This window comes from Pseudomonas sp. SJZ080, from assembly GCF_007828295.1.
GTDB lineage: Bacteria > Pseudomonadota > Gammaproteobacteria > Pseudomonadales > Pseudomonadaceae > Aquipseudomonas > Aquipseudomonas migulae_A.
Map to the genome: position 1 here is coordinate 1 of NZ_VIUK01000021.1, position 56480 is coordinate 56480.

At 59.4% G+C, this 56480-nt stretch carries 53 protein-coding genes, 2 tRNA genes and 1 pseudogene (1 of these 56 running past the window's edge); 37 read left to right on the top strand and 19 right to left on the bottom strand.

The annotated features are described in order from the left end of the window. Nucleotides 1-105: 105 nt before the first annotated feature. Nucleotides 106-393: pseudogene (locus FBY04_RS23540) on the top strand (colicin E3/pyocin S6 family cytotoxin); the annotation flags it as partial. A gap of 7 nt (nt 394-400) precedes the next feature. Continuing rightward, nucleotides 401-655 carry a colicin E3-like toxin immunity protein gene (locus FBY04_RS23545; RefSeq protein WP_145317243.1) on the top strand — a complete coding sequence of 85 codons (255 nt, stop codon included), beginning with the start codon at nt 401-403 and terminating at the stop codon, nt 653-655. Nucleotides 656-722: 67 nt separating this feature from the next. Here the strand turns inward: FBY04_RS23545 and FBY04_RS23550 are convergent, their stop codons facing one another. Continuing rightward, the gene (locus tag FBY04_RS23550) at nt 723-1187 is read right to left on the bottom strand and encodes a glycine zipper 2TM domain-containing protein (protein ID WP_084321772.1); all 465 of its coding nucleotides are present in this window, start codon (nt 1185-1187) and stop codon (nt 723-725) included. Nucleotides 1188-1355: 168 nt separating this feature from the next. Here FBY04_RS23550 and FBY04_RS23555 point away from each other — a divergent pair, with 168 nt between their 5' ends. Then, nucleotides 1356-1592, top strand: a complete 237-nt coding sequence (locus FBY04_RS23555; protein WP_084321773.1) for a 30S ribosomal protein S3 — start codon at nt 1356-1358, stop codon at nt 1590-1592. A gap of 5 nt (nt 1593-1597) precedes the next feature. Here FBY04_RS23555 and pdxH read toward each other — a convergent pair whose 3' ends face one another. The 5 genes from pdxH to dinG all read right to left on the bottom strand — a co-directional run bounded on the left by pdxH (nt 1598) and on the right by dinG (nt 9613). After that, nucleotides 1598-2245, bottom strand: coding sequence for a pyridoxamine 5'-phosphate oxidase (gene pdxH / locus FBY04_RS23560; protein ID WP_084321774.1), 648 nt, complete (start codon nt 2243-2245; stop codon nt 1598-1600). A 24-nt stretch (nt 2246-2269) separates the two neighbouring features. After that, nucleotides 2270-3361 (bottom strand): OmpA family protein, encoded by a 1092-nt coding sequence (locus FBY04_RS23565; RefSeq protein WP_084321775.1) that lies wholly within the window; start codon nt 3359-3361, stop codon nt 2270-2272. A 114-nt stretch (nt 3362-3475) separates the two neighbouring features. After that, a complete protein-coding gene (locus FBY04_RS23570) occupies nt 3476-4621 on the bottom strand; it encodes a serine hydrolase domain-containing protein (protein ID WP_084321776.1) in 1146 nt (381 codons plus the stop codon). Between the two features lie 241 nt (nt 4622-4862). Beyond that, complete coding sequence (locus tag FBY04_RS23575) at nt 4863-7373, bottom strand: beta-galactosidase (protein ID WP_145317245.1); 2511 nt, start codon at nt 7371-7373, stop codon at nt 4863-4865. Between the two features lie 95 nt (nt 7374-7468). After that, entirely contained in the window at nt 7469-9613 is a 2145-nt protein-coding gene (dinG, locus tag FBY04_RS23580) for an ATP-dependent DNA helicase DinG (RefSeq protein ID WP_145317247.1), read from the bottom strand. 99 nt (nt 9614-9712) lie between these two features. On the opposite strand from dinG, the gene FBY04_RS23585 reads away from it, so the two are divergent. Then, nucleotides 9713-10177 (top strand): CopD family protein, encoded by a 465-nt coding sequence (locus FBY04_RS23585; RefSeq protein ID WP_084321778.1) that lies wholly within the window; start codon nt 9713-9715, stop codon nt 10175-10177. Between the two features lie 80 nt (nt 10178-10257). Here the strand turns inward: FBY04_RS23585 and FBY04_RS23590 are convergent, their stop codons facing one another. The 4 genes from FBY04_RS23590 to FBY04_RS23605 all read right to left on the bottom strand — a co-directional run bounded on the left by FBY04_RS23590 (nt 10258) and on the right by FBY04_RS23605 (nt 12942). Next, complete coding sequence (locus FBY04_RS23590) at nt 10258-11016, bottom strand: collagen-like protein (protein ID WP_145317249.1); 759 nt, start codon at nt 11014-11016, stop codon at nt 10258-10260. Next, nucleotides 11009-11287, bottom strand: a complete 279-nt coding sequence (locus tag FBY04_RS23595) for a DUF1145 domain-containing protein (RefSeq protein WP_084321780.1) — start codon at nt 11285-11287, stop codon at nt 11009-11011. Before FBY04_RS23595 ends, FBY04_RS23590 begins: the two co-directional genes overlap by 8 nt. A gap of 148 nt (nt 11288-11435) precedes the next feature. Then, nucleotides 11436-12155, bottom strand: a complete 720-nt coding sequence (locus FBY04_RS23600; RefSeq protein ID WP_145317251.1) for an OmpA family protein — start codon at nt 12153-12155, stop codon at nt 11436-11438. 91 nt (nt 12156-12246) lie between these two features. Then, nucleotides 12247-12942: an OmpA family protein gene (locus tag FBY04_RS23605; RefSeq protein ID WP_145317254.1), complete on the bottom strand. Its 696-nt coding sequence runs from the start codon at nt 12940-12942 to the stop codon at nt 12247-12249. Nucleotides 12943-13132: 190 nt separating this feature from the next. Here FBY04_RS23605 and FBY04_RS23610 point away from each other — a divergent pair, with 190 nt between their 5' ends. From FBY04_RS23610 to FBY04_RS23625, 4 genes are all read left to right on the top strand, one after another. After that, nucleotides 13133-13630 (top strand): DUF6231 family protein, encoded by a 498-nt coding sequence (locus tag FBY04_RS23610; RefSeq protein WP_084321783.1) that lies wholly within the window; start codon nt 13133-13135, stop codon nt 13628-13630. Between the two features lie 4 nt (nt 13631-13634). Next, a complete protein-coding gene (locus FBY04_RS23615) occupies nt 13635-14111 on the top strand; it encodes a YchJ family protein (protein ID WP_145317257.1) in 477 nt (158 codons plus the stop codon). A gap of 135 nt (nt 14112-14246) precedes the next feature. Further along, nucleotides 14247-14741, top strand: coding sequence for an LEA type 2 family protein (locus FBY04_RS23620; RefSeq protein WP_145317260.1), 495 nt, complete (start codon nt 14247-14249; stop codon nt 14739-14741). Then, on the top strand, nt 14738-14947 hold the full coding sequence (locus tag FBY04_RS23625) for an SEC-C metal-binding domain-containing protein (protein ID WP_007906737.1): 210 nt from the start codon (nt 14738-14740) through the stop codon (nt 14945-14947). Before FBY04_RS23620 ends, FBY04_RS23625 begins: the two co-directional genes overlap by 4 nt. A 102-nt stretch (nt 14948-15049) precedes the next feature. On the opposite strand, the gene FBY04_RS23630 is transcribed toward FBY04_RS23625, so the two are convergent. Continuing rightward, entirely contained in the window at nt 15050-15610 is a 561-nt protein-coding gene (locus FBY04_RS23630; RefSeq protein ID WP_145317263.1) for a cysteine hydrolase family protein, read from the bottom strand. Between the two features lie 146 nt (nt 15611-15756). On the opposite strand from FBY04_RS23630, the gene FBY04_RS23635 reads away from it, so the two are divergent. From FBY04_RS23635 to FBY04_RS23675, 9 genes are all read left to right on the top strand, one after another. Continuing rightward, nucleotides 15757-16404, top strand: a complete 648-nt coding sequence (locus tag FBY04_RS23635; RefSeq protein ID WP_084321787.1) for a glutathione binding-like protein — start codon at nt 15757-15759, stop codon at nt 16402-16404. 251 nt (nt 16405-16655) lie between these two features. Beyond that, complete coding sequence (locus tag FBY04_RS23640) at nt 16656-19106, top strand: penicillin acylase family protein (RefSeq protein WP_145317265.1); 2451 nt, start codon at nt 16656-16658, stop codon at nt 19104-19106. Nucleotides 19107-19303: 197 nt separating this feature from the next. Beyond that, complete coding sequence (locus FBY04_RS23645) at nt 19304-20338, top strand: ligase-associated DNA damage response exonuclease (RefSeq protein WP_145317268.1); 1035 nt, start codon at nt 19304-19306, stop codon at nt 20336-20338. Then, a complete protein-coding gene (locus FBY04_RS23650; protein WP_145317271.1) occupies nt 20335-22023 on the top strand; it encodes an ATP-dependent DNA ligase in 1689 nt (562 codons plus the stop codon). Before FBY04_RS23645 ends, FBY04_RS23650 begins: the two co-directional genes overlap by 4 nt. A 304-nt stretch (nt 22024-22327) precedes the next feature. After that, nucleotides 22328-23110: a transporter substrate-binding domain-containing protein gene (locus FBY04_RS23655; protein WP_017336791.1), complete on the top strand. Its 783-nt coding sequence runs from the start codon at nt 22328-22330 to the stop codon at nt 23108-23110. 56 nt (nt 23111-23166) lie between these two features. Further along, nucleotides 23167-23895, top strand: a complete 729-nt coding sequence (locus FBY04_RS23660; RefSeq protein ID WP_084321791.1) for an ABC transporter permease — start codon at nt 23167-23169, stop codon at nt 23893-23895. Next, on the top strand, nt 23892-24602 hold the full coding sequence (locus FBY04_RS23665; RefSeq protein WP_084321792.1) for an ABC transporter permease: 711 nt from the start codon (nt 23892-23894) through the stop codon (nt 24600-24602). Before FBY04_RS23660 ends, FBY04_RS23665 begins: the two co-directional genes overlap by 4 nt. A gap of 12 nt (nt 24603-24614) precedes the next feature. After that, nucleotides 24615-25733, top strand: coding sequence for a succinylglutamate desuccinylase/aspartoacylase family protein (locus tag FBY04_RS23670; RefSeq protein WP_084321793.1), 1119 nt, complete (start codon nt 24615-24617; stop codon nt 25731-25733). 13 nt (nt 25734-25746) lie between these two features. Beyond that, nucleotides 25747-26511, top strand: coding sequence for an ABC transporter ATP-binding protein (locus FBY04_RS23675; protein ID WP_084321794.1), 765 nt, complete (start codon nt 25747-25749; stop codon nt 26509-26511). Between the two features lie 129 nt (nt 26512-26640). Here the strand turns inward: FBY04_RS23675 and FBY04_RS23680 are convergent, their stop codons facing one another. Further along, entirely contained in the window at nt 26641-26850 is a 210-nt protein-coding gene (locus FBY04_RS23680) for a hypothetical protein (RefSeq protein WP_084321795.1), read from the bottom strand. Between the two features lie 107 nt (nt 26851-26957). Further along, the gene (dcd, locus tag FBY04_RS23685; RefSeq protein WP_007904652.1) at nt 26958-27524 is read right to left on the bottom strand and encodes a dCTP deaminase; all 567 of its coding nucleotides are present in this window, start codon (nt 27522-27524) and stop codon (nt 26958-26960) included. A 354-nt stretch (nt 27525-27878) separates the two neighbouring features. Between dcd and FBY04_RS23690 the strand changes: the two genes are divergently transcribed. Then, nucleotides 27879-28088: a cold-shock protein gene (locus tag FBY04_RS23690; RefSeq protein ID WP_002554837.1), complete on the top strand. Its 210-nt coding sequence runs from the start codon at nt 27879-27881 to the stop codon at nt 28086-28088. A gap of 165 nt (nt 28089-28253) precedes the next feature. On the opposite strand, the gene FBY04_RS23695 is transcribed toward FBY04_RS23690, so the two are convergent. After that, on the bottom strand, nt 28254-29261 hold the full coding sequence (locus tag FBY04_RS23695; RefSeq protein WP_084321796.1) for a DUF481 domain-containing protein: 1008 nt from the start codon (nt 29259-29261) through the stop codon (nt 28254-28256). Between the two features lie 209 nt (nt 29262-29470). Between FBY04_RS23695 and FBY04_RS23700 the strand changes: the two genes are divergently transcribed. From FBY04_RS23700 to FBY04_RS23715, 4 genes are all read left to right on the top strand, one after another. Then, on the top strand, nt 29471-29824 hold the full coding sequence (locus FBY04_RS23700; protein WP_084321797.1) for an MGMT family protein: 354 nt from the start codon (nt 29471-29473) through the stop codon (nt 29822-29824). A gap of 43 nt (nt 29825-29867) precedes the next feature. Then, entirely contained in the window at nt 29868-31427 is a 1560-nt protein-coding gene (locus FBY04_RS23705; protein ID WP_145317274.1) for an AmpG family muropeptide MFS transporter, read from the top strand. Between the two features lie 130 nt (nt 31428-31557). After that, on the top strand, nt 31558-33273 hold the full coding sequence (locus FBY04_RS23710; protein ID WP_084321799.1) for a proline--tRNA ligase: 1716 nt from the start codon (nt 31558-31560) through the stop codon (nt 33271-33273). Nucleotides 33274-33290: 17 nt separating this feature from the next. Then, nucleotides 33291-34244, top strand: coding sequence for a hypothetical protein (locus tag FBY04_RS23715; RefSeq protein WP_084321800.1), 954 nt, complete (start codon nt 33291-33293; stop codon nt 34242-34244). Between the two features lie 140 nt (nt 34245-34384). Here FBY04_RS23715 and dinB read toward each other — a convergent pair whose 3' ends face one another. Next, the gene (dinB, locus tag FBY04_RS23720; protein ID WP_084323797.1) at nt 34385-35446 is read right to left on the bottom strand and encodes a DNA polymerase IV; all 1062 of its coding nucleotides are present in this window, start codon (nt 35444-35446) and stop codon (nt 34385-34387) included. A gap of 301 nt (nt 35447-35747) precedes the next feature. Here dinB and FBY04_RS23725 point away from each other — a divergent pair. From FBY04_RS23725 to FBY04_RS23750, 8 genes are all read left to right on the top strand, one after another. Then, nucleotides 35748-35824, top strand: a tRNA-Met gene (locus tag FBY04_RS23725). A 378-nt stretch (nt 35825-36202) separates the two neighbouring features. Further along, nucleotides 36203-36279 (top strand) — tRNA-Met (locus tag FBY04_RS23730). Between the two features lie 267 nt (nt 36280-36546). Further along, nucleotides 36547-39189 (top strand): bifunctional lysylphosphatidylglycerol flippase/synthetase MprF, encoded by a 2643-nt coding sequence (gene mprF / locus FBY04_RS23735; protein WP_145317277.1) that lies wholly within the window; start codon nt 36547-36549, stop codon nt 39187-39189. After that, on the top strand, nt 39189-40478 hold the full coding sequence (locus FBY04_RS23740; protein ID WP_145317280.1) for a virulence factor family protein: 1290 nt from the start codon (nt 39189-39191) through the stop codon (nt 40476-40478). Before mprF ends, FBY04_RS23740 begins: the two co-directional genes overlap by 1 nt. A 190-nt stretch (nt 40479-40668) precedes the next feature. Continuing rightward, nucleotides 40669-41160 carry a hypothetical protein gene (locus FBY04_RS32850; protein ID WP_256667138.1) on the top strand — a complete coding sequence of 164 codons (492 nt, stop codon included), beginning with the start codon at nt 40669-40671 and terminating at the stop codon, nt 41158-41160. 25 nt (nt 41161-41185) lie between these two features. Then, nucleotides 41186-42832, top strand: a complete 1647-nt coding sequence (locus tag FBY04_RS32855; protein WP_256667139.1) for a hypothetical protein — start codon at nt 41186-41188, stop codon at nt 42830-42832. A 59-nt stretch (nt 42833-42891) separates the two neighbouring features. Next, the gene (locus FBY04_RS32860) at nt 42892-43395 is read left to right on the top strand and encodes a hypothetical protein (RefSeq protein WP_256667140.1); all 504 of its coding nucleotides are present in this window, start codon (nt 42892-42894) and stop codon (nt 43393-43395) included. Further along, on the top strand, nt 43382-46099 hold the full coding sequence (locus tag FBY04_RS23750) for an adenosine deaminase (RefSeq protein WP_145317283.1): 2718 nt from the start codon (nt 43382-43384) through the stop codon (nt 46097-46099). Before FBY04_RS32860 ends, FBY04_RS23750 begins: the two co-directional genes overlap by 14 nt. A gap of 123 nt (nt 46100-46222) precedes the next feature. Here the strand turns inward: FBY04_RS23750 and FBY04_RS23755 are convergent, their stop codons facing one another. From FBY04_RS23755 to FBY04_RS23765, 3 genes are read right to left on the bottom strand one after another with little or no spacing between them, the layout of a single operon-like run. Next, entirely contained in the window at nt 46223-46894 is a 672-nt protein-coding gene (locus FBY04_RS23755; protein WP_145317286.1) for a PP2C family serine/threonine-protein phosphatase, read from the bottom strand. Continuing rightward, nucleotides 46891-47589 (bottom strand): hypothetical protein, encoded by a 699-nt coding sequence (locus tag FBY04_RS23760; RefSeq protein WP_145317289.1) that lies wholly within the window; start codon nt 47587-47589, stop codon nt 46891-46893. The genes FBY04_RS23755 and FBY04_RS23760 overlap by 4 nt, the downstream gene beginning before the upstream one ends. Before the next feature lies 1 nt (nt 47590). Further along, nucleotides 47591-48355 (bottom strand): MarR family transcriptional regulator, encoded by a 765-nt coding sequence (locus tag FBY04_RS23765; RefSeq protein WP_145317292.1) that lies wholly within the window; start codon nt 48353-48355, stop codon nt 47591-47593. Nucleotides 48356-48933: 578 nt separating this feature from the next. Here FBY04_RS23765 and FBY04_RS23770 point away from each other — a divergent pair. Beyond that, nucleotides 48934-49239 (top strand): DUF3077 domain-containing protein, encoded by a 306-nt coding sequence (locus tag FBY04_RS23770; RefSeq protein WP_145317295.1) that lies wholly within the window; start codon nt 48934-48936, stop codon nt 49237-49239. 219 nt (nt 49240-49458) lie between these two features. Here the strand turns inward: FBY04_RS23770 and FBY04_RS23780 are convergent, their stop codons facing one another. Continuing rightward, nucleotides 49459-51360 carry a potassium transporter Kup gene (locus tag FBY04_RS23780; RefSeq protein WP_084323792.1) on the bottom strand — a complete coding sequence of 634 codons (1902 nt, stop codon included), beginning with the start codon at nt 51358-51360 and terminating at the stop codon, nt 49459-49461. Nucleotides 51361-51648: 288 nt separating this feature from the next. Between FBY04_RS23780 and rimO the strand changes: the two genes are divergently transcribed. From rimO to tsaA, 6 genes are all read left to right on the top strand, one after another. Then, complete coding sequence (gene rimO / locus FBY04_RS23790) at nt 51649-52986, top strand: 30S ribosomal protein S12 methylthiotransferase RimO (protein ID WP_008030039.1); 1338 nt, start codon at nt 51649-51651, stop codon at nt 52984-52986. A gap of 113 nt (nt 52987-53099) precedes the next feature. Next, nucleotides 53100-53573, top strand: coding sequence for a GNAT family N-acetyltransferase (locus FBY04_RS23795; RefSeq protein ID WP_084323790.1), 474 nt, complete (start codon nt 53100-53102; stop codon nt 53571-53573). 183 nt (nt 53574-53756) lie between these two features. Beyond that, complete coding sequence (locus FBY04_RS23800; protein ID WP_017336770.1) at nt 53757-54467, top strand: rRNA pseudouridine synthase; 711 nt, start codon at nt 53757-53759, stop codon at nt 54465-54467. A gap of 75 nt (nt 54468-54542) precedes the next feature. Then, complete coding sequence (locus FBY04_RS23805) at nt 54543-55010, top strand: DUF1456 family protein (protein ID WP_084323788.1); 468 nt, start codon at nt 54543-54545, stop codon at nt 55008-55010. Nucleotides 55011-55380: 370 nt separating this feature from the next. Continuing rightward, entirely contained in the window at nt 55381-56151 is a 771-nt protein-coding gene (locus FBY04_RS23810) for an SDR family oxidoreductase (protein WP_084322325.1), read from the top strand. A gap of 185 nt (nt 56152-56336) precedes the next feature. Continuing rightward, a protein-coding gene (gene tsaA / locus FBY04_RS23815) for a tRNA (N6-threonylcarbamoyladenosine(37)-N6)-methyltransferase TrmO (RefSeq protein ID WP_145317298.1) crosses the window boundary here: on the top strand, nt 56337-56480 show its 5' end (the start). The gene runs 555 nt beyond the window's last position; only the first 144 of its 699 coding nucleotides appear in the window; it begins with the start codon at nt 56337-56339; its stop codon lies beyond the right edge, outside the window.

Here is a 56480-nt window from a genome sequence, read left to right on the forward strand (position 1 = left end):
CGCCTTGAAATATCGTTCACCGAGGGAGTTCAGGCGCTTAGCGGGAACATCAATTTAACGGGGAGTTGGTGTCCGGTTTGGTAGGGGCAAGTCCAAGGAAGACGGGCTCCTAACCCCGATCACGACTATCACTCTGCACCTGAAACAGAGGAAATCACTGGTTTCTTGGGCTTGAAAGAAGCAAAAAAGAAAACCCCACGACAAGGGGGCGGTGGACTTCGAGAGCGTTGGATTGATGCCAAAGGCCGAACAATTTATGAATGGGACTCTTTGCATGGGGAGCTGGAAGCTTATCGGGCAAGCGATGGAAGCCATCTAGGCTCGTTCGACCACCTGACAGGCAAGCAAATAGACCCGCCTAAAAAAAACCGCAGTATTAAAAAGTATTTGTGAGGCCAAGATGGGACTGAAGATCAGATTGGACTGGTATGACAAAGAAACGGAAATAGCAGCCGGAAAAGAATACTCCGTTGATCTTGGTGATGACGGTTCAGTAATCGATGCATTAGGCCTGATGGCGGAAAGCGAGATCTACGACGGTGGATTTGACGTTTTATCGGCGTGGGTGCCAGAGCTTCAGCCTCTGTTCAAGCATAAGATCAATATTGCCGCTTTTGATTACCAAGTTGCATTTCGATATCGGAAGGTATGGTAATTCCCCCAAAAAACACAAAACCCCGACCAGTCACCTGATCGGGGTTTTCTTTTACCTTCGTTCCCGCTTAGTGCGAAACGCGGCTCGTACCATCTACAGTAGCAATCCGCACGCGCTCACCCACGCGGAACACTTCATTTTCCTGAACCTGCTGAACATAGGCGCGCATGCTGCCGTCGTCTTCACGTACGGTGATTTCGACGCCTTGGGTGCGGGTCAGGCCTTCTTCGGTGGCAGAACCGAGCAGGCCGCCGGCGACGGCGCCGATGACAGCAGCAACGATGCTGCCTTTACCGCCGCCGATGGCGCTGCCGCCGACACCGCCGACCACTGCACCCGCAGCGCCGCCAATCGGGGTCTTGGTGCCTTCGATTTTCACCGGACGCAGGGATTCGATGGTGCCCATGCGAACGGTCTGCACACGACGCGCTTCGTCACGGGAATAGGAGTCACCGGTCAAGCTCGATTGGCAGCCAGTGAGCAACATTGCCATCGTGGAAAAGGAAGCAACCAGCAGAACAGACTTACGCATAGCATCAACTCCAAAGGACAGGTGTTCATTAAACTCCGCAGCTTGACGCCTGTCACGACGTGGCCCGGATAAAATTGGTTTGATTCAGGCCAGGTACAGGCGCCTCCACGAACTCAGCACACAGTAGCGGCAAATGGCGGAAGCTGCGCCGCTGAACCAGGAATTGTCATGGATTACTTCATCATTGTCGTCACCACTGTCGCCGGTCTGTACTTCCATGGGTGGTTGTACTTACGGATCAAACGCTGGATGGACCGCGACCTGGCGTTAGCCTTGGCTGGAGACGACGAGCATAAGAAAGTCTTTATGCTCCAGCAACTGGCGAACGCGCAAGCGCAGAAGATCAAGCGTCGGGACCTGCCTCAGTGGCTGGAGGCTGCTGCGGCAGGCTATCCCGGTCGGTAGACTGCTTAGGGTGCCAGACGTTCAAGGATCCAGTCGGCGCCCTGTAAGCGGTAGTTGAGGCGATCGTGCAGACGGCTCGAACGGCCCTGCCAGAATTCGATGCGCTCAGGCAACAGGCGATAGCCGCCCCAGTGCTCGGGGCAATGAGGCTGTGTATCGCTGAAACGTTGCTCGGTGTTCTTGAGCAGCGCTTCCAGTTCGGCGCGATCGGCGATCACGCGGCTTTGCGGTGACGCCCAGGCACCGAGGCGGCTGCCCAGTGGACGGACCTGAAAATAGGCATCGGACTCTTCAGGCGTGACCTTCACCACCCGACCTTCGATGCGCACCTGGCGCTCCAGGGCCGGCCAGAAAAAGGTCATGGCCGCGAACGGATTCACGGCCAGGTGCTGGCCCTTGGCGCTGTCGTAGTTGGTGAAGAACGTGAAGCCGTGTTCGTCCAGGCCTTTGAGCAGCAGAATGCGGCAATGCGGCCGACCGTCCTGGTCGACGGTGGCCAGGGTCATGGCGTTGGCTTCCACCGGCGCCTGTTCGGTTTTCACCGCGTCAGCGAACCACTGATGGAAAAGCGCGAACGGCTCGGCCGGGGCTTGTGCCTCGGTCAGGCCATCTCGGGTGTAGTCGCGACGCATATCAGCCAGGCCCTGGGTCATGGCGCATTCCTTTTGGTTAACGAATCACTTTTTCACAGCATCGGCGGCAACGACTTTCTTTTCAGTTGCAGCAGCTTTGGCCGGCGCGGTCTTTTTAGCCGGCGTTGCAGTCTTGGCCGGTGCCTTTTTGGCGGCGGCTTTCTTGGCCGGCGCTTTTTTCGCGGCAGGCACAGCGGCTTTCTTCGCGGCAGGAGCAGGCGTGACGGGCTTGACCACTGGCTTGACGTCCTGGGCTGCAACCAATTTTACCGGCGCCGGGGCTGGCATGTTGTATTTGCTCAACAGCGCGACCATGGTGTTTTGCGGAGTCACCAACAGTTCCACACGACGGTTCAAGGCACGGCCTTCATTGCTGTCGTTCGCTGCTCGCGGGGCTTCGCCGCCCATGCCGCGCAACATCAGGCGATCACGCTGCAAGCCGCTGAGACGGAAGATCGCCGCCACGGCTTGTGCCCGTTCCTGACTCAATTTTACGTTGGCCGGTGCGGCACCCGAGGTATCGCTGTGACCGAGTACCAGCACGGCAGTCTTCGGATCGACTTCGAGGATTTTCGCCACGCGAGTGAACGGACCCAAGGTGACCGGCAGCAACATGGCCGGACGGTCGGGGTTGAACGAGCCTTCTACCGGCGCAGTCACCACCAGCACGTTTTCACGGCGTTCGAGTTGCAGGTTGCTGTCCTTGATCGCCTCGCGCAAGCGCGGTTCGTAGTCATCGAGCCAGGCCTGGGTCACTTTCGGATCAGGCATCGGCACAACTTTAGCGGTGCTCTGCTCCTTGCCGCCAAACGGCCACCACCATTTGCCACCCGCATCGGCCTCAGCCTTGGCCACTTCGACCGGCTTGGCTTCAGGTTTTACCTCTGGTTTTTTATCGGTCGCTTCATCGGAGCCGAACGGCCAGTACCAATGGCTGGAGCTTTCAGCCTTTACCACCGGGGCCGCAGCGACTGGTTTCACAGGTGCCGGAGCCGGAGCCGGCTGTTTCGCCGCGACTTTATCGGAGGACCCGAACGGCCACCAGCTGCTGCCATCCGAATCATTTTGTGGAGTCTGCGCACAACCGGTAACAGCGACACACAGGGCCAAAGCGAGGGTGGTTTTATTGAGTGACATTGGATATCCACAAAAATGAAATCATAAAAAATCAGGCCGGTATGACCCGGATAAACAGACGGTTGGAAAACATAAAGGCCTTCGGGTTCCGGCCCTGGAACCGTTGAGCGCGTTTTACAGACAAGTGGCCAGTACCCGCGCAAGGTTTTGCGCACGCGGATCCATCAAGACATAAGGCCCCAGTGTATTTGTCACAAAACCGAAGGCAACATCGTGCTCCGGATCAGCAAAACCGATGGAACCGCCAGCGCCCGGATGGCCGAACGCTCGTGGACCAAGGCCGTAAGTGGCGTTGGGGACGTCCGGTTGATCGAGCATGCAACCCAGGCCGAAACGGGTCCGGGTCAGTAACGTCTTGTCTTCGCCAAGGCTGTGTTCGCGGGTCAGCTCATCGAGCATCTCGCTTTCCAGCAGGCTGCCGTCGAGCAGACCGGCGTAGAACCCGGCCAGACTGCGGGCATTGCCGTGGCCATTGGCCGCCGGTTGCTGCATGCGCCGCCACTCGGGTTTGTTGGTGCTGGTCAGGACCGACGGCGGGTTGGTGAACGCTCGCGTGGTCATGGCCGTCGGTTCGCGCATCGTCACTTGCAGCAAGCGTTGGGCCGCGGCATCGCCGACGTTGCCCTTGCCACGGGCGATGTGCGCCACGCGATGGAATTCTTCATCCGCCAGACCGACGTGGAAATCCAGCCCCAGCGGTTTGGCGACTCGGGCCACGATCGACTCGCCCGGCCCACGTCCGTCGGCCCGACGCAGCAACTCGCCGACCAGCCAGCCATAGGTGATCGCGGCATAACCATGACCGGTGCCAGGCGTCCACCACGGCGCTTCGGCCGCCAGGGCGTCGACCATGGTGTGCCACTCGTAAAGCGCCTCGGGAGCCAGCAACTCGCGCAGCGCCGGCAGACCGGCCTGATGGCAGAGCAATTGACGCAGGGTGACGGATTCCTTGTCGGCGGCGGCGAATTCGGGCCAGTAGCGGGCAACCGGGGCGTCCAGTTGCAGCTTGCCTTCGGCCACCAGTTGCAGGGCCGTGACGGCGGTGAAGGTCTTGGTGCAGGAGAACAGGTTGGCAATGGTGTCGCTGTGCCAGGCCTCATGGCCATCCTTGTCGGCGGTACCGGACCAGAGGTCGACGACAGTTTCGCCACCCACTTGGATGCATAGCGCTGCGCCACGTTCCTGGGGATCGTCGAACAACGCGGCGAACGCCTCACGCACCGCTTCGAACCTGAGTTCGTAATGACCCTGAATCTGCACCCGCTACTCCCTCGGACAATGCTCTACAAAGTGGCCCGCATTGTTCCAGCCATTGATGGTTTTGGGAACAGGGGCGGGCTGGGCGGTCAGTTGGCCCATGGAATTGATCAGATATTTATGGCGCCCTTGCGGACGCCTTCGCGAGCAAGCCCGCTCCCACCTTAGACCGCGTCCGCCTGGTCACTGCGGTCTAAAGTGGGAGCGGGCTTGCTCGCGAAGAACGATAACGCGGTCTCAGGCCTTAATGACCATTCCCGGAATGCCCACCCGCCTGCCCGGTGCCCTTCCCCGGGCCTTTGCCGGCTTCAGCTTTTCGCCCGCCCACGGCATCGTGACTGGCTTTATCCGCTTCAGCCTTGGTCTTCTCGGCCTCTTTACTCAACTGATCAACGGCCGCCAGGTTGCTTTTGCGCACGCTGTCGACAAAGCCCTGAAACGGCAGATCGGTAATGCCGACCAACCCAAAGTGCCCGTTTTCACCATCCAGCAGACGGCCGGTCACCGGTTGATCGAGGTACTGGAACCAGTGCACGCCCACAATCGACGGTTCACTGAGCGCCTGCTTCAGGAAGCTGGCGTACGCCGGGCCGCGGTCTTCTTCCTTGGCCAGTTGCGTCACGCCGCCCCAGAACGGGCCACGGTCGACCGAGCCGAAGTTGAATTCGGTAATCAGCACCGGCTTGTCCAGGCTGCGCAATTTTACGAAGTCGTAACCGTCCTGTGGCTGCAGGGTGTACATGTTGAAGCTCAACACATCGCAATACTGCGCGCAGGATTCCACGGCTTCCGGGGTGCTGATGGCAAAGCGACCGCCCAGCAACAGCTGGTTCGGCGCGTGCCACTTGAGCGAGTCGGAAATGGTTTTGAAGTACGTGTCAGCGAAGACCTTCTGGAAGTATTTGAAGTCGGCTTCGATTTCCGGGTGTTCGGCGCTTGGCAGCGGCGGTACGAAGCCAGGGTCTTCCATCAACTCCCACGCCGGCAGGTCGATGCCCCAGGCTTTGGAAAGGCCTGCCTGATTGCGGTATTTGTCGCGCAGTTGCTTGAGGAACGCGCGTTTGGCCGGCACGTCGGTGGTCATTTTCAAGGTGCCGTAGGCCAGCGCGTAGCGGGCTTTCGGGTCGTCACCGGGACCGGCCCAGGCCAGTTCATTGTCGGCGAAGTAACCGATCAGCCACGGATCGTCGCGATGATCGCGGGCGGCGATGGCCACGGCACGCTCGGTGGCCATGGCGAAACGCGGATCAAACGGGTCGGGCATTCCGCCCCACCAGTCGGTGCCCGTGCTGATGCTGGCGTAATCGCCGACGATCGACAGCGGCAAGGTGTAGGGCACGCGATCAGCGTTGGCCAGTGCCGGGGCGCTCCAGTTGCCGACGGTGTTGAAACCCCAGGCTTGCAGGCGATCCAGGGTGTGGCTGGCCCATCGTTGCTCATCAATCACTGCTGTGCAGGGCTCGGCGGGTTTCTGCTCAGCCGCTTTCGCGACGGTTGCTTCCTCTGCGCCAGTCTTGGCGGCTTCGGCGACACCGGATTCGGCCGTGACAGGCATGACGGGTTGCTCAGCAGCTTTTTCGACCGTTGCCTCAACCGCATCGGCCTTGGCCGCTTCGGCGACACCGGCCTTGGTGTCACTGCCCAGTGCGCAAGGGGCGCCATACAAACGCTGCAGGTTGGCCCCATAGAAGTCGTACCAGCGACCGGCGTTATAGGCACGGCCCTGATCGACGCCATTGCCGCCACGGTTGTCGCCTTCGCCAAAGTGACTGGCCAGCGGCTCGTCGGGTTTTGGCAGCGACTCGAACATCCACTCGCGGCCGGCGATGTAAGTCTGATTGACGTCCGGGGTAACGGTGTTGACCCCGAGCGAATAAAACGGATGCCCTTCCGGGGTCACGAGGTACCAGCGACCGTCACGTTTCTCGGTGCGGAAAAAGCCGCTGGCCTTGAACGATGGGCCTTTTATCCAGCCACCGAACTTATCCAGCGAAGACTTCTCGCGCTCGGCCAGCCAGGTTTTGGTTTGTTGCTGTTCCTTGGCGGCGGCGCTTTTGAGTTGCTCGTCGCTGCTGACCTTTTCCGGCCATTTGGCTCGAGTCGATTGCCCGAACGCGTCCACCAGCCCGCCATAAACGGCTTGGGTCACGCCCTCGCTGTCCTGCACGCCAAAGCGTTCCAGCAGGATGCTTTGGGCGACTTTCGGCTGATCCATGGACAAGGTCACCGACACCACCTGAGTACGATCCAGTTCACCGGCGCTGCTGGCCAACAGGATGCGTTGACCGTCGACGGTCATCGGCATCGGCGGCCCGGCCTTCATGCCCTGGCTCAGCGGCGAAGTGGCGACCAATGGCACCAGCAGGGTCTGCGCAGGACCGGCCGGCAGGTCGACGCGACTGATCAGCGTCTTGCCATCGTTGCTCTGGATTTTCACGTAGAGAGTCACGGCCCAGTTCATCGCGCTCTGGATCCGCAGGCTCATCATGCCCGACTGCGACCAGTCCCAGGCACCGGTCTGTGGAGTCAAACGCAGGGTTGGCTGTGCCACGGGGTTGAACGTCACCCGACGGAGCACTTCGCCTTCGGCCGTTTGCTCCGCATTGGATTGCGGCAGGCTGGCGTCCTGAGTCGCCACCTGGACCACGTCGGCGGGGCGCACAAAGTTGAACAGCGTCTGCTGGCCTGCGGGAGCGGCCAACAAGGGCGTTGCGAACAGCAGGGCAAATACGGCGGGCAAGGAACGGCGAATCATGAGAACGAAATTCTCCCTAACGACCTCAATGGGCCAATGGAAAAGCGATGGCAGAGAGATAGACAACGCGGCGAGCGGATTTGCCCACCGCTGTATCAGGAAATTTCTCGTCGGAATGGCGGCAACGCATTGAGGATCGCTTTGCCATAGCGCTGGGTGACCAGGCGACGGTCGAGCAAGGTGATGGTGCCGCGGTCTTCTTCGGTACGCAGCAAGCGACCGCAGGCCTGGACCAGTTTCAGCGAAGCGTCCGGCACGGAGATTTCCATGAACGGATTGCCGCCACGGGCTTCGATCCATTCGGCCAGTGCCGCTTCGACCGGATCATCGGGCACCGAGAACGGAATCTTCGCGATGACCACGTGCTCGCAGTACGCACCCGGCAAATCGACCCCTTCAGCGAAGCTCGCCAGGCCGAACAACACGCTGGAATCACCGCCATCGACCCGCGCCTTGTGCTTGTTCAGGGTTTCCTGTTTCGACAGGTTGCCTTGAATGAACACTTGCTTGCGCCAGTCGCGGTCAAGACCGTCGAACACGTCCTGCATCTGTTTGCGCGAGGAGAACAGCACCAGCGTGCCGCGCGAACCTTCAACCAGTTGCGGCAGGTATCGGATGATCGCTGCCGTGTGGGCCGGCGCATCACGCGGGTCGGCTTTCAGGTCCGGCACTCGCAGCACACCTGCGTCGGCGTGATGGAACGGGCTCGGGACCACGGCGGTCACGGCTTTTTTCGGCAGGCCGGCACGCATGCGGAAACGGTCGAAGGTGCCCAGCGCCGTCAGCGTCGCCGAGGTCACCAGTGCGCCATAAGCGACGTTCCACAAATTACGACGGAGCATTTCCGCCGCGAGGATCGGGCTGGCGTTGACCTCGATGTCAAACAGCGAACCGCTTTCGGCCAGGGTCAGCCAACGGGCCATGGGCGGGTTGTCTTCCGGGTCTTCAGCGGTAAACGCGACCCACAATTCCCAGTTGCCCGACGAGCGCGACAACAGGCTGCCGAACAACGGATACCACTCTTCGGCCTGGTTGCTGGCGATGCCGATGTTGACCTCGCCGTCCATGCCTTCCTTGAGCAGTTCGGTGAGCCGGGTGAACAGGTCGGTGAGACGGGCGAAGCCTTTCTTCAGCTCGACGCCCATTTCGCGCATGTGCTCGGGAATCACCCCGCCGACGAAACGGTGACGCGGCCGTTCACGGCCCTCGACGTCTTCGCCGGGTTTGAAATCGGCGACCTGTTCGCAGGCAGAGAACATGAACTGTTGCTGGGTCTTGATCTCACGGGCCAGCTCCGGCACCTGTTCGATCAACTTGCCCAGATCGCCCGGCAGCGGGTGCTGGGCGAGCAATTTGGTGAGGTTCTTGGCGGTGGTTTCCAGCCAGTCGGCGGTGGAACGCAGGCGCGTGTAGTGAGCGAAGTGGCCGATGGCCTTGTCCGGCAGGTGGTGACCTTCGTCGAACACATAGATGGTGTCGCGCGGGTCCGGCAGAACCGCACCGCCGCCCAATGCCAGGTCGGCCAGGACCATGTCGTGGTTGGTGACGATGACGTCCACCTTGCCCATGCCTTCGCGGGCCTTGTAGAAGGCGCACTGGCCAAAGTTCGGGCAATGACGGTTGGTGCACTGGCTGTGATCGGTGGTCAGGCGCGCCCAATCGGCGTCTTCCAGGGCGGTGGACCAACTGTCGCGGTCGCCGTCCCATTTATTGCCGGCGAGTTTCTCGATCATGCTGGTGAACAGCTTCTGACTGGCCTCATCGACCTCGATCTTGAAGCCTTCTTCTTCGAACAGCTGCGCAGTGGCGGTTTGTGCGTGACCTTCCTGGAGCAACATGTCGAGCTTGGACAGGCACATGTAGCGCCCACGCCCTTTGGCCAGGGCAAAGCTGAAATTCAGCCCGCTGTTGCGCATCAGGTCGGGCAGATCCTTGTAGACGATCTGTTCTTGCAGGGCCACGGTGGCGGTGGCGATCACCAGGCGTTTGCCAGCGGCTTTCGCGGTCGGGATCGCCGCCAGGCTGTAGGCCACGGTCTTGCCGGTACCGGTGCCGGCTTCCACCGCGACAATCGCGGGGTCGCCACTGCGCCGGCCTTCGTCGTCGGTGTCGATGTCACCGAGGACCTTGGCAATTTCGGCGATCATCAGGCGTTGGCCGTAGCGCGGCTTGAGGCTCTTGGCTTCGAGAAAACGCGAATAGGCGCCCTGGATCGTGGTTTTGAGTTCGGTGCTGATCATGGATTGTCGGGCGCAAAAAACGCTGGATAAATTTTCAGTGGTTCGGTTCGGCCGCTATCATACCCCGCTAATTAATCCCGCGCAGAACGGAGTACCTCAATGACACCTTTTGGCATCGTTTACACCCTGCATGTCCTGTCCGCCCTGGTGTGGGTCGGCGGCATGTTTTTCGCCTGGATGGTCTTGCGTCCTGCGGCGATGAAGGCGCTGGAAGGCCCGGCCCGGTTGAAGCTGTGGGTAGAAGTGTTTCAAGGTTTTTTCCGCTGGGTCTGGATCGCGGTGGTGCTGTTGCCGGTCAGCGGCGTGGGCATGATCCATCTGCAATACGCCGGTTTTGAAAGCGCGCCGCGTTATGTGCAGGTGATGATGGGGTTGTATGTGGTGATGACGGCGCTGTTTATCCGGATTCAAGCGTTGCTGTTGCCGGAATTGCGCGCAGCGGTGACGGCGCAGGACTGGCCGACGGGAGCTGCGGTGCTGGGGAGGATTCGCAAGCTGGTGGGGATAAATCTGATCGTTGGGTTGGTGTTGGTAGCGATTGCCGCCGCGCGGCCGATGCTTTAAAGCTGCGCGGACTTTGTGGCTAGAGGGCTTTGTAGCGAGGGGACAAGTCCCCTCGCCACAGCCCCGATTATCGGTCGTTCTTACAATCGTTGTACGGTCACCGAACCCGCCGCACCCGCAGGCCCCGGTTGGCCGTCAGTGCCAGGTTTGCCGCTCTTGCCACCATCGGCCTTGTAAACGATGCAACCCTTGGCCTTGCCTCCCGCCCCCGGCTTACCGCCAGGACCGGCCAGACCACCCGCGCCGCCCGCCACTTGAACCTTGATCTGCTCCGCCGGGTAATCACGCGGCACTTCCAGCCTGACCAGCGCACCCGGCGCACCCGGCTGTCCATCGCTGCCATTGCTGCCATCGGCCCCGCGACCGGCCTGGCCCCAGGTGCATCCCGGTGCCTGGCCGTTGGCGCCATCGAGGCCGACAAAACCCGGTGCCCCTACGCCACCGCGTGCGTCAACCCACAACTGCGGAGCATTCAGTGCCTTGATCTGAACATTCAGATTGCGCCCCGAGCGAGCCGCCTTGAGGTAAGTGCCCGGTGCGCCGCGAGCGGTGATCTGGCTGCCTTCGGAGAGTTCGGCACGGTTGATCTTCAACTCCAGGGCATTTTCGCTCGGCACGATGGCGATCCGCGCTTCACGCCCCAGGTGCAATTCGCCCACGGTGACTTCGGTCACGTTCGAGGGAATCAGCAAGGTGCCGTAATCAGCCACTTCCAGGCGTTCCAGCTGCAAGGTACTGGCGGTGTTGGGCAGGCGCATCAGCGAGTTGGTTTCGACGCTGACCACTTGGGCACAGGCGAGCGGGCTGATGAGAGCGGCGAGCAGACAGAGTTTACGCATGGGATGCCTTTGGTACGGCAGGAGCCGGAATGGTTTGCAGGTGGAAAACACCGAAAAAGACAATCTTCAAGCGATCACGCCAAGGGTGGGCGCGACCTCTGAGGCTGCGCAAACAGAACAGCGCCTCAAGAAGATGAAGGCACGCCAACAGGCCGCCGGCCAGATTGACCAACAGGTGCAGCGGATTGACAAACGGTGTCATCAGATTGACCAGCACCACCAGCCAGAACAGCAGGGTCAACAGCTTACCCAGCGCCCAAAACACCTTCATACGCTCCTCCGTTGAGAATTATTCTTTGCGCGCACAGTAACGGCTTCCACGCGGGATAAGCCAGAGGGCAACGGAAAATTCTTCATGAAGGCCGCCGAATGGCTGTCGGAACAACCGCAATGATTGCCCGACGGCTCTATCACGCGGCTCAGCGATTGATGTGCAACTCTACGCGTCGGTTTTTCTCCCGCCCTTCGTCTGTTTCGTTATCGGCCACGGGCTGACTTTCGCCCCGGCCTTCGCTGGTGAGTTTGTTCGGCGCCAGGCCCATGCCCAATAAATAAGCCGCCACGCTGCTGGCGCGTCGTTCCGAGAGCGCCTGGTTATAGGTGTCCGACCCCACACTGTCGGTATGGCCGATCACTTTGATGCTGACCACATCGGCGCTCTGCAGTTTAGGCATGAGCGAATCCAGCTGACTTTGCGCCGAGGGCGTCAGGTCAGATTTGTTGAACGCAAACAACACATCGCCTGCATCGCTCAGGGTGATGACTTCAGATTGTGCAGGCTCAGCGGGTTTCACACTGGCCGGGTATTGCGGCAGCGGACAACCATGATGTTCGACCGGAGTATTGGCCGGCGTATCCGGGCAGCGATCACGTCGATCGAAGACCCCGTCCTCGTCTTCGTCGCCGTCCTGGGCGTAACAGATCAAGCCGCCGGTCAAGATGCCCAATGCCGCTCCGCCCGCCGCCCAACCGCTACTCTCCAGTGCGCCCAGACCTCCACCGACCAGACCGCCGATAACGCTGCAGATTGGCCAGGTTCGTTGATTGAGGGGGGCAGTGCCATCGCTGTGAGTCGCGCAACCGGTCAACAGGCTGCCAAGCAGCAGAACCGGCAAGAGGGTCCTTGGGATCAGGCACATGGTTGAAAGCTCCTGTGTTACCGGCAGATGCCGGTCACACAGGAGTAAAGACCCGCATCCGCGACTGCACAAGCCGCGGAGCGGAAGGGACTCAACGCTCGATTTTGATTTCGGTACGACGGTTCAACGCACGGCCGTCAGCGGTTTTGTTATCGGCAACAGGCTGGCTTTCACCGGCACCGGTCACCGACACGAAGCTGCTGCGAGGCACACCACTCTGGACGAGGTATTCAACCACCGAGTGCGCGCGACGATCAGACAGTTTCTGGTTGTAGGCATCGCTGCCCACGCTGTCGGTATGGCCGGTTACGGTCAGGCGTGCGGTGGACGATTCCTGTTTCAGGCGAGAGGCGACTTTGTCGAGTACCTGCTTGTCGGAAGGAGTGAGTGTGGCTTTGTCGAACTGGAAGTGAACATCGCGGATGACGATGGTTTCTTCCTTGACCACAACCGCCTCTTCAACCACTGGTGTAGGGACTGGTGGTGGGCAACCATCGGCATCGACCTTCACGCCTCTAGGCGTACCCGGGCACTTGTCGCGGCTGTCCGGCACGCCATCGCCGTCTTCGTCGCCATCACCGTGAACCCAGCAATAGGCAGCGGCGGTACCGCCGACCAGCAGCGCGCCATACCCTGCCCATGCCGAGCTCTCGGTCGCGCCGAGACCCGCACCGATCACACCACCGACTGCCGCACAGGTCGGCCAGTCGGTTTTCTGCAAACCTGCGCAACCAGTCAACACACTGGTTAGCAGAACCAAGGGTAATGCTGTCCGAACTATGCTCATCTAGTTTTCTCCTGAGGGATCGGCTTAGAACCGATTCAGGGAGTAAAGACCCGAGTTTTAATCTCCGCCAGCAATAGGCCATGCCTGTTTTTATCCCGTGTTCACGGGCGATCGGCACTTTTGCCGCTAAGCCGCTCTATATCTGGGCGTTTGGGCAGGCTAGTCTTGGCGCTCTGATTGAGGAACTTCGATGATTGCAGGTATTTCTTCGCGCACGCCGCAACAGGCGCTGGCCGCTTTGCTGGATCGTTACGCCCCGCTGCGCCTGTTGCTGATCGGCGCCAGTGAGTTTCCCGCGCTTGAAGCGTTCAAGCTGGCGCACCCGGACACCTGCGTTGCCCATGCGGCGCCCGGACCCTTGCCGGCCGAGCTGGCGGCGCGCCGCTTTGATCTGGCGCTGGTGGTCGATTGCCTCGAACACTTGCCCAAGCGTGACGGTCTGAACTTGCTCGGCGGGATCCGCAACCTCAATGCCAGTCGCATTGCGGTGCTTGCGGACTTGCCCGCCAGTGGCTGGCAGGAGACGGATTTTTTCTCCCTGGCCCTGCAAGCCAGCGAACGTTTCCAGCGCGACGATCAGGTGTTGACCCTGTTCACCTACGATCTGCTTGACTACAAACAAGTGCCCGACTGGCTCAACTCACGGTTTTGGGCCAATCCGGAAAACTTCGGGAAATATTGGTGGTAACGCAATGAGTACATCCATTTGCCCTTGCGGCAGCGGCAACCCGCTCGATGCCTGCTGCGGTCATTACCATGCCGGTCACCCGGCCCCCTGCGCCGAAGCCTTGATGCGCTCGCGCTACAGCGCTTATGTAATGGGCCTGATCGATTATCTGGTGGCGACCACCCTGCCCGAGCAACAAGCGGGCCTGGATCGACAGTCCATCAGCGACTGGAGCGCCCAAAGCACCTGGCTGGGTCTTGAGGTGGAAAGCTCCGAGGTGTTCGGCGGTCAGCCAGAACACGCGTTCGTGACGTTCACCGCTCGCTGGCACGACGGCAACGGCGAACACAGCCACCGAGAGCGTTCGTCGTTCGTGCAGAACGCCGGCCACTGGTACTTCATCGACCCCACCGTGCCACTCAAGGCCGGACGCAACGATGCCTGCCCTTGCGCCAGCGGGCAGAAGTTCAAGAAGTGCTGCGCGGGGTATTTCGGCGCGTGAGATGACGCAAAAGATCGTCCGATCGCGGCCCGAGCCTTCGGCAGCTCCTACATCGGTATGGCGTACACACCGTAGGAGCTGCCGAAGGCTGCGATCTTTTGGGGCTAGACTGGTGCTCAAGGGAGAAACATCACCATGACTACCCGACGACGCGTCTTACATACACTCACCCTGCTCCTGTGTCTCGGGCTCGGTGGTTGCGCGTCCTGGTTCAGCGAGGATGAGCCGGAACCCGCGGTGCACCTGGTCAAGGTCGAAGTCGTCCAGGCCAAACTGATGCAGCAGCGTTTCACGCTGTACTTTCGTGTCGACAATCCCCGTGACAGCGACCTGACGGTGCGCGGCCTCGAATACCGGATTCATCTGGGTGACATGCTGCTGACCGAGGGTGAGCACGAGCACTGGTTTACGATCAGCCCCAAACGCAGCGGGTATTTCAAGGTGCCGATCCGCACCAACCTGTGGCCCAAGGTGCGGGACCTGGTGAAGATGCTGAAAAAAACCGATCAACCCGTCCCCTATCGGCTGGAAGGTGAGCTGGAAACCGGTGTGTTCATCGCGCACTACGTGCACCTGGCGCGCAAAGGCGTGATAATCCCCGCCGATTTAATTCCGGAGCACACCCGATGACCCAGCAACCCCACGTCCATGGCCCTGACTGCAACCACGATCATGACCATCACGACCACCATGATCACGACCATGGCCATGTTCACGGCCCGAACTGCGGCCACGCGCACCAGGAACCGGTACGCAACGCCCTGAAGGATGTCGGCCGCAACGATCCTTGCCCATGCGGCAACGGCAAGAAATTCAAGAAGTGCCACGGCGCTTGATGGGTTAACCCCATTCTTCTGTACGAGCCGGCTTGCTGGCGATCGGATCGACGCGGTGTTTCAGATTGACCGCGTTATCGTTCATCGCCAGCAAGCCGGCTCCTACAGGTCGGCGTTCAGGATCTGCACCGTGCTGACAACCGTGGCGTACTCGCCCTGCAGATTCCCCAGCGACATGGCGTGCACGTCCTCGGCAGAACGGGCATTACCAAAGTAATCCGCCTTGTCGAACGTAAAACACGCATCCTCCGCCACCCACGTCTCAAATCCCAGGTTCCCGGCCGTTCGCGCCGTGGACTCCACCGAGTTGTTGGTCGCAACGCCAACAATGATCAACTGATCGATCCCCGCCTCGCGCAACTTCGCCTCCAACCCTGTCGCACAAAACGCATCCGGCACCTGTTTCTGAATCAGCTGCTCGCCGGCCAATGGCTGGAACCGCTCCTGAAACTCCACGCCCGATTGCTGCGGCCAGAACACCGAGTCCGGCGAACGGGACAGGTGCTGGACGTGAATCACCGGTCGCCCGGTTCGACGCCAAAGACCCAGTAGCTCGAGAATCCGCTCCTCGGCTTGAGGATTGTTTCGCCGGCCGAGCCTGGGCTCCAAAATGCCTTTTTGTTGATCGATGATGATCAGTGCCGCGTTGGTCTTGAGCTCCATGCCGACTTTTCTCACGCAAGGTCATTGAATTTCACGCACTTCAGCATCACCTCCTCCTACAGGCAAGCTCTCGATCGCAAACAGGACGACCTGACGCCCGCGGTTGCTGTCCATCCCTTACGACGTCTCTTGATGTGGAGTACTTCATGATCGACCTGTATTACTGGACCACCCCCAATGGCCACAAAATCTCGATTTTCCTGGAAGAAGCCGGACTGCCTTACAACGTGCACCCGATCAACATCAGCCAGAACGAACAGTTCCAGCCGCACTTCCTGAAAATCTCGCCGAACAACAGAATCCCGGCGATCGTCGATCATGAGCCCGCCGATGGCGGGGAACCTTTGTCGCTGTTCGAGTCCGGGGCGATTCTGCTTTACCTGGCGGAAAAGACCGGCAAATTCCTGCCCAAAGACCTGCGCGGTCGCCAGCAGGCGCTGCAATGGCTGTTCTGGCAGATGGGCGGGCTGGGGCCGATGGCCGGGCAGAATCATCACTTCAGCCAGTTCGCGCCGGAGAAAATCCCTTACGCGATCAAGCGCTACATCGACGAAACGGCGCGCCTTTACGGCGTACTCGACAAGCAACTGGCGAACAATGAGTTTGTCGCCGGCAACGAATACAGCATTGCCGACATGGCGATCTACCCGTGGATCGTTTCCCACAAGTGGCAGAGCCAGAACCTCGAAGATTTCCCGAATGTGCTGCGCTGGTTCAACCACATCCAGAATCGGCCGGCGACGGTGAAGGCGTATGCACTCGCGGCGAAGGTCAACCCACCTAAAGCCAGCTGAAATTGACGCCAAACCTGTAGGAGCCGGCTTGCTGGCGATAGCGGTCTGACATTCAATATTTATGTCGACTGTTACACCGCTATCGCCAGCGAGCCGGCTCCTACAGGTTCTGTGTCCACCTGGCGAAAGCTGCGATCATCGCTCGTTCGGCAGACAAATCCTGAAATAACCCCATACCCCGCTTGCGCGGCCACCTCCTGCTCTCTAACGTAGCGCCTTTATTGCGCCTCTACCCCCGCAGGAGCTTTGCCATGGCCTCGCCAGCCCTTACACATTTTCTTCCCCGGTTCGGCGTTGCCGCAGCAGTGGCCGGTGTTTTGAGCCTGACCGGATGTCAGACCTGGAACACTCAGGACACCCTCCCGCCGACCACCGGCGTGCAGCCGCTCAAGGGTCTGGCGCAGAACGTTTCGGTGCGCCGCAATGCCATGGGCATGCCGTTGATCGAAAGCAGCACGTTCCACGACGCACTGTTCACCCTCGGTTACGTGCACGCGAGCGACCGCATCACGCAAATGGTCACCCTGCGGCTGCTGGCCCAAGGTCGTTTGTCGGAGATGTCCGGTTCGGACCTGCTGGACGCCGACCGCTACATGCGCGCCGTCAACCTTAAGAAAAGCGCCGGCGAGTTGTACAAGGCGTCGTCGCCGCGCCTCAAACGCTTCTTCGAAGTCTATGCCCGCGGGGTCAACGCCTACCTGTTCCGCTACCGCGACAAACTCCCGGCAGACCTCGCGGCCACCGGCTACAAACCCGAGTACTGGAAACCGGAAGACTCAGCGCTGATTTTCTGCCTGCTGAATTTCAGCCAATCGGCGAACCTGCCCGAGGAAATTTCCTCGCTGGTGCTGGCCCAATCGGTCACCACCGACAAACTCCCGTGGCTGACACCCTCCGCCCCCGACGAAAAACTGCCGGTGGCCGAAGCCGAAAAACTTCAGGGCCTCAAGCTCAACGGGACGATTCCAGGACTCGCCGAAATCAGCAAGGCCACCGGCCAACTGTCCGACCTGAATCTGCTGGGCGCCACGTCATCGAACAACTGGGCGATCGCCCCGCAACGCAGCCGCAGTGGCAAAAGCCTGCTGGCCAGCGACAGCCATGGTCCGCTGGGCGTGCCGTCGTTGTTCAGTTACGTGCAGATTCGTACGCCGAAATACCAAGCGTCCGGCGTGACCATCGCCGGTTTGCCGATGGTGCTGGGCGGCTTCAACGGCAAAGTGGCGTGGAGCATGACCTCGGTCATGGGCGACAACCAGGACCTGTTCCTGGAAAAGATCAAACGCCAGGGCAACGGGCTTTCCTACGAAGTCGGTGGCAAATGGCAGCCGGCTATCGTTCGCAACGAAACCTATTTCGTCAAAGGCCAGCGGCCGATTCGCGAAGCGGTGTACGAAACCCGCCACGGACCGCTGCTCAACAGCGCCAAAGGCACAGCGCTGGATAACGGCCTGGGTTTGGCATTGCAGACGCCGAACTTCACCGATGACAAATCACTGGATGCTTTTTTCGACCTGTCCCGTGCGCAGAACGTCGAGAAAGCCTCGGACGCCAGCCGTGAAATCCGCGCGATCACGCTGAACCTGGTCTTCGCCGACGCCAGCAACATCGGCTGGCAAGTCACCGGCCGTTACCCGAACCGCCGTGAAGGCGAAGGCCTGCTGCCGTCGCCGGGCTGGGAAGGTCGTTACGACTGGGACGGTTACGCCGACCCAATGCTGCACCCATACGATCAGGACCCGGCGCAAGGCTGGCTCGGCACCGCCAACCAGCGGGTCATTCCCCATGGCTACGGCATGCAGCTGTCCAATTCCTGGTCGGCACCGGAGCGTGGCGAACGCATGGCCGAACTGGCCGGTGTGGGCAAACACGACACGCGCAGTGTGATCGCGATGCAATACGATCAGACCACTACGTTCGCCGCCAAACTGAAAAAGATGTTTGAAGCACCGGGCATGGCCCAGCCGCTGAAGCAAGCTATCGAGGCACTGCCGGTCGCTGAACGCGGCAAGGCTCAGGAAGCGTTGACCCGCCTGAAGGCGTTCGACGGCAAACTCGCCCCGACCTCCGCCGATGCGGCGATTTACGAGTTGTTCCTGCAAGAAAGCACGAAGCAAATCTTCCTCGACGAACTGGGCCCGGAAAGCAGCCCGGCGTGGAAAGCCTTTATTGCCAACGGCAAGTTGTCCTACGCGGCCCAGGCCGATCACCTGCTGGGCCGTGAAGACAGCCCATTCTGGGATGACGCGCGCACACCGCAGAAAGAAGACAAACCGACGATTCTTGCCCGCAGCCTTGCAGCCGCCATTACTGCCGGCGACAGCCAGTTGGGTGGCGATCACAAAGCCTGGCAGTGGGGCAAACTGCACCGTTATGAGTGGAAGAATGCCAGCGGCCAGACCGTTCGCGGTCCGCTCGCGGCCGGTGGCGATCACACCACGTTGAACACCTCGGCATTCGCCTGGGGCCAGGATTTCAACACCACGCTGGCGCCGGCCATGCGCTTCATCGTCGACTTCGGCCAGGCCGAACCGCTGATGGGCCAGAACGGCACCGGTCAGTCCGGCAATCCTGCCAGCCCGAACTACCTCAACGGCGTGGAGCCCTGGCTCAAGGGGCAATACGTGAGTTTGCCGATGCAACCGCAGAATTACGACAAGGTGTACGGGACCAAGCGATTGACGCTGACACCCGGCAAGTAAGGGGCACCACCGTCCAATGTGGGAGCGGGCTTGCTCGCGAAAGCGGTGTGTCAGTCAACGATGATATTGGCTGACACACCGCTTTCGCGAGCAAGCCCGCTCCCACATTGGAATGTCATTTTCCTGTGAAATATCGATAGAACTTCTGACCTCGCCCAAACCTCATAGCTAACAAGTCCCTCCATTTTGGTAACGACATGGAACTTGTTATCGCGCGCCCCGAAGGTTTGTACTGCCCCGCAGGCGATTTCTACATCGACCCGTGGCGGCCGGTCGAGCGTTCGGTCATCACCCACGCCCACGGCGACCATGCCCGAGGCGGCAACCAGCACTATCTGGCGGCCGCGCCCGGCGAAGGGATTTTACGCGCGCGACTGGGCCAGGACATCAACCTGCAAACCCTGGCCTATGGCGAACGACTGCTGCACCACGGCGTCACCCTGAGTTTCCATCCCGCCGGCCATGTGCTCGGCTCGGCACAGGTGCGCCTGGAATACGGTGGCGAAGTCTGGGTCGCCTCGGGGGATTACAAGATCGAGCCCGATGGCACCTGCGCCCCCTTTGAGCCGGTGCGCTGCCACACCTTCATCACCGAATCGACGTTTGGCCTGCCGATCTATCGCTGGCAGCCCCAGGCGCAGGTGTTCGCCGAGATCAATCAGTGGTGGCAGGCCAACGCCGCCGAAGACAAGGCCAGCGTGCTGTTTTGCTATTCCTTCGGCAAAGCGCAGCGGATTCTCCACGGCATCGACGCCAGCCTCGGCCCCATTCTGGTGCACGGCGCCGTCGAGCCGCTCAACCGGGTGTATCGCGAAAGTGGCGTTTATTTACCGCCGACGATCTACGCCGGCGATGTACAAAAGAGTGACCCGATGATGCGCAAGGCGCTCATCCTGGCCCCGCCTTCCGCTGGCGGCAGCACCTGGATGCGCCGTTTCGGTGACTACAGCGATGGCTTTGCCAGCGGCTGGATGCGTTTGCGCGGCACGCGGCGGCGGCGCGGTGTCGACCGTGGCTTCGTGCTATCCGACCACGCAGACTGGCCGGGCCTGCTTTGGGCCATCGAGCAAACCGGCGCCGAACGCGTGATGGTCACCCACGGTTCGGTGGCGGTCCTGGTGCGCCATTTGCGCGAACAAGGTCTCGACGCCCAAGAGTTCACCACCGAATACGGCGATGATGAAGAAGACATCGCAACCACCGAACCCGAGAGCGCCGAGGTGCTGCCATGAAGGCTTTCGCCGAGTTGTACGCGGAACTGGATGCCACGACCTCGAGCAACGCCAAACTGGCGGTGATGCAACACTACTTCGCCCAGGCCGTGCCGGAAGACGCCGCATGGGCGGTGTACTTTCTGTCCGGCGGACGCCCTCGCCAACTGGTGCCGGTGCGCATCCTGCATGAACTCGCCGTGGCGTATTCCGGCCTGTCGCCGTGGTTGTTCGAGGAGAGTTATCAGGCGGTTGGCGATCTGGCGGAAACCATCTCGCTGGTGCTGCCCGAAACACCCCACAGTTCCACCGACGGATTGGCGGTGTGGATCGAAGAAAAACTGCTGCCGTTGCGCGGCGAATCTCCCCAAGTGCTCGCCGAACAACTGCCCGGACTCTGGTCGCAACTGGACCGCCCCAGCCTGATGCTCTGCATCAAACTGATCACCGGCAGTTTGCGCGTCGGTGTCTCAAAATTGTTGGTGACCCGCGCCTTGGCGGCCATGGCGCAGCTCGACAGTAAACGCGTGGCCCAGCGGCTGGTGGGTTACACCGACCTGTCCAATCGCCCGAGCGCGGCCAGCTACCTGAAGCTGATTGCCGCCGAATCGTCGGATGAACATGCTCGGCGTGGCGGTCAGCCGTATCCGTTTTTTCTGGCTCATGCACTGTCGCAACCGGTCGAACAGTTCGAAGGGTTGCTCGGCCCGGCCAGCCACTGGCAAGTGGAATGGAAGTGGGATGGCATCCGCGCCCAAGTGGTCAAGCGCGACGGCCGACTGTGGATCTGGTCACGCGGTGAAGAGCTGGTCAGCGAACGCTTTCCGGAACTCGACAGCCTGGTCCATGGCCTGCCCGACGGCACGGTGATCGACGGTGAAATCGTGGCCTGGAAAACCGCACCAAGGGACACCGAAGATGCCTTCGATCCACTGGCGCCAACGCCGCCCGCGGTGCAACCGTTCGCCCTGCTGCAACAGCGGATCGGCCGAAAATCCCTGGGCAAGAAAATTCTCGATGACGTGCCGGTGGTTGTCCTCGCCTACGACTTGCTGGAATGGGCGGGCGAAGACTGGCGCAACCAGCCACAAGCCAAGCGTCGCACCCAACTGGAGCACGTCATCGCCCACTGCAACAACCCGGTGTTACTGCCCTCCCCTGTGCTCACCGGGGAAGACTGGTTCGACCTCGCCCGCCAACGCGAAGCCTCCCGCAGCCTGGGCGTCGAGGGCATGATGCTCAAGTCCCGCGACGCGTTGTATGGCGTGGGTCGCACCAAGGACATGGGCGTCTGGTGGAAATGGAAAGTCGACCCGTTCAGCGTCGACGCGGTGCTGATCTACGCGCAGCGCGGGCATGGCCGCCGGGCCAGTCTCTACAGCGATTACACCTTCGCCGTGTGGGACGGCCCGCCCGACGCCAGCGAACGTACCCTGGTGCCGTTCGCCAAGGCCTATTCGGGGCTCACCGACGCAGAAATGCGCCAGGTCGACAGCATCGTGCGCAAGACTACAGTGGAGAAATTCGGGCCAGTCATCAGCGTGAAACCGAGCCTGGTATTTGAATTGGGGTTTGAGGGGATTGCTCTGTCCAAACGGCACAAGAGCGGTATCGCGGTGCGGTTTCCCAGAATGCTTCGGTGGCGGCAGGACAAGACTGTTGACGAGGCTGACAATCTCGCGACCCTGCAGGATCTGCTCGGCTGACCCGCTCTCCTGCAGGCGCCGGCTTGCTGGCGATGAACGATAACACGGTCATTCTGAACCACCGCGCCGGCCTGATCGCCAGCGAGCCGGCTCCGACAACGCGGGGTGCACGCTCAATACTGGTGCAGCCATTTACCGATGCCCGTTTTCGTGCATAAATCCCGTCCAGCCATTTCCTGAACCACCTTTTAAACGCTTGTTCGGCACTCTGGTTCGGAAATTGCTACTTTCATTAGGTCTTACGCTTTCCAGTAACAATAATTCTGCGCCACAAGCGCTCATATTGGTTCTTAGGGATTGAATAATGAAAAAAGCATTGCTGACCCTTTCTGCACTGGCGTTGTGCATGGCTGCTGGCTCCGCGCTGGCCAAGGAATACAAGGAACTGCGTTTTGGCGTTGACCCTTCCTACGCACCGTTCGAGTCGAAAGCGGCCGACGGTAGCCTGGTGGGCTTCGACATCGATCTGGGGAACGCGATCTGCGCCGAGCTGAAGGTCAAGTGCAAATGGGTCGAAAGCGATTTCGACGGCATGATTCCGGGCCTGAAGGCCAATAAATTCGACGGTGTGATCTCTTCGATGACCGTCACCCCGGCCCGCGAAAAAGTCATCGACTTCTCCAGCGAGCTGTTCTCCGGCCCAACCGCTTACGTGTTCAAGAAAGGTTCCGGCCTGAGCGAAGACGTCGCGTCCCTGAAGGGCAAGACCGTTGGCTACGAGCAAGGCACCATTCAGGAAGCCTACGCCAAGGCCGTGCTGGACAAGGCTGGCGTGAAAACCCAGGCCTATCAGAACCAGGACCAGGTGTATTCGGACCTGATGTCCGGTCGCCTCGATGCGGCGATCCAGGACATGCTGCAAGCCGAACTGGGCTTTTTGAAGTCGCCTAAAGGCGAAGGCTACGAAGTCAGCAAGCCGGTCGACAGCGAATTGCTGCCAGCCAAAACAGCTATCGGTATCTCTAAAGGTAACAAAGACCTCAAGGCACTTTTGGATAAAGGTATCAAAGCGTTACACGACGATGGCACCTACGCCACCATTCAGAAGAAACACTTTGGCGATCTGAATCTGTACAGCGGCAAATAATGCCCGGCGCCCATCTCGCGATGGGCGCTTTTTTCATCCGATCAGGTTGCTGATTTATGTTCGAAACTCTCTTGCAAAATCTGGGGCTCTCAGCCTTCAGCCTCAAGGGCTTCGGTCCGTTGCTGATGGAAGGCACCTGGATGACCATCAAATTATCGGCGTTGTCGCTGCTGGTGGCCGTGTTGCTCGGCCTGCTCGGCGCCAGTGCCAAGCTGTCAAAAGTCAAACTGGTGCGCGTACCGGCGCAGGTTTACACCACGCTGATTCGCGGCGTGCCGGACCTGGTGCTGATGCTGCTGATCTTCTACAGCCTGCAGACCTGGTTGACGTCGTTCACCGATTTCATGGAATGGGAATACATCGAGATCAACCCGTTCAGCGCCGGGGTCATCACCCTGGGCTTCATTTACGGCGCGTACTTCACCGAAACCTTTCGTGGCGCGATTCTCGCAGTACCGCGGGGCCAGGTCGAAGCGGCCACCGCCTATGGCCTCAAGCGTGGCCAGCGGTTCTGGATCGTGGTGTTCCCGCAGATGATGCGTTTCGCCCTGCCGGGCATCGGCAACAATTGGATGGTGATGCTCAAGGCCACCGCGCTGGTGTCGATCATCGGCCTCGCCGACCTGGTCAAGGCCGCGCAGGACGCCGGCAAAAGCAGCTATCAACTGTTCTACTTCCTGGTGCTGGCCGCGTTGATCTACCTGCTGATCACCAGTGCATCCAACGTTATCCTGCGCTGGCTTGAACGCCGCTACGCCGCCGGCTCCCGGGAGGCCGTACGATGATCGAACTCCTGCAGGAATACTGGAAACCTTTCCTCTATACCGACGGTTACAACATCACCGGCCTGGCCATGACCCTGTGGCTGCTCAGTGCGTCAATCTTCATCGGTTTCGTGGTGTCGATCCCGCTGTCCATCGCCCGGGTATCGCCGCATTTCTACATTCGCTGGCCAGTGCAGTTCTACACTTACCTGTTCCGCGGGACGCCGCTGTATATCCAGCTGCTGATTTGCTACACCGGCATCTACAGCCTGGCCGCCGTGCGGGAACAGCCGATACTCGATGCATTCTTTCGCGATGCGATGAACTGCACCATCCTGGCGTTCGCCCTGAACACCTGCGCCTACACCACGGAGATTTTCGCCGGGGCGATTCGCAGCATGGCCCATGGTGAAGTCGAAGCGGCCAAGGCCTACGGTCTGACCGGCTGGAAGCTGTATGCCTACGTGATCATGCCGTCGGCGCTGCGTCGCTCGTTGCCTTATTACAGCAACGAAGTGATTCTGATGCTGCACTCGACCACCGTGGCGTTCACCGCGACCATCCCGGACATCCTGAAAGTCGCGCGGGACGCCAACTCGGCGACCTTCCTGACCTTCCAGTCGTTCGGCATCGCCGCGCTGATCTACCTGACCGTTACCTTTGCGCTGGTCGGCCTGTTCCGCCTCGCCGAACGCCGATGGCTGGCGTTCCTCGGGCCGACCCACTAGGACTTCTTGCAAATGCGCCACCAGATACATGACTTGCTGGCCCCGCTGCCGGGGACCGCGCGACAGATTCACAGCTTCCACTTCGGCCCGACGGCAGCCCAAGGCAAGATCTACATCCAGGCGTCGCTGCACGCCGATGAAATGCCCGGCATGCTGGTCGCCTGGCACCTCAAGCAGCGCCTGGCGGAGCTTGAAGCCGGCGGTCGGCTGCGCAGCGAAATCGTGCTGGTGCCGGTGGCCAATCCGGTCGGCCTCGAACAAGTGCTGATGGATGTGCCGCTGGGCCGCTACGAGCTCGAAAGCGGGCAGAACTTCAACCGCTGGTTCGTCGATCTGAGCGAAGAAGTCGGCAACGAAATCGAAGGTCAGCTCGGCGACAATCCGCAGCGCAACCTCGAGCTGATCCGCAGCAGCCTGCGTCAGGCACTGACGCGACAGACCGCCAGCACTCAACTGCAATCCCAGCGCCTGATCCTGCAACGACTGGCCTGTGATGCGGACATGGTGCTGGACCTGCATTGCGATTTCGAAGCGGTCGCGCACCTCTACACCACGCCCGAGGCCTGGCCTCAGGTCGAACCGCTGGCCCGCTATATCGGTGCCGAAGCCAGCCTGTTGGCCACCGACTCCGGCGGCCAGTCATTCGACGAGTGCTTCACCCTGCTCTGGTGGCAGTTGAAGGAGCGTTTCGGCGAGCATTTCGACATTCCGCCGGGGAGTTTTTCGGTGACCGTCGAATTGCGCGGCCAGGGTGACGTCAATCATCCACTGGCCAGCCTCGACTGCCAGGCGTTGCTCGATTACCTGACTCACTTCGGCGCGATTGCCGGTGAGCCGGCGCCCCTGCCGGAACTGCCGTATCCCGCCACGCCACTGGCCGCCGTCGAACCGGTGGCCACGCCCGTGGGCGGTTTGCTGGTGTTCACCGCGCTGCCGGGGGAATACCTCGAAGCCGGGCAACGGGTCGCCGAAATCATCGACCCGATCACTGATCGCGTCACCCCCATTCACTGCACCGTCGCCGGGCTGATGTACGCCCGCTCGCTGCGGCGCATGGCCACTGCCGGCATGGTGATCGCCCACGTCGCGGGCACCGAAGCCTATCGCAGCGGCTACCTACTTTCGCCTTGAGGATGCATGCCCCATGTACAAACTGACCATCGAAGGCCTGCATAAAAGCTATGGCGATCATCATGTGCTCAAAGGCGTTTCACTCAAGGCCAACACCGGCGACGTCATCAGTCTGATCGGCGCCAGCGGCTCGGGTAAGAGTACCTTTCTGCGCTGCATCAACTTTCTCGAACAGCCCAACGACGGCGTCATGACCCTGGACGGTCAGAACATCCGCATGATCAAGGATCGCCACGGCATGCACGTGGCCAACCCCGATGAATTGCAAAAAATCCGCACGCGCCTGGCCATGGTGTTCCAGCACTTCAACCTGTGGAGCCACATGACCGTGCTGGAAAACATCACCATGGCCCCGCGCCGGGTGCTGGGTTGCAGCAAGCAGGAAGCCGAAGACCGCGCCCGTCGTTATCTCGACAAGGTCGGCCTGGACGCACGCGTGGCGGACCAGTACCCGGCGTTTCTGTCCGGTGGTCAGCAGCAGCGGGTCGCCATTGCCCGAGCGCTGGCCATGGAACCGGAAGTCATGCTGTTCGACGAACCGACCTCGGCACTCGACCCGGAACTGGTCGGTGAAGTGCTCAGGGTGATCCAGGGCCTCGCTGAAGAAGGCCGAACCATGATCATGGTGACTCACGAAATGAGTTTCGCCCGCAAAGTGTCGAGCCAGGTGTTGTTTCTACACCAGGGGCTGGTCGAGGAAGAAGGCGCACCAGAAGACGTGCTGGGCAATCCGAAGAGCGAACGGTTGAAGCAGTTCCTCAGCGGTAACCTCAAGTAACACGCCCGCCTTTGCAGGAGCCGACTTGCTGGCGATGGTGTTTCAGTCGACGACAATGCGTCTAATAACGCCATCGCCAGCAAGCCGGCGCCTGCAAATCAAAATATCTGACTGGCCATTCAATTAAAGCTAAACAACCGGCGCGGGAGGTGGCTCATCCGGCAGGGTCGGCTCACCGGGTTCGGTCGGTTGTTCGTTGGGGGTATCGGGATCAGGCTGACCGGGAATGCCCCCCGCCATGCTGATTGGCGGATGTGCCAACAAGGACCAGGCCAAAACGCCAACCTGATTGGGCTCAAGCCTTGCCAGTTCGGCACTTATTCGCGGGTCGATCTTCATATAGCACTCCTGAGCGATGGCCCGATCCGCCTTGCGCGGATCGGAGCAGTACACTCCATAGAGTGTACGCTCGCTCAGGAATTCCCACGGTTTGTCAGACGGTTGACTCAGGTGCGTGGCAGCGTTACGCCGCGCTGGCCCTGATACTTGCCGCCACGGTCCTTGTAGGACACTTCGCATTCTTCGTCGGATTCAAGGAACAGCATCTGCGCCACGCCTTCGTTGGCGTAGATTTTCGCCGGCAGGTTGGTGGTGTTCGAGAATTCCAGGGTCACGTGACCCTCCCACTCAGGCTCGAGCGGGGTGACGTTGACGATGATGCCGCAACGGGCGTAGGTGCTTTTGCCCAGGCAGATGGTCAATACGTTGCGCGGAATACGGAAATATTCGACGGTGCTGGCCAGGGCGAAAGAGTTTGGCGGGATGATGCAGACGTCGCTGTGGATGTCGACGAAGCTGCCGGCATCGAAATTTTTCGGGTCGACGATGGCCGAGTTGATGTTGGTGAACACCTTGAAATGATTGGTGCAACGAACGTCGTAGCCGTAACTCGACACCCCGTAGGAGATCACACGGCTATCGTCGCTGCCGCGCACCTGGCGCTCGACGAACGGTTCGATCATGCCGTGCTCTTGCGCCATGCGGCGAATCCACTTGTCCGATTTGATGCTCATGGCGGGTGTCCTGAATAGCGAGGTGGAAAAAATCTGTCCGGCATCTTACCGGGCGCGCGCTTCGGGTTCAAAGACCGTGGCGCAATTCTCGCCGATCCCCCGTAAATTCCGGAACTTCCCCGCAATACGATGCACCGTCAGTCATGAAAACAGAGAAACCTTTGCAGGAAGCATTGGCACGTTCCGGAAAAAGGGTTAAGGTGGCGCCACTGTGCTGCTTGTGTCACTGAGAATCTCTACACGATATGTTGAATTTCGATCCAACCATCTACAAGAATTTTTCCTGCTCTTTGCACTCAGTCTCGGCCAGGGTTCTTCCTGCGTCGCAGTTATCTTTGTTCAAGGAGTTACACCATGTCTAATCGCCAAACTGGTACCGTTAAGTGGTTCAACGATGAAAAAGGCTTCGGCTTCATCACTCCACAATCCGGTGACGACCTGTTCGTTCACTTCAAAGCTATCCAATCCGACGGCTTCAAAAGCCTGAAAGAAGGCCAACAGGTTTCTTTCATCGCTACCCGCGGTCAGAAAGGCATGCAAGCTGAAGAAGTTCAAGTTATCTAACTTGTACTTGCTTTAGTAAAAAGCCCCGCCCTCAAAAGCGGGGCTTTTTTGTGCCTGTGTGTTTTTGCCGGGCAAAAAAGATCGCAGCCTTCGGCAGCTCCTACAGAATTTACGTCAATCTTTGTAGGAGATGCCGAAGGCTGCGATCTTTTGCGTTTTAACGTCTTACCAGGCCACACCGAATCCTGCGGTGTAACGGGTCTTGTCCAGATCGGCATCGTCAGTACCGCTGATGATATCTCGCTCGGCCTTCAGGTTAAGCGACGCCCACTCGGTCACTTTGTAGCGCAAGCCCATTTCGGCATCGAGCGCATAATCCGCCACGCCCGACAACGGCTTGCCCACTTCGCCATTGGTGAAGAACTCCACCTTCTTGCCGATCAGGTAGCGGTTGTAATCCCATTTCATCGCCAGGGAATAGAAGTTCTCCTTGCTGCCGTCGTCGAACTCGTAGTCCGTGCGGTTGACCAGCGAGCCCAGCGAGAATGCGCCCAGCTCGTCATCCCAGAACTGGTAACCCGGACCGGTACCGACCGTGCGCTGACGGGAGAGCTCTTCAACCTTGTCGCGCTTGTAGACCGCGCGCCCCTGCCAGAACCATTTCTCGGTCAGGAAGCGGTCGAGGGAGTACTCGCCCCGCCAGTTGTCGCTGGTGACCACGTCATCCTGGAATTCGCGGTTGTACTCGCCTTCCGCGATATGCCGCCATCTGCCATGACGTGCCGTGGTCTTGAAGTCGATGTCGTAGTCGTCGGTATCTTTTTCCGCCCGCTGGTAATCCAGCGCCGCATCGATATTTCCTTTCCAGACCAGATCTTCGACGATCGGTTTGGGCTTGAGAATCTGCTGGATACTCGCCAGCTCGACCGTCTTCGGTGCCTCGCCGTTTTCCAGCGTCACCTTGCCGTCGTCTGCCGCGTGCAGCGACTTGGCCTTCTCGCCTTTGTAGGTTTCCTGCTTGACCAGCAACTCCTGATCGCTCTCCAGGGTTTTGACCTGCTTCCAGTCGATAGGCACCGCGCCGGCGTACTCGGTCTGAATCAACAGTTTGCCGCCATCGAACAGCGTGATCTTGCCGCTCAGCTTGTCACCGTTCTTCAACCAGACAGTATCGGCGAGCAAAGGCGTGGAAGCGCTAAAGACAGCGAGGCACAGCAGGGTTCTGGACACCATAAGCAAATACAGGCTCAAGTTTGCGAAAAAAGTCGGCATTATCCGAAGGAATAAGACCCTAGCATGGAGTGACACGCCTATTTCCATGGAGTTCACTCCTGCAGGAACGGGCTTGCTCGCGATAAACTTGAAATTGACGCGTTTTCCAGACCCTCTCCGTCATCGTTAACGCCCATCGCGAGTGAGCTCGCTCCTACAGGACCCCGGATGTGACCGACCCAACCACCGAAACAGAAAGTGCCGCGCAAATCCGACGCACGGCGCTTTATCTGACCCTGGCCCAGGTGCCCGAGGGCAAAGTCGTGAGTTATGGTCAACTTGCCGAGCTGGCAGGACTTGGCCGCGCGGCGCGCTGGGTCGGTCGGACCCTGAGCCAGTTGCCCGGCGACACCAAATTGCCTTGGCACCGCGTGCTCGGCGCCGGTGGCCGGATCAGCCTGCCGGTGGGCAGTCCTTCAGGGGATGAGCAGCGCGCGCGACTTCGCTCCGAAGGCATCAGTGTCCTGAACAATCGTGTTGATATTCGGCGCCATGGCTGGCGCCCGGTAGAGCACAGCGGTTAGAGTGCGCGCTTTGTTTCCGTAATCTTGAGGCAGACTTCAGCCCATGCCCCGTAAAACCTGGCGCGCCGCGCTCGCCGCCTATGCCAGCCCTTCAACACTTGTGCTGTTGTTGCTTGGTTTCGCCGCCGGCCTGCCCTACATGCTGGTGTTTTCGACACTTTCGGTCTGGTTGCGTGAAGCCGGTGTGGCTCGCGAAACCATCGGCTATGCAAGCCTGATCGGCCTGGCCTACGCCTTCAAATGGGTCTGGTCGCCGCTACTCGACCAATGGCGCCTGCCTTTGCTCGGCAAGCTCGGTCGCCGACGCTCGTGGCTGGTGCTTTCCCAGGCACTGGTAATCCTCGGCCTGATCGGGATGGGTTTCTGCGACCCGCAAAAACATCTGTCCTGGCTGATCGCCATTGCCGTGGTCGTTGCCTTCGCCTCGGCGACGCAGGACATCGCGGTCGACGCCTATCGCCTGGAAATCGCCGACGACACCCGCCAGGCCGCCCTCGCTGCCAGTTACATGTCGGGCTATCGGATCGCGGCGCTGCTGGCCACTGCCGGCGCCCTGTTCTTTGCCGAAGGCTTCGGCTCCACCGGTTTCAACTACAAGCATTCGGCATGGGCCGGCACTTACCTGCTGTTCGGCGCCCTGATGGTTCCGGCGTTACTCACCTCGTTTTTCATGCGAGAACCGCCGGTTCCGTTGCGCACGCAACTGCAGGCCGGGCGCTACAGTTTTGTGCATCAACTGGCCTCAGTGTTCGTGCTGATCGTGCTGCTGGTTTCCGTGCCGGCCATGTTCACTCAGCTCTACAACACCGATTTCGCCAGTGTGCTGTTCGGAGGCGTGAGCCTGCTCGACCTGCTGCTCGAAGACCGCGCCTTCCTGCGGGCGATTCTCTACACCACGCTCACCGCGCTGTGCCTTTCGGCCATGGGCCGCCGTGGCCTCGCGCCGGTGCTGACCCCGATCAACGACTTCATTCTGCGTTACCGCTGGCAGGCGCTATTGCTGCTCGGACTGATCGCCACGTATCGGATGTCGGATACGGTGATGGGCGTGATGGCCAACGTTTTCTATATCGACCAGGGCTTCACCAAGGATCAGATTGCCAGCGTCAGCAAAATCTTCGGCCTGATCATGACCCTGGTCGGCGCCGGCATGGGCGGCCTGCTGATCGTGCGCTTTGGCATCCTGCCGATTCTGTTCATCGGCGGAGTAACGTCCGCCGGCACCAACCTGCTGTTCCTGATGCTCGCCGACATGGGCGCCAACCTGAACATGCTGATCCTGACCATCTCCCTGGACAACTTCAGCTCGGGCCTGGCGACCTCGGCGTTCGTCGCCTATCTGTCGAGCCTGACCAACCTCAAGTTCTCGGCCACCCAATATGCCCTGCTCAGCTCGATCATGCTCCTGCTGCCACGTCTGATCGGCGGCTATTCCGGGGTCATGGTGGAAAAGTTCGGCTATCACAATTTCTTCCTGATCACCGCGTTGCTAGGCGTTCCGACACTGCTGTTGATCGCTTTGCACTGGTTCCAGGAGAACCGCCGCGAAGGCCCGACACCGACGCCGGAACCAGTGCCGACCCAGGTCGCGGAAGAATCGTAGGACGCTTCGCCGAGGGCGTGGAGAATCCCGCCCTCGAGCCACACCACCGACCGCGCGCCTGTACGTCAGCAGATCTCGCCCGTACAATGCTCCGTCATTTCTCGTCATCAGCAACCGACAACGGCCAACCATGCGCACCAGTCAATTTTTGCTCGCCACACAGAAAGAAACGCCTTCCGACGCGGTCGTGATCAGCCACCAGCTGATGCTGCGCGCCGGCATGATCCGCAAACTCGCCTCGGGCCTGTACACCTGGCTGCCGATGGGCTTGCGAGTGATGCGCAAGGTCGAAGCCGTCGTTCGTGAAGAAATGAACGCCGCGGGCTCTCTCGAAGTGTTGATGCCGAGTACTCAACCGGCTGAGCTGTGGCAGGAATCCGGTCGTTGGGAAGAATACGGACCTGAACTGCTGCGCTTCAAGGATCGCCACGGTCGCGACTTCTGCGCCGGCCCGACCCACGAAGAAGTGATCACCGACCTGATGCGCAACGAGCTGAGCAGCTACAAACAGCTGCCGATCAACCTGTATCAGATCCAGACCAAATTCCGTGACGAAATCCGCCCACGCTTCGGTTTGATGCGCGGCCGCGAGTTCATCATGAAGGACGCCTATTCGTTCCACGCTGACCAGCCTTCGCTACAGGTCACCTACGACCGCATGCACCAGGCGTACTGCAACGTGTTCACCCGTCTGGGCCTGAAATTCCGTCCTGTTGAGGCCGACAACGGCTCCATCGGCGGCGCTGGCTCCCACGAGTTCCATGTACTGGCCGAATCCGGCGAAGACGACATCGTCTTCAGCAACGGTTCCGACTACGCCGCGAACATCGAGAAGGCCGAAGCCGTGCCACGGGAAACCTCCCGTCCGGCACCGGCTGAAGAGCTGCGCCTGGTCGACACGCCAGAGACCAAAACCATCGCCGCGCTGGTGGAAAAATTCAATCTGCCAATTGAAAAGACCATCAAGACCCTGGTGGTGCACGCTGAAGAGAAAGGCAAGCTGATTGCCCTGATCATCCGTGGCGACCACGAGCTGAACGAAATCAAGGCCGCCAACCAGCCAGGCGTTGCCAGCCCGCTGGTCATGGCTTCCGAAAGCGAATTGCGTGACGCGATTGGCGCCGGCGCCGGCTCTCTCGGCCCGTTGAACCTGCCGCTGCCGATCATCATCGACCGTTCCGTCGAGCTGATGAGCGACTTCGGTATCGGTGCGAACATCGACGACAAGCACTACTTCGGCGTGAACTGGGAGCGTGACCTGCCGGTTCCGACCGTTGCCGACCTGCGTAACGTTGTGTCTGGCGACCCTAGCCCTGACGGCAAAGGCACCCTGGAAATCAAGCGCGGCATCGAAGTCGGGCACATCTTCCAGCTGGGTAACAAGTACAGCAAAGCGATGAAGTGCGAAGTGCTGGGCGAAAACGGCAAGCCGGTCACCCTGGAAATGGGTTGCTACGGCATTGGCGTTTCCCGCGTAGTGGCCGCCGCCATCGAGCAGAACAACGACGAGAACGGGATCATCTGGAGCGACACGCTGGCGCCGTTCCAGGTTGCCCTGGTGCCACTGCGCTATGAAACCGAGCAGGTTCGCGAAGCCACCGACAAGCTGTATGCAGAACTGACTGCGGCCGGCTTCGAAGTGCTGCTGGACGATCGCGACAAGAAAACCAGCCCGGGCATCAAGTTCGCGGACATGGAGCTGATCGGCATTCCTCACCGGATCGTGGTCAGTGACCGCGGCCTCGCCGAAGGCAATCTGGAATACAAGAGCCGCACCGAGCCCGAGGCGCAAGCGCTGCCGGTCGCTGACGTGCTGTCCTTCCTCCAGGCCCGTATCCGCCGCTGACACCAGATAGAGAAGTCATGTTCAAGCGAAACACCTTAGGCCTCGGTGGTGCTGCCCTGTGCGGCACCCTGCTGGTCAGCGGCTGTGCCAATCACATGTCGCAACGCAGCGAGCACGAGGAACGTGTCGAGCGCAAATTGCTCGACCACAGCCTGCAGATCGATGTCGGTGAGCCCAAGGTGCTTGAGCTGCCGCAACGCCGGGTGAAAATCCACGAGCAGAAAACCTTCGAAGTCACCGAGTTCGAGGTCACGCGGCATTACGATCGCTACACGCCTTATCAACCCTGGCGGGAGATCTACGAGATCCCGTTGGGCGCGGTGGCCGTGGTGGCCGGTGTCGGCGCGAACGTGGTCAACGTGTTCGCCCTCGGCAACTTGCCGGATAGCGTGACCAAGGACTGGTTCAGTTACGGTTTCGCCGGGCTCAACCCGTTCATGAACGCGCCGTCTCACGGCCGTGCGCAGCAGAACCTCGCGGGCATCGACGAAGTCCAGCTCGACAAGCGTACGGAATACTCGAGCCTGCCGTGGAGCGAGCGCCCGGTTGAGGTCAAGGCCGGCAAGGAAACGTTCGAGCTGACCACTGACAAAAACGGTGTGTTGCGCCTGAACCTGCTGGACAGCCCATTCGCCGAACATGACATCAATCACCTCAGCCGGCTGCTGATCAAGGTCGAAGACGGTCAGGACGATGTGCACAGCGACTCGTCCCTGGCGGTCAGCAGCTCGTTGCGCGGCAAACTGCTCGAAGCCCACGGGCTGATCTACGACGATCTTGAAGACGACGAAGTGAGCCAGTGGGTGCACCGGGTCAAACGTCTGTCGGAGCTGGGTCTGGAAGAAGAAGCCAGTGAGCTGGAACAGAGCCTGATTGAGCTGACGCGCAACGATCCGGAGCTGCAGACTGAATTCCTCAAGTCATTGACCAAGGATGCCGGGCGGCTGGTGGCGGATCCAGGACCGAATTAAAAGCTTCGTCGCAACGCCGCCTTCGCGAGCAAGCCCGCTCCCACAGTTGACCGAGTTGTTAAGGTGAACGCGATCTAATGTGGGAGCGGGCTTGCTCGCGAAGGCGGCCTGACACTCACCACACCATCCAAACCCTGCCGCTAGCGCTCAAACAACTCCATCTGCTCGAACCCGCCCCGCAAATCCTCCAGCCTCACCCCGATCCCCAACAACCGCACCGGTTTCCCGCCGCGATTGAACGCCTGGGTCAGCAGCAGCTGGTAACTCTGAAGATCCCGCCCTGCCCCGGCCTGCTCCAGCGTAGTCTGGGTGAAGTCATGGAATTTGACTTTGACGAACGGCTTGCCCGGCCGATAGCTGTCATCAATCCGCGCCATGCGTCCCGCCAGGGTTTCCAGCAACTCCGGCAATTTATCCAGGCAGCTCACCAGATCCGGCAGATCCACGTCATACGTGTTTTCGACGCTGATCGATTGCCGCCGACTGTCGTTGTGCACCAGCCGCTCATCGATCCCACGAGCCAGGCTCCACAGTCGCTCGCCAAAGCTGCCGAATTCACGCACCAGCGCCAACTTGTCCCATTCGCGCAAATGCGAGCAATCGACAATTCCGAGCCTGCCCAGTTTGTCGGCGGTCACTTTGCCCACGCCGTGCAGCTTGCTCACGGGCAAGCCACTGACAAAATCCTCGACCTGATCCGGTGTAATGACGAACAAACCATTGGGCTTTTTCCAGTCGCTGGCAATCTTGGCCAGGAACTTGTTCGGCGCCACGCCGGCCGAGACCGTGATATGCAACTGATTCGACACCCGCCGGCGGATGTCCTGGGCAATCCGTGTGGCGCTGCCGCCGAAGTGCGCGCTGTCCGACACATCGAGGTAGGCCTCATCAAGGGAAAGCGGCTCGATCAGGTCGGTGTAATCACGGAAGATCGTGTGAATTTCCTTCGACGCTTCTCGATAGGCGTCCATGCGCGGTTTGACGATGGTCAGGTCCGGGCACAACTTCAAGGCATGCCCGGAAGACATCGCCGAACGCACGCCATAGGCCCGCGCTTCGTAGTTGCAGGTGGCAATCACTCCGCGTCGATCCGCCGACCCGCCCACCGCCAGCGGCTTTCCGGCCAGGCGCGGGTCGTCACGCATCTCGATGGCAGCGTAGAAGCAGTCACAATCGACGTGGATGATTTTTCGCTGGGTCATATGAAAGCGGTGTTCATGGCAAAGAAAAGGAGACATGGCAGGCCGGATCAGCAGTATCTCACTGACACCTGTATATAGCACCAGTAGTCTGAATGTTCTTTCCCGCTCGTAGGAAAAGTCGCGGATGAATTTATTTTCTCAATCGAAAGACCACCTTCGATAGAGCTGCAAGCCTTGCCACGCCTGACTCGCAGCCGATTACACCGTCGCACTTTCAAGCTAAGCGATTGAACCAGAACAGGTTTTATCTGGATTGAAGGTTGACAGCCGGGCGATCCTCTGTAGAATGCCGACACACAGACGCGGGATGGAGCAGTCTGGTAGCTCGTCGGGCTCATAACCCGAAGGTCGTCGGTTCAAATCCGGCTCCCGCAACCAAACATCAAAAAAGGCTACTCGAAAGAGTGGCCTTTTTTGTGCGCGCGTGTTTTGCCATGCGATTCGATTTCAATTCATGCACGCTTTCCTGTAGGAGCCGGCTTGCTGGCGATGGTCGTTAACGATAACGCGTGCTGCCTGAATCAACGCGGCGCACTCGAGTCCATCGCCAGCAAGCCGGCTCCTACAGGTAACGCGCCATCGGTGTCTCCCAACATTCCGTGAGAGATCTGTTTTTTGGCAGCAGGGAGAAATCGTTCTGATTCCGAAACTTAGGTCTCCCCTGCGACCGTTCGCCGCTTATTCACGTTTATTTGACCCGGTTCCGGATTAACGGTTGACACATCAGCGTATCTCTATAGAATGCCGCCACACAGACGCGGGATGGAGCAGTCTGGTAGCTCGTCGGGCTCATAACCCGAAGGTCGTCGGTTCAAATCCGGCTCCCGCAACCAAACATCAAAAAAGGCTACTCGAAAGAGTGGCCTTTTTTGTATCTGTTGAAAAAGTCCTTTCGCAACAATGACCTGTCACTCTGTGGGGATCGCTGACACCCTGAGATCAGACTATGCTGAGTCCCAGACGGAACCCTCCACGACAGATGACCTGCCATCGCCGATACCCGGCGAGTGGCGTTAATATTTGTGATTATTTTTTTCTACAGGGATTGGTAACTTGGCTGGATACCCCCATCCTGTCGCGCACAATCCAAGAGGTGATTGATGCGCGCCAACTCGTCTGACCCACAAGACACCGTCACAGCGACACAACCCATCAAGCCCGAGCGTTTGCGCTTGCTTGATCAGGTCAGCAAGTATCGCCAACCCATCGGTCTGGCGGTCACCCTGCTGTTGTTCGCGATCGCGCTGATTGCCTGTCGCCACTTGCTGAGCGAACTCGATCTGTACGCTCTGCACGACTCGATTCTTGAAGTGCCGAAACCGGCATTGCTGGGCGCACTGGCGGCGACGGTCGTCGGCTTCATCATATTGCTCGGCTATGAATGGTCGGCCAGCCGCTATGCCGGCGTAACGCTTGCGCCGCGTATTCTTGCACTCGGGGGGTTCACCGCTTTCGCCATCGGCAATGCCATCGGCCTGTCGATGCTCTCGGGGGGCTCGGTTCGCTATCGTTTATATGCACGTCATGGCCTGGGGGCTTCAGACGTCGCTCACATGACGCTGTTCGCCAGCCTCTCGCTCGGCTGCGCCCTGCCCCCGCTGGCCGCCCTGGCCACGCTGAGCAACCTGCCAGCCGCTTCCGCCGCCCTCGGGCTCTCCGAGATGTTGCTGGGCGTGATCGCTGCCGCCGTGCTGCTGCTGTTTACCGTATTGGCTGTCGGCATCTACCGTCGTCGCCTGCCGGAGCAGCCTTACCCGGATAACCTGCTGGTCAAGGTTGGCCGCCGCACCTTGCGCCTCCCGGGCCGCCGCCTGACGGTCCTGCAACTGATCATTACTGCCCTGGACGTCGCCGCCGCTGCAACCGTGCTTTATCTGTTGCTGCCGGAAGCCCCGCCGTTCGGCGCCTTCCTGCTGGTGTACCTGCTGGCGCTGGCCGCAGGCGTGCTCAGTCATGTCCCCGGCGGTGTCGGGGTGTTCGAAGCGATTCTGCTGGCCGCCTTTGCCGATAAACTCGGCGCTGCACCGCTGGCTGCCGCGTTGTTGCTCTATCGCCTGATCTACGTGGTGCTGCCGCTACTGGTCGCGTGCGTGCTGCTGCTGATCAACGAAGGCCAGCGCCTGTTCCAGACGCGCCAGTCTTTGCGCGCCGCGTCCGGTCTGGCCGCGCCGATTCTGGCGGTGCTGGTGTTCCTGTCCGGCGTGGTGCTGCTGTTTTCCGGCGTGACCCCGGAAATCGATACACGCCTGGAACACATCGGCTTTCTGATTCCCCATCGACTGGTCGACGCCTCGCACTTCGGCGCCAGCCTGGTCGGTGTACTTTGCCTGCTGCTGGCTCAAGGCCTGCGCCGCCGACTGTCGGCCGCCTGGATGCTGACCACCATTCTGTTGCTGGTCGGCGCGGTGCTGTCGCTGCTCAAAGGTTTCGACTGGGAAGAAGCCTGCCTGATGACGTTGACCGCGAGCCTGCTGGGGGTTTTCCGCCGCTCGTTCTATCGCCCGAGCCGTTTGACCGAATTGCCGTTTTCGCCGCTGTATCTGGTGTCGAGCCTGTGCGTGCTCGGCGCGTCGATCTGGCTGCTGCTGTTCGCTTATCAGGACGTCCCGTACAGCCATCAACTCTGGTGGCAGTTCACCCTCGACGCCGACGCCCCGCGTGGCTTGCGCTCGTTGCTGGGCGCCGCCGTGCTGCTGGTGGTGGTGTCCCTGACCTGGCTGCTGCGCACTGCGCGCCCGGTGATTCACCTGCCGACGCCGGATGAGCTGGACCGCGCGGTAAAAATCCTGATGGCTTCCGCACAACCGGATGGCGGCCTGGCCCTGACCGGTGACAAGGCGCTGCTGTTTCACCCCAACGACGAGGCGTTCCTGATGTACGCCCGCCGTGGGCGCAGCCTCGTGGCCTTGTACGACCCGATCGGCCCGACCCAGCAACGCGCCGAGATGATCTGGCAGTTCCGCGACCTCTGCGACATCCACCACGCCCGCCCCGTGTTCTATCAAGTCCGCGCGGAAAACCTGCCGTACTACATGGACATCGGCCTGACCGCAATCAAGCTCGGCGAAGAAGCCCGGGTCGATCTGCAGCGTTTTGATCTTGAAGCCAAGGGCAAAGAGATGAAGGACCTGCGCTACACCTGGAACCGTGGCACCCGCGATGGCCTGTCGCTGGAGATCCATGAGCCGGGACATGCGCCGATGGATGAGCTCAAGGTGATTTCCGATGCCTGGCTGACCGGCAAGAACGTGCGCGAGAAAGGCTTCTCCCTCGGCCGTTTCAGCGATGACTACCTCAAGCATTTCCGCGTCGCGGTGATTCGTTTCGAAGGGCGTCCGGTGGCGTTCGCCAATTTGCTCGAGACTTACGGCCACGACCTGGCCAGCCTCGACCTGATGCGCGCGCACCCGGACGCCCCCAAGCTGACCATGGAATTCATGATGGTCGGCCTGATTCAACATTATAAAAATCATGGATACGCGCGCTTCAGCCTGGGCATGGTGCCGTTGTCGGGGTTGCAACCCCGTCGCGGCGCACCACTGACCCAGCGCCTGGGCTCGATGGTATTCCGCCGTGGTGAGCAGCTTTACAACTTCCAAGGTTTGCGCCGCTTCAAAGACAAGTTCCAGCCTGACTGGGAACCCCGTTATATGGCCGTGCCCGCCGGACTTGATCCGCTGGTTGCCCTGGCCGACACTGCTGCCCTGATTGCGGGCGGCTTGACTGGATTGGTGAAACGCTGATGATTCGACGCTCCTTGCGGTACGTACTGGCCACACTGGTAGTGCTGGCCCTGATTCTTGGCGGCGGTTACTGGTACCTCAAACGCCCGGCGCCAGAACCGACCCTCGAACGGCTGACACCCGCCGACGGCGCCGCGATGACCCGCGTCATTCCCGGCAACACGCCACGCGCCCAGGTGCTGGTGGCGGTCAATGAAGACCAGAAGCTCAGCGACAAACAATTGATGACCCTGAGCCGCACCGGCTCGGCGCAGATCGTTCAGGTGATCCTGCCCAAGGAATGCCTGCTGCAAAGCCGCGCCCTGCAAGCAGGCCTGAGAGAACTCAAAGGCCCGGCGACCCTGGTCAGCGGCATCGGCCCTGGCGCCGTGCTGGCGTGGCGCTGGTTGTCCGAACAGAAGGACGACAAGTCCCAGGCCGTTTCGGTGGACCTGGCCCTGGAAAAACCCGGCTGCACCCACCTTTTGCCGAAAAGCGCCGCTCACGGTCATTGGCTGGTGGCGTGGAACGACAACCCGGACGACACCAGCGCCGGCTTCGTGCGCGACCAACCCAACGCCGAAACCAGCATCAGCGACTACGACATCAACCTGCCGCAAGTGCTGAACAACGAACTGCGCAAGCTCCTCGTCGGAGGCGACAAAGCCGCTGGCGGCCTGCAGATTCCAGTGGTTGAAGTCCCGGCCGGCCAGGCCAAGGACACCGTTACCCTGTTCCTCTCCGGCGATGGCGGCTGGCGCGACCTCGACCGCGACGTGGCGGGCGAAATGGCCAAGATCGGCTACCCGGTGGTCGGCATCGACACCCTGCGCTACTACTGGCAGCACAAGAGCCCGGAACAAAGCGCCCTGGACCTCGCCGAACTGATGCAGCACTACCGGCAGAAATGGGGCACCAAGCGCTTCATCCTGACCGGCTACTCGTTCGGCGCCGACGTCTTGCCGGCGATCTACAACCGCCTTGAAGCCTCGGAACAGCAGCGCGTCGACGCAATCATCCTGCTGGCCTTCGCCCGCACCGGCAGCTTCGAAATCGAAGTCGAAGGCTGGCTCGGGAACGCCGGCAAAGAAGCCGCCACCGGCCCGGAAATGGCCAAGCTGCCACCGGAGAAAGTGGTGTGCATCTACGGTGAAGAAGAGACCGACGAAAGCGGCTGCACCGACAAGACTGCGGTGGGCGAAGCGATCAAGTTGCCTGGCGGCCACCACTTCGACGAGAACTACCCGAAACTGGCCCAGCGGTTGGTGGATGTGATCGAGAAGCGTCAACCCAAGGTTGCTGAAGAGTGATTTGAGCCGTATGTCACAAAAAAGCCCCCGCGACCTGAAGGTTCCGGGGGCTTTTTTTATGGATGAGCGGTTAGTCATCTGGATGGAAATTCAACGGGCTCAGAATGGAATCCAGTTACAGCGCCATTATCTCGCCATCACCGCTTTCTCCAAGTAAACTCCCTGTATTTTTCAGGAAGGGAAACCGACGATGAGCCAGCCGTCACTAGTCATCAACCTCTCAAATAGCGGGACGGGAAAGTTCGACGAACGTAACGATATATTGCAGCGGGATGCTCTCAAGCGTCTCGACGCTCTCATCGTCGAACAGGTAAACGGTATTTCTGACGATAGCGAAGACAGTTACACCAAGGTCAAAGAAACCTCATTGAGCTATACACGTATCCACAATGCGATGCTCATTCAAGGTGGGCGCGGCAGCGGCAAAACCACCTTTCTTCTTAACGCCCTACGCCGACTGAACGCTTCGCAAAACCTGAACAATTCGGAAGAACCAGACATCGCCAAGGTAGCGGGCAACCTTCACGTCCTGCCGATGATTGACCCGACCCTTATAGAAACCAAAGAAAACATCATCATCGTCATTCTGTCGATGATTGAGGCGGCCATTGCGCATGTAACGGACGATAGCGGCAAAATGGAGAAGGTGCGATGGAATCGGACCGGACTCGGCCTACGGTAATGAATGGGAAGACGCCAACTGGGTCATGAGCCGCGGTCTGCATAAAGCAAAGAAAGGTCGATTGTTTGAGCTGAAATTTGGCGTTTATCTTGAAACAGCACTAGCTATGCTCGATAAAAAAGCTTTCGTGATTGCCTTTGACGATGTCGATACCAACTTTAACCACGGGCACACGATCCTCGAGACCATCCGCAAATACCTAACTTCTCCCCGCCTTGTTCTGTTGCTATCCGGTGACCTGGATCTCTATGGTCGCCTGCTGCGACGCAACATCTACAGCACATTCGGCGAACAAGTCCTGAAATACGATCCCGATGTCATCGGAGATGACAAACGTAACCTTGGGCATGCGGTGCTCGAGTTGGAAGAACAGTACCTTCTGAAAATTGTCCCCCCACAGAACCGAATTCCAATGTTGCCATTAGGTGGCATCATGCAAGGATCAAAAGTCTTCGTGAATAAGGATGGGGATCCGAAGAACGAACTAGAACTATCTTTTTGGGCCAACGAGCAGATCCGAAAGTTGCTCCTTGAAAAAGATGGGCAGTCGCAGACGTTCTTCGACTTCGTCTCCATGGAACACCTGCGCTTGGTCATTGGCTACCTGCAGGCACTTAATCAGGACGACAAAAAAGCCAGTCGCCAGATGATTTTGAAGGTATTCGAAACTCGACTGAGAACCAGCCAGGTTCCGACAGACCTTATCGAGCGAGGCAATTTCGACTACTCCCTGAGATCCGCGTTCGAATGGCTGGGCAACCAGGATGACGCGCCCGACTTGCTTCAATTCAGCGTTCCGGCAGACCCAGTCAGGGCTGTGGTTCTTCATTGCTTGGCACTGGCACTTGCTCAAGGTCTCGAAACGCGTGGTGGCGGAGCATTGCGAGCACTATTTGCTCTCGCGCTACCCGTTACGATGATGAGGCGACCGGAAAACATCGACAAAGAAACTCGAACGTCCATTTTCCGCTTTCTCTGGACCAATTCCGCCCCCTCACTACCCGAAATAGCAGCGCGCATCGGCACCATCGATCGGTCTCGCCGCCAAGAGATAGGAAAAGTACCCGCTAGTTCTTTCGGATCAGTGGGTCTAACTCATAAGCTTTCACCGAAAGACAATTTGCTTCGACTATACGGTCTAAGCGACCCTGTCAAGAGTGGCGATCGCCTGACTGTCGCCGATCTGGTTGATCTCAACTGGCCAGACATTGATGACACAACCTCACATTGGGTTCATGAGGTTTATGTCTCAGAAAACAGTGACTTACAAGTCCGACAGAGTGTGAGCTGGTTCTCGATCGACGATCTGATACAAGAGCGAAGTGAAAAGTTTAGCGAGGTTCTGAAGTTGATCGTCTACAAACGCTTCAGCGCCCGCGGAGAGGTGTTCCGGTCACTTTCAGCCCTTTCACTTTTCGCCGTTATTGGAGATTTGTTAATGTCCAACGAAATCGGCGACCTAACCTCCCATGCCGTATCTGCCACTATCCCTCCATTCAAGCGGGAAAAACACAAGACGACCTCAATTTTTCAAACGAAGCAGACGACGAGCAAAACGAGGACGAATCTAGGGAAGATGAAGACACGAGTCACGTACAGGACGACGGATATTTCGACAGTTTCATGCGGGACCTCAAGGATTGGCACGCCTTCGCCCGTGACGGCCGTCTAAACGCTGCTGTATCGCCATCAATGCTCGGAAGCATTGCTTCGCGTATACATGATGACCTGATGGATTTGGATGAAAAGGTCACCTCGTCCTGGAAAAGCGGGCAAATCCTGCACAGGCAGATCACAAACATCTTGCACGGTATTCTCGTGCTCACTTCAGGTCTACCGGGGCGCAAGGAAAGCCCAAAAGTCTCTGATCGGCCATTGCGCGAGGCACTCGGGCGCATTCAGGGAACCAGAATGGGCGCCTCACTTCACCCATTGGCGATCATTCTCCTTTCCTGCCCGCTGGTCTGGATTTTCATGGACCCGCGCGACTACAACGATGATGAAGAGTTAACTCCTAACCTACTTAATGTTACCGCGCTCGAAACCTTGAAAGACTGGAGAGACCATCAGGAAGAGGAGAACCTCAAGGTTTATCCGCACTTCGAACGCTGGCTGACTGCGCCAAAAATCCGAATCAAAATCGGCCCCATCGTTCAATCCGTTAACCAACGCTCCGTACTTTTGGACGGTTTCTATGATGTCCTGAACGTCGTACCACGCAATGTCACGAAATAAACCCGAGCAGCCCTCGCCCCTTGCGAACGAGCTGTTCGAAGCCCGCGAACTGGTGGACTACGCCAAATGCGTGCTGTCCAACTTGGACCTATTGCGCGCATTCGAGCGCTTGTCGAAATCGGCGCCCGACAAGGTCGACGTGACAAAGCATTTCACGCAGGAGCAAAAGGCAAATTTGAACGAAGCCCATTGTACAGGACGTTTCGTGCATATGCGCCGGCTCCATCCTTCGTTGACCGATGAGGGGGCCGAAAACCGCATTGCGCGGATCGTGAGGCGAATCAATGGTCGAACGGCACTACCCGATCAGTATCCCGGCAGCCTGCGCCTGGGCTGGCCGCAGAAACCGCAGGTTGAGACGGACGATGATCTGAATGGCAACCTGCGGGAACTGTTGTCCTGTCTGGGCGAAATGTTCCTCTGCGAGGGCAACGATGGTTCGATCCGGGTGCGGACAAGGTTGCTGGAGCCTTGGCAGGATCTGGTGCTGGCGGTCCCGCCACTGCTGATTACGTCGGCTTGGATGGCGCAGCGTCTGCACTTGTCCGACGCCACGCCGTCAGTTGCCGAGCTGCAACGCGCTGGCGCCCGGTTAAATGCTTGGCTGTGCGATTCCACCTTACCGGTGGATGATGATCCGTTCCTCGATCATCTTTGCCGTACCGAAGGGCTGGACGAAACCCATCTGCACCTCAACGGCACCACCGAGGCAGAGAAGGTCTGGTGTGATGCGCTAGAGCGACCGGAAAAGGTTGTCGGCGGACTGACGGCAAAGACCATCAAAGAAGACATCGGCATCAAGGTACCGATTGGCAACGGTGTGAAGCGCTTGCTGCAGCAAGAAGATCCGGACCTTACACCGCAACGACTGATGCAGCGGGTTAAAGACGCCGCCGCGCTCAAGGCAGACCTATTGAATCACGCGACGCCCAACGTTGAGCCGACGTTCTGCGAGCCTCCGGTCGCAGCCTATCGCCGTGCACAGGAAAACTGCCTGCGTCGCCTTTCTGCGCAGACACCCAAGGTGGTCAAGGAAGCCTGGCAACTAGTGACGCTGTTCAAAGGCTTTGACGAAAACCGTCTGGATCACACCGCAGGTTTGCGCTTCTGGCACTACGCACTGCTGCGGGCGCAGTTCTGTCGCCTGCTTATTCAACAATCGAACCAGAAAGGGTTTGACCAGTTCCAGCACATCACGCTCAACGAATTGCGTGAAGCGACAGAGAAAGATTACGCCGAGCGGTTCCGCCAAATCGAGCGAGGCCAGCAAAAAGGAGTAGATTTTCTGGAAGGCCGATTCACTCCGAAAATGCCCCCCGATGACACCGCAAAATTGCTCGGACTGATTTTGCGCGGTTATCTGGAGTTTCTGGGCGAAGGTGTTGCCCGACCCGCCGGGGTGATGCGCGAAGCACGCGAGTATCGCTCACTCTCGGACTTGTTGAGTCGAGTCCGAAGGCTAGAAGTCGGGGACGATCAATTACTCGACAATAGGCGAGAACAGACCAACCAAAGCCATATCCCGCGCTCATCCCGACGCCTGCGGCTTGGACTGGTACCGCACTTCGTTAAACAGACTCACAAAAAAGAGCGTGAAGACTTCTTTGGTGGTGAGAAATTGCGTGCGAGTTGCCGGGACGCGAAAGTGCGCCGCGAATCCGATCAGCGTGCGCGGGCGCTTGTGGCGTTGATCCATCGCACCCCCGGACTCGAAACGCTGATTCGCGGCATCGATGCCGCCAGCAATGAACGCCACGCTGGACCCGAGGTGTTCGCCCCAGTGTTTCGCCGCATGCGACATGCCGGCATCCGCCGTTTCACCTATCACGCTGGAGAAGACTTCGGGCACATCATCTCTGGGATCCGGGCGATCCACGAAGCGGTGGTTTTCCTCGACTTCGATGCGGGATGCAGGATCGGCCACGGCACGGCGTCGGGTCTGGACCCGAAAGCATGGTGGGAAGCCGTCAGCGGTTACGTGGTCATGCCGACAGAGGATCGGCTAGACGATCTGGTGTTCGCCAGAGAAATGCTGCTTTCGACCCGCACACACATTGATCGCCTGCCATTGATCGAAGCGGAGATCCAGCGCCTGTCAATGAAGATCTGGAACGAGCCGCGCATCACACCCAACCTCCTCGCCGAGGCTTGGAAACTTCGTTCACTTGATCCTCTGGCTCACAACGTGAGTCTGGAGGATGTGGACCCCAATCGAAGATTCGAAGCGCGCTGCTTTGCCAGCGCCCGCCAACGCAACTCCAATGCACTCAATCACTTCTTGCGCCGACATGGCATAAATGCGAGCACCGAGGAGCTGAGGGCAGCACGGGAGGACGTAGTCGTTTCGCAGGAGAACGATGTGTTGCGACCCAAGGTCATCCGTACCATTCAGAACGCGGTGCTGCGATTGCTGCGTGAACGCTCGATTGCCATTGAGACACTGCCGAGCAGCAACCTGCGGATCAGTATCCACCAGTGCTACAACGATCATCACGCCCGGAACTGGCTGGGCCTTGGCAAGCATCCTGTAGGCGGTCCTGTCAGTGTGGTAATCGGCTCGGACGATCCGGGCATTTTTGCGACCGGGTTGCGTCTTGAGTACGCCCACCTTTCGCGAATGCTGCACGCCCATGTCCTGTCGCCCGCCAGTGCTAAGGAGTTACTTCACCGAATGTGTGTCGAAGCAAAGCAGTATCGCTTCTGAAAGACCAGGCCGGAAACACAAAAAAGCCCCCGCGGCCTTATGGTTACGGATTTTTTTACGTGTGCAAACATGAAGCGCTACATCTACTAGCCGAACTTCATGTCGATAGCTTGTCTTCCAAGATTAAAACTGAACATCTATCCACGTTACGTCATCTTCAAGAGCAACAAAGTCGCTATCAGGTGCTGCCAACAAGCTGCTTTGCTGCGACTCCGTTAACTCCGCCCAGAAGCCATCGGTTACAAACACTAGTTGCTCACCGACGGCCAATGGATGGAAAACAAAGTCAGGGTTCGGGGCACGATCAGCCTTCAGGCATCGGGTTATCCAGTTTCGAGCCGGATCTTGCGCCAGCTCACGATGCGAACGGTCGCGCCTCCAATTGGCCTTGCAGTGGGGCGGTGTAATCCACTTGATCATGCCTGCTGGTGTCACCACACCGCACGAACAGTCACCTTCATACGCAAGCGTGAGCTTCCCATGAGCTGCGAAACCGACCAGGTAACACGTGGTCCCTGTCTGGCCCGCAAACAAAGCGGGGTGAAGCTCGGCCAGCATTGAACCAAGTACCTGCTCAACTGCTCCGTGCTCAGTGATATCGGCCCCCTGCTCCATGTGTTTCGGGTAGGCCTCTAAAACACCTTTTACGAAGCACTCGGCCAGTTGACCGCTGCCGGGCTTCGACGTACCGTCCGTGATGACGAACAGTCCTCTGTCGCCGTCGCAGAGAGCTCCAGCGTAGTCATGATTGGTTTTCCTGGTCCGTCCTGTTACTGATCTGGTGTTGTATCTCATGCGTTACCCAGATCCTTCATGCGCATATGAATGATTCGCCCTCTACCCGGATTCGCCTGCACCGAGCCCGAGCTTTCAATCACGTAGTCGATACCATTGAGCGCCACGAGCTCTCGAATTCCAGTCGTGATGAAGTCCCTGAGCTCGGACTCAGCTTGGCGAACTTCTTCCAAAAGCTCTGTTCGACCATCAATCAAGATGATGATGTCTTCGACATCTTTGTGGTACGCGTCGCCCTCACCGCGACCGCTAAAGGCCTCTAGCTTCGTCGCAAGAAAGTAGGTCGGTTTAAATATCTGAATGGCCGTACCGCTGGGCAACGTAAATTTATCAGCCCTCGACAGCCCTTCCACGAACCAACGGTTGGCATATCCGAGAACAGCGGGGTCAGAAGGCATCACATCAACGACGACATCGTTGAAGCGGAAACGGCAGTTGACGTCATCCTCACCGGTGATCTTGAAGTTCTTGGCCGCCAGCCGCTCCGTGAGGTGTTGCCAAGCGCTAATGCCTGCCAGTTCGATCACCAAGTCGACATCATCGGTAAAACGAATGTCGTCCAGCACAGTAGTGTCAGTAACCAGCATGGCCGTGGTGCAGCCGCCGACGAAGGCAACCTCAGCAAGAAACTCCTCCCCCAAGCCGTCTGCAACATACTCTATGAGCTCATAGTTGTGATCAGCGTTTGATGACATGTTATTTCAGGCCCATCCCCGCCTTGAGAATCTTGATCGCGACTCCACACTCTCGCGGGCCGCCAAGACGAATCGCGTCAACCAGCGCGAGGTAGTGGTAAAGAGTTCTATCCTTCTTCACCGCTTCCGGCACCGTCCTGTAAAGCGGCTCTATCGCTTGGCCACGCTCAGTTCCGAGAGCATCAGGCCAAACCGGAATCAGCCCACCAGCGCTCTTGATACTTTTGGACAGAGCTGGCGCTGCGAAGCCTGTTGGAATACCGCGAGCCATTGCGCCAGGCTTCACGGGGAAAAAATATTTCAAAGCGTGCTCAGTAATTTTCAGCAGCTCTCGTCGATTAACTTTCGCAAGTCCAGTGTCGTAGTCATTGGTCAGTAATCCAGACTCACGACATCTGGCTATGGAGTTTGAAATCTCGCTTTTGCTTAGCCCAAGAGACGCAGACAACGCACGCAACGAGTAACCTTCACTCCAACTCGCCAGCGGCGGAGAAGGTACAGGCTCCGACCACCCTTCCCAGCCATCCTCCTCACCCACGGGTGAGTCGAACTCCTGGCGGTGGAATACAGCTTCTTCAACACCAATGGGGTAGATGACTAGCGGCAGCCCCACTCGCGCCCCTGCCGTCAGATTTATCTGCCGGGGCTTCAGCAATTCCTCAACCGTGTTCGAATTCGACTCAGATTCCATCTTCCCAAAAAGATTTTCTTCCTGGGCGTGAAGGCTGACCATCTTGAACAAAAGCAATATGTCTTGACTCTTCATGAAACCAGAAACTCCAAGCGTCCACATTCCACAAAACGTGGACACTTGTCGCATTGAAAATATTGGTCCGTCAAGACCTTTCGATATTTACCAGGTTCAACGAGAACCTGCATATCATCAGCCACGTCAACGGGCGGGATAGCGACAACTCCGGTTTCATTCGTCTGCCACAACAACACAAAAATACCGGCGACTCGTAAAATCGCTCGCTGCGTTTAGTTTTGTTTACTCAAGGTGACGCAATATCGGATGACGCCCGCAGACCTTGTAGGCAAACTCCGATTCGTGTTTTTTGGGCACTTTGATGCCTTGTTGCACTTTTCTTCGACGGGATAGTCTCCGGACGTCGCTGACCATTCAGCGATCGGGTGTGGTAACCCGGCGAAACTAGCGCAACAGCGCCCTCATCTCGAACACAGACATTTTTATGTCTGCAATTTCGCGTTACGGCGGCTGTGCGTGGGACGCCCTTGGGCGTGCCGGTTTCCTTGGTTTCCCGGTTTACCACCCTGCGCACAGCTGCCACCCTTTTCGTGTGGTAACGAGAACCGGCAGCTCCTCGACCCCAGGAGAAAACCATGACAAATACAAAACAGTCCGAACCCTCAGGGCTGAAAACCATCGGCCTCACCCCCTTCATCTACTGCTCAAACCAACCGCTGTTCCACGTCACTCGAGACGTTCCCCTCGGTGATGCGTTAGCCATGGCCTCCGATTTTCTGTTCCTGGCCAAGGAACTGGCCCGAGATGCGGCCTTCAACCGCGATACCGACCGCCACATCTGGGCCGCGCATTATCTGACGGCAATGAGCAAGGCGGTGGTGGATGATGTGGTGAAGGTGCTGGAGCGACCGGCTGCGACGAATACCGAACCCAAAAAATAGTGACCTGAGCGCAATCCCGACAGACGCCGCAGCCCCCTTGTGGGAGCGGGCTTGCTCGCGAAAGCGGACTAACATTCAACATTGATGTCGACTCACCCACCGCCCTCGCGAGCAAGCCCGCTCCCACATTGGATCTCCACCATCTTCACGCTGTGCGCTCAGACACAAAAAAGCCCCCGCTGCCTTCACGGCAACGGGGGCTTTTTGATGTCGCGGGGCTTACATCTCGACCTGCGTGCCCAATTCAATCACCCGGTTCAGCGGCAGATTGAAGAACCGCAAATTGCCATTGGCATTCTTCAACATGAACGCAAATAACGCCTCGCGCCAGCGGGCCATGCCTTCAAGCTTGGAGGCGATGACCGTCTCGCGGCTGAGGAAGTAGGTAGTGCGCATCGGGCTGAAATCCAGGTCATCGAGATGACACAACTTCAGCGCTTGCGGCACGTCCGGCTCGTCGATAAAGCCAAAGTGCAGAATCACCCGGAAGAACCCTTCGCCGTAGGATTCGACTTCGAAGCGCCGAGTCGGCGGCACACGCGGGATGTCTTCGTACACCACCGTCAGCAGCACCACTTGCTCGTGCAGCACCTGGTTATGCAACAGGTTGTGCAACAACGCGTGGGGCACGGCGTCTGGCCGCGCGGTGAGGAACACCGCCGTGCCCTGGACACGATGCGGCGGTTGCACGGCGATACTGCTGATGAAAATCGGCAGTGGCAGCCCGCCTTCATCCATGCGCTCCACCAGCAACTGCTTGCCGCGTTTCCAGGTGGTCATCAGCACGAACAGCGCGATACCGGCGATCACCGGGAATGCCCCGCCCTGAACGATTTTCGGCACGTTGGCGGCGAAATACAGACCGTCCACCAGCAGGAAGCCGATCAACACCGGCACCGCGAGGACTGGCGGCCACTTCCACAGCAACAGCATCACTGCCGACACCAGGATGGTGGTCATCAACATGGTGCCCGTCACCGCCACACCGTAGGCCGAGGCCAGGGCGCCGGAGGATTCGAAGCCGAGCACCAACAGGATCACGCCGACCATCAGCGACCAGTTCACCGCGCCGATGTAGATCTGGCCCTGTTCGGCGCTGGAGGTGTGCTGGATGTGCATGCGCGGAATGTACCCGAGCTGAATCGCCTGCCGGGTCAGGGAGAACGCACCGGAAATCACCGCTTGCGAGGCGATCACCGTGGCCAGGGTCGACAGGCCGACCAACGGAATCAGCGCCCAGCTTGGCGCCAGCAGATAGAACGGGTTGCGCGCCGCCTCCGGATCACCGAGCAGCAAGGCGCCCTGGCCGAAGTAGTTAAGTACCAGCGCTGGCAGCACAAGGAGGAACCATGCCCGGGCAATCGGCTTGCGACCGAAGTGGCCCATGTCGGCGTACAGGGCTTCGGCGCCGGTCAACGCCAGCACCACGGCGCCAAGGATCGCCACGCCCATGCCCGGATGCTGGGTGAAGAAACGCACGCCCCAGACCGGGTTCAGCGCGTGCAACACTTCCGGGTGCTGCAGGATGCCGTAGACGCCCAACGCGCCCAGGACCAGGAACCAGGTGACCATGATCGGCCCGAACAGAATGCCGATGCGCGCAGTGCCGTGACTCTGGATCAAAAACAGCGCCACCAGCACGACCAGCGACAGCGGCACCACCCAATGGTCGATACCTTCGAAGGCCAGCCCGAGGCCTTCAATCGCCGAGAGTACGGAAATCGCTGGCGTAATCATGCTGTCGCCATAAAACAGCGCCGCGCCGATCAGTCCACAGACCACCAGCAACGTCCGCAATTTCTTATGCCCCGCCGCTGCCCGCCGAGCCAGCGCGGTCAACGCCATGATCCCGCCTTCGCCCTGGTTGTCGGCGCGCAGGACAAACAACATGTACTTGATCGAGACGACCCAGATCAGCGACCAGAAGATCAGCGCCAGGATGCCCAACACGCCGTCATGATTGACCGGCACACCGTAGCCACCGGAAAACACTTCTTTGAGGGTGTACAGCGGGCTCGTGCCGATATCGCCGTAAACCACACCGACCGCCGCGACCAGCATGCCGATCGGCTTTGCCGCCGAATGCCCGGCGCTCGCTACCTGACTACTTGCCTGCCCCATCCAACACTCCTACTACCCAGACCGGACTTCTTTAGAAGAAGCACTATGCTTTGTCACGCAGCATGCGCTGTTTTACTTACAGTTACAGACGTTTTGTTGACTGTAAAAAATCGGTAAAGCGTAACGGCGCGAAGCATAGCGCAGCACTCGTCGTATTTCCCTCCATAAAGCTGGTCAAGTGAACGTCTCATCGCTAGAATTGCGCACTTTTTGATCAGAGGCGCACCAAGCGCCCGTTTGTCGCCTTGCCGTCTTCGGCTGGAGGCGTCACAAATACCGAGGTTAGACATGTCCACCACTCCTGCGCCGGCCAATCCAAAGGTTGGCTTCGTATCCCTGGGTTGCCCCAAAGCACTGGTCGACTCCGAGCGCATCCTTACCCAGCTGCGCATGGAAGGTTATGACGTTGTGTCCACCTACCAGGACGCCGATGTCGTGGTGGTCAACACCTGCGGCTTCATCGACTCGGCCAAGGCCGAATCCCTGGAAGTGATCGGCGAGGCCATCAAGGAAAACGGCAAGGTCATCGTGACCGGCTGCATGGGTGTCGAAGAAGGCAACATTCGCAACGTGCACCCGAGCGTGCTGGCCGTGACCGGTCCGCAGCAGTACGAGCAAGTGGTCAATGCGGTGCACGACGTCGTGCCACCACGTCAGGATCACAACCCGCTGATCGATCTGGTGCCGCCGCAAGGCATCAAGCTGACCCCGCGCCACTACGCGTACCTGAAGATTTCCGAAGGCTGCAACCACAGCTGCAGCTTCTGCATCATCCCGTCGATGCGCGGCAAGCTGGTCAGCCGTCCGGTCGGTGACGTACTCGACGAAGCCCAGCGCCTGGTCAAGGCCGGCGTCAAGGAGCTGTTGGTGATCTCGCAAGACACCAGCGCCTACGGCGTCGATGTGAAATACCGCACCGGTTTCTGGAACGGCGCGCCGGTGAAAACCCGCATGACCGAACTCTGCGAAGCCCTGAGCACCCTTGGGGTCTGGGTTCGCTTGCACTACGTTTACCCGTACCCGCACGTCGACGAGCTGATCCCGCTGATGGCCGCCGGCAAGATCCTGCCGTACCTGGACATCCCGTTCCAGCACGCCAGCCCGAAAGTCCTGAAGTCGATGAAACGCCCGGCGTTCGAAGACAAGACCCTGGCGCGCATCAAGAACTGGCGCGAGATCTGCCCGGACCTGATCATCCGTTCGACCTTCATCGTCGGCTTCCCCGGCGAAACCGAAGAAGACTTCCAGTACCTGCTGAACTGGCTGACCGAAGCCCAGCTCGACCGCGTCGGCTGCTTCCAGTACTCGCCGGTCGAAGGTGCACCGGCCAACGACCTCGACCTGGACATCGTCCCGGACGACGTCAAGCAGGACCGTTGGGACCGCTTCATGGCGCACCAGCAAGCTATCAGCTCGGCGCGTCTGCAAATGCGCGTCGGCCGTGAAATCGAAGTGCTGGTCGATGAAGTCGACGAGCAAGGCGCGGTTGGCCGTTGCTTCTTCGATGCCCCGGAAATCGACGGCAACGTGTTCATCGACAACGGCAGCAACCTGAAGCCGGGCGACAAAGTCTGGTGCAAGGTCACCGACGCCGACGAGTACGACCTGTGGGCTGAACAGATCTAAACGCAAAAAATACGAAAAGCCCCGCTCTCTTGACGAGATGCGGGGCTTTTTTACGTCTATCGTTTTGTGGGAGAAAGGACTCGCACCCATCACTGCAAAAGGGGCATTCGGCCATGCGCCAACATTCGGTCATCCACACGCCGAAACAGAGCGACTATCAGGAACTGACTCGGGTCTGGGAAGACTCGGTGCGCGCCACCCATGACTTCCTGCCGGACAGTTACATCGAACTGCTGAAGAACCTGGTGCTGACCCGCTACCTCGACGCGGTGATGCTGATCTGCACCAAAGACTCGCGCCAGCGCATCACCGGGTTCGCCGGCGTCGCGGCGGGCAAGATCGAAATGCTTTTCATCGACCCGGCTCATCGCGGCCAGGGCCTGGGCAAACAGTTGCTGCGCTATGCCATGGAACACCTGAATGCCGATGAACTGGACGTCAACGAACAGAACCCGCAGGCGCTGGGGTTCTACTTCAAACAAGGGTTCGAGGTGATCGGTCGCTCGGAGCATGACGGCATGGGTCAGCCTTATCCGTTGTTACACATGCGCTTGCGCCAAACCCGACAACAGTCGAGCAATGGCTGACACACCACGCAACTGCAGGAGCCGGCTTGCTGGCGATAGCATCACCTCGGTACAAATGACACACCGCATCGCCTGCTTCGCCAGCAAGCCGGCTCCTACAAAAAGCCCAACGGTGAAATGGAGCCGGGATTAACCGGCGCCCAGCAGGTACAATGCCCACCCCTTTTTTGTTACGGCCCTGTCATGACTGACCCGATTCGTCTCTCCAAACGCCTCATCGAACTCGTCGGCTGTTCCCGTCGGGAGGCTGAGCTGTTCATCGAGGGCGGCTGGGTCACCGTGGACGGTGAAGTCATCGACGAGCCGCAGTTCAAAGTCGACACCCAGAAAGTCGAGCTCGATCCAGAAGCCAAGGCCACTGCGCCCGAGCCGGTGACCATCCTGTTCAACGTCCCGGCAGGCATGGACGCGGACACGGCCATGGCGACGATCAGCGCCGACACCCTGAGCGAAGAACACCGCTTCAGCAAACGGCCGCTCAAGGGGCATTTCCTGCGCCTGACCGCCAGCACCGACCTGCAGGCCAACGCCAGCGGTCTGTTGGTGTTCACCCAGGACTGGAAGATCCTGCGCAAACTCACTGCCGATTCCGCAAAAATCGAGCAAGAGTATGTGGTCGAGGTTGAAGGCGACATGGTGGCTCACGGCCTCAACCGTCTGAACCACGGCCTGACCTACAAGGGCAAGGAACTGCCGCCGGTCAAAGCCAGCTGGCAGAACGAAAACCGCCTGCGTTTTGCGATGAAGAACCCACAACCGGGCGTGATCGCCCTGTTCTGCCAGGCCGTCGGCCTGAAGGTCGTCGCCATCCGCCGCATCCGCATTGGCGGCGTGTCCATCGGTAAAGTGCCGTTGGGCCAATGGCGCTACCTGTCCGGCAAAGAGAAGTTCTAAGACTTTTCACGCCGCCACACATTTTGGCGCCGCGGCTTATGCGGCGCCCACTGCCGAATATCAGGATTGCACACCATGATTCATAACGACGTACTGCGCAGCGTGCGCTACATGCTCGACATCAGCGACAAGAAAGTCATCGAGATCATCAAGCTCGGCGGCATGGACGTGTCCCTGGAAGACCTGTTGACGTACCTCGACAAGAAAGAAGAAGACGAGGAAGGCTTCGTACGCTGCCCGGACGAAGTCATGGCGCATTTCCTCGACGGCCTGGTGATCTTCAAGCGCGGCAAGGACGAAAGCCGTCCGCCGCAGCCGATCGAAGTGCCGGTGACCAATAACATCATCCTCAAGAAACTGCGTGTGGCCTTCGAACTGAAGGAAGACGACATGCACGCGATCCTCAAGGCCGCCGAGTTCCCGGTGTCCAAGCCTGAGCTGAGCGCGCTGTTCCGCAAGTTCGGCCACACCAACTACCGTCCGTGCGGCGACCAGTTGCTGCGCAATTTCCTCAAGGGCCTGACCCTGCGCGTTCGCCAGTAGGAGCCGGCTTGCTGGCGATGGCAATCTTCAAAACGCCATCGCCCTGTAGGAGCCGGCTTGCTGGCGATAGCGATCTTCAAAGCGCCATCGCCCTGTAGGAGCCGGCTTGCTGGCGATGGCAATCTTCAAAGCGCCATCGCCCTGTAGGAGCACGGCTTGCTGGCGATGGCAATCTTCAAAACGCCATCGCCCTGTAGGAGCCGGCTTGCTGGCGATAGCGATTTTGAGAACGCCATCGCCAGCAAGCCGGCGCCTACAATTGACCGTCGCTGGCCCGGCTGTATGAATCCCCATTCCGCGCAAAAATAGTGGCTCCGCTTCCGGCAGCTGACGACTAGGGTGTATTGACCCTCAGCTCTCAGGATTCGCCATGCACCCGTACTTTTCCCTGCAAGGCCGCACCGCTCTGGTGACCGGCGGCACCCGTGGTATCGGCAAAATGATCGCCAAGGCTTATGTCGAGGCTGGCGCTACGGTGTACGTCTGCTCGCGGGATGCCCAAGCCTGCCTGCAAACCGCCGAGGAGTTGAGCGCCCTCGGTCACTGCCACGGCGTGGCGGCCAACCTGGCCACCGAAGAAGGTGTGCTTCAGCTCGCCACGCAACTGGGTGAACAGATCAGCCATCTGGACATTCTGGTGAACAACGCCGGCACCACCTGGGGCGCGCCGCTGGAGAGCTACCCGGTCAAAGGCTGGGAAAAGGTCATGCAGCTCAACGTGACCTCGGTATTCAACTGCATCCAGCAGTTCTTGCCGCTGTTGCGCAAGGCCGGGACGGAGGCGAGCCCGGCGCGGATCATCAACATAGGCTCGGTGGCGGGGATTTCTTCCTTCGGCGAACAGGCTTATGCCTACGGGCCGAGCAAGGCTGCCCTACATCAACTGTCGCGGATTCTGGCGCGGGAGCTGGTGAGCCAGCACATCAATGTCAACGTGATTGCGCCGGGACGTTTCCCGAGCAAGATGACACAACACATTGGCAATGATGAGGAGGCGCTGGCAGAGGATACAGCGCTGATTCCGATGAAGCGCTGGGGGCGGGAGGAAGAGATGGCGGCGCTGGCGATCAGTCTGGCGAGTACCGCTGGGGCGTATATGACCGGGAACATTATTCCGCTGGATGGTGGGTTCAGCCTCTAATCCGCGGCGCGGCCATCGCGAGCAAGCCCGCTCCCACATTGGATCTCCTGTGACCACACCCTTTGTGGCCGATATAAATCCAGTGTGGGAGCGGGCTTGCTCGCGAAGGCGTCCTGTCAGGCTCCACCGATGCATGAGTTGATCGGGTTATCATGCCCGCTTCATTCCCGCCTCGACCCCAAACCATGACCTACAGCGTTTCCCCCATCGGCTTCGTGCGCTCCTGCTTCAAGGAGAAGTTCGCCATCCCGCGCCAGCCGCAACTGGCCCCCGCCGCTCGCGGCGTACTGGAGCTGGTAGCGCCGTTCGATCAGGGCGATGCGGTGCAA

Excerpts from the sequence above, each read along its gene's own strand:
- FBY04_RS23575 (WP_145317245.1), bottom strand. The coding sequence starts at position 7,373 with ATGATTCGCCGTTCCTTGCCCGCCGTATTTGCCCTGCTGTTCGCAACG.
- FBY04_RS23625 (WP_007906737.1), top strand. The coding sequence starts at position 14,738 with ATGACCCAGCAACCCCACGTCCATGGCCCTGACTGCAACCACGATCAT.
- mprF (WP_145317277.1), top strand. The coding sequence starts at position 36,547 with ATGCGCGCCAACTCGTCTGACCCACAAGACACCGTCACAGCGACACAA.
- dinG (WP_145317247.1), bottom strand. The coding sequence starts at position 9,613 with ATGATCAGCACCGAACTCAAAACCACGATCCAGGGCGCCTATTCGCGT.
- FBY04_RS23655 (WP_017336791.1), top strand. The coding sequence starts at position 22,328 with ATGAAAAAAGCATTGCTGACCCTTTCTGCACTGGCGTTGTGCATGGCT.
- FBY04_RS23610 (WP_084321783.1), top strand. The coding sequence starts at position 13,133 with ATGATTGCAGGTATTTCTTCGCGCACGCCGCAACAGGCGCTGGCCGCT.
- FBY04_RS23765 (WP_145317292.1), bottom strand. The coding sequence starts at position 48,355 with ATGAAGAGTCAAGACATATTGCTTTTGTTCAAGATGGTCAGCCTTCAC.
- FBY04_RS23770 (WP_145317295.1), top strand. The coding sequence starts at position 48,934 with ATGACAAATACAAAACAGTCCGAACCCTCAGGGCTGAAAACCATCGGC.
- FBY04_RS23660 (WP_084321791.1), top strand. The coding sequence starts at position 23,167 with ATGTTCGAAACTCTCTTGCAAAATCTGGGGCTCTCAGCCTTCAGCCTC.
- FBY04_RS23760 (WP_145317289.1), bottom strand. The coding sequence starts at position 47,589 with ATGTCATCAAACGCTGATCACAACTATGAGCTCATAGAGTATGTTGCA.
- FBY04_RS23750 (WP_145317283.1), top strand. The coding sequence starts at position 43,382 with ATGTCACGAAATAAACCCGAGCAGCCCTCGCCCCTTGCGAACGAGCTG.
- FBY04_RS23675 (WP_084321794.1), top strand. The coding sequence starts at position 25,747 with ATGTACAAACTGACCATCGAAGGCCTGCATAAAAGCTATGGCGATCAT.
- FBY04_RS23550 (WP_084321772.1), bottom strand. The coding sequence starts at position 1,187 with ATGCGTAAGTCTGTTCTGCTGGTTGCTTCCTTTTCCACGATGGCAATG.
- FBY04_RS23795 (WP_084323790.1), top strand. The coding sequence starts at position 53,100 with ATGCGCCAACATTCGGTCATCCACACGCCGAAACAGAGCGACTATCAG.
- FBY04_RS23640 (WP_145317265.1), top strand. The coding sequence starts at position 16,656 with ATGGCCTCGCCAGCCCTTACACATTTTCTTCCCCGGTTCGGCGTTGCC.
- FBY04_RS32860 (WP_256667140.1), top strand. The coding sequence starts at position 42,892 with ATGGATTTGGATGAAAAGGTCACCTCGTCCTGGAAAAGCGGGCAAATC.
- FBY04_RS23705 (WP_145317274.1), top strand. The coding sequence starts at position 29,868 with ATGCCCCGTAAAACCTGGCGCGCCGCGCTCGCCGCCTATGCCAGCCCT.
- FBY04_RS23595 (WP_084321780.1), bottom strand. The coding sequence starts at position 11,287 with ATGAAGGTGTTTTGGGCGCTGGGTAAGCTGTTGACCCTGCTGTTCTGG.
- FBY04_RS23605 (WP_145317254.1), bottom strand. The coding sequence starts at position 12,942 with ATGAGCATAGTTCGGACAGCATTACCCTTGGTTCTGCTAACCAGTGTG.
- FBY04_RS23740 (WP_145317280.1), top strand. The coding sequence starts at position 39,189 with ATGATTCGACGCTCCTTGCGGTACGTACTGGCCACACTGGTAGTGCTG.
- FBY04_RS23695 (WP_084321796.1), bottom strand. The coding sequence starts at position 29,261 with ATGGTGTCCAGAACCCTGCTGTGCCTCGCTGTCTTTAGCGCTTCCACG.
- FBY04_RS32855 (WP_256667139.1), top strand. The coding sequence starts at position 41,186 with ATGAGCCGCGGTCTGCATAAAGCAAAGAAAGGTCGATTGTTTGAGCTG.
- FBY04_RS23555 (WP_084321773.1), top strand. The coding sequence starts at position 1,356 with ATGGATTACTTCATCATTGTCGTCACCACTGTCGCCGGTCTGTACTTC.
- FBY04_RS23780 (WP_084323792.1), bottom strand. The coding sequence starts at position 51,360 with ATGGGGCAGGCAAGTAGTCAGGTAGCGAGCGCCGGGCATTCGGCGGCA.
- FBY04_RS23635 (WP_084321787.1), top strand. The coding sequence starts at position 15,757 with ATGATCGACCTGTATTACTGGACCACCCCCAATGGCCACAAAATCTCG.
- FBY04_RS23545 (WP_145317243.1), top strand. The coding sequence starts at position 401 with ATGGGACTGAAGATCAGATTGGACTGGTATGACAAAGAAACGGAAATA.
- rimO (WP_008030039.1), top strand. The coding sequence starts at position 51,649 with ATGTCCACCACTCCTGCGCCGGCCAATCCAAAGGTTGGCTTCGTATCC.
- FBY04_RS32850 (WP_256667138.1), top strand. The coding sequence starts at position 40,669 with ATGAGCCAGCCGTCACTAGTCATCAACCTCTCAAATAGCGGGACGGGA.
- FBY04_RS23710 (WP_084321799.1), top strand. The coding sequence starts at position 31,558 with ATGCGCACCAGTCAATTTTTGCTCGCCACACAGAAAGAAACGCCTTCC.
- FBY04_RS23590 (WP_145317249.1), bottom strand. The coding sequence starts at position 11,016 with ATGCGTAAACTCTGTCTGCTCGCCGCTCTCATCAGCCCGCTCGCCTGT.
- dinB (WP_084323797.1), bottom strand. The coding sequence starts at position 35,446 with ATGACCCAGCGAAAAATCATCCACGTCGATTGTGACTGCTTCTACGCT.
- FBY04_RS23615 (WP_145317257.1), top strand. The coding sequence starts at position 13,635 with ATGAGTACATCCATTTGCCCTTGCGGCAGCGGCAACCCGCTCGATGCC.
- FBY04_RS23565 (WP_084321775.1), bottom strand. The coding sequence starts at position 3,361 with ATGTCACTCAATAAAACCACCCTCGCTTTGGCCCTGTGTGTCGCTGTT.
- FBY04_RS23715 (WP_084321800.1), top strand. The coding sequence starts at position 33,291 with ATGTTCAAGCGAAACACCTTAGGCCTCGGTGGTGCTGCCCTGTGCGGC.
- FBY04_RS23800 (WP_017336770.1), top strand. The coding sequence starts at position 53,757 with ATGACTGACCCGATTCGTCTCTCCAAACGCCTCATCGAACTCGTCGGC.
- FBY04_RS23585 (WP_084321778.1), top strand. The coding sequence starts at position 9,713 with ATGACACCTTTTGGCATCGTTTACACCCTGCATGTCCTGTCCGCCCTG.
- pdxH (WP_084321774.1), bottom strand. The coding sequence starts at position 2,245 with ATGACCCAGGGCCTGGCTGATATGCGTCGCGACTACACCCGAGATGGC.
- FBY04_RS23620 (WP_145317260.1), top strand. The coding sequence starts at position 14,247 with ATGACTACCCGACGACGCGTCTTACATACACTCACCCTGCTCCTGTGT.
- FBY04_RS23805 (WP_084323788.1), top strand. The coding sequence starts at position 54,543 with ATGATTCATAACGACGTACTGCGCAGCGTGCGCTACATGCTCGACATC.
- FBY04_RS23600 (WP_145317251.1), bottom strand. The coding sequence starts at position 12,155 with ATGTGCCTGATCCCAAGGACCCTCTTGCCGGTTCTGCTGCTTGGCAGC.
- FBY04_RS23755 (WP_145317286.1), bottom strand. The coding sequence starts at position 46,894 with ATGAGATACAACACCAGATCAGTAACAGGACGGACCAGGAAAACCAAT.
- FBY04_RS23645 (WP_145317268.1), top strand. The coding sequence starts at position 19,304 with ATGGAACTTGTTATCGCGCGCCCCGAAGGTTTGTACTGCCCCGCAGGC.
- FBY04_RS23630 (WP_145317263.1), bottom strand. The coding sequence starts at position 15,610 with ATGGAGCTCAAGACCAACGCGGCACTGATCATCATCGATCAACAAAAA.
- FBY04_RS23670 (WP_084321793.1), top strand. The coding sequence starts at position 24,615 with ATGCGCCACCAGATACATGACTTGCTGGCCCCGCTGCCGGGGACCGCG.
- FBY04_RS23810 (WP_084322325.1), top strand. The coding sequence starts at position 55,381 with ATGCACCCGTACTTTTCCCTGCAAGGCCGCACCGCTCTGGTGACCGGC.
- FBY04_RS23665 (WP_084321792.1), top strand. The coding sequence starts at position 23,892 with ATGATCGAACTCCTGCAGGAATACTGGAAACCTTTCCTCTATACCGAC.
- dcd (WP_007904652.1), bottom strand. The coding sequence starts at position 27,524 with ATGAGCATCAAATCGGACAAGTGGATTCGCCGCATGGCGCAAGAGCAC.
- FBY04_RS23680 (WP_084321795.1), bottom strand. The coding sequence starts at position 26,850 with ATGAAGATCGACCCGCGAATAAGTGCCGAACTGGCAAGGCTTGAGCCC.
- FBY04_RS23650 (WP_145317271.1), top strand. The coding sequence starts at position 20,335 with ATGAAGGCTTTCGCCGAGTTGTACGCGGAACTGGATGCCACGACCTCG.
- FBY04_RS23690 (WP_002554837.1), top strand. The coding sequence starts at position 27,879 with ATGTCTAATCGCCAAACTGGTACCGTTAAGTGGTTCAACGATGAAAAA.